At 38.0% G+C, this 57,671-nt stretch carries 58 protein-coding genes (1 of these 58 running past the window's edge); 47 read left to right on the forward strand and 11 right to left on the reverse strand.

The window, feature by feature from the left end:
• The first annotated feature begins 241 nt into the window (after nucleotides 1–241).
• Both RDY04_RS01770 and RDY04_RS01775 read left to right on the forward strand, forming a co-directional pair.
• Nucleotides 242–466, forward strand: coding sequence for a helix-turn-helix transcriptional regulator (locus tag RDY04_RS01770; protein ID WP_117647129.1), 225 nt, complete (start codon nucleotides 242–244; stop codon nucleotides 464–466).
• The gene (locus tag RDY04_RS01775) at nucleotides 456–908 is read left to right on the forward strand and encodes a hypothetical protein (protein WP_303951521.1); all 453 of its coding nucleotides are present in this window, start codon (nucleotides 456–458) and stop codon (nucleotides 906–908) included. Before RDY04_RS01770 ends, RDY04_RS01775 begins: the two co-directional genes overlap by 11 nt.
• Before the next feature lie 204 nt (nucleotides 909–1,112).
• Here the strand turns inward: RDY04_RS01775 and RDY04_RS01780 are convergent, their stop codons facing one another.
• Both RDY04_RS01780 and RDY04_RS01785 read right to left on the reverse strand, forming a co-directional pair.
• On the reverse strand, nucleotides 1,113–2,003 hold the full coding sequence (locus RDY04_RS01780; RefSeq protein ID WP_303951523.1) for a DMT family transporter: 891 nt from the start codon (nucleotides 2,001–2,003) through the stop codon (nucleotides 1,113–1,115).
• Between the two features lie 167 nt (nucleotides 2,004–2,170).
• Nucleotides 2,171–2,410: a hypothetical protein gene (locus RDY04_RS01785; protein WP_303951526.1), complete on the reverse strand. Its 240-nt coding sequence runs from the start codon at nucleotides 2,408–2,410 to the stop codon at nucleotides 2,171–2,173.
• Between the two features lie 580 nt (nucleotides 2,411–2,990).
• On the opposite strand from RDY04_RS01785, the gene RDY04_RS01790 reads away from it, so the two are divergent.
• The 7 genes from RDY04_RS01790 (at nucleotide 2,991) to RDY04_RS01820 (ending at nucleotide 7,016) form a co-directional block, all read left to right on the forward strand.
• The gene (locus tag RDY04_RS01790; RefSeq protein ID WP_048788082.1) at nucleotides 2,991–3,374 is read left to right on the forward strand and encodes a PaaI family thioesterase; all 384 of its coding nucleotides are present in this window, start codon (nucleotides 2,991–2,993) and stop codon (nucleotides 3,372–3,374) included.
• Between the two features lie 12 nt (nucleotides 3,375–3,386).
• On the forward strand, nucleotides 3,387–3,542 hold the full coding sequence (locus tag RDY04_RS01795) for a hypothetical protein (RefSeq protein ID WP_295495237.1): 156 nt from the start codon (nucleotides 3,387–3,389) through the stop codon (nucleotides 3,540–3,542).
• A 135-nt stretch (nucleotides 3,543–3,677) separates the two neighbouring features.
• Nucleotides 3,678–3,950: a hypothetical protein gene (locus RDY04_RS01800; protein ID WP_303951529.1), complete on the forward strand. Its 273-nt coding sequence runs from the start codon at nucleotides 3,678–3,680 to the stop codon at nucleotides 3,948–3,950.
• Nucleotides 3,951–4,341: 391 nt separating this feature from the next.
• Nucleotides 4,342–5,073: a pseudouridine synthase gene (locus RDY04_RS01805; RefSeq protein WP_303951690.1), complete on the forward strand. Its 732-nt coding sequence runs from the start codon at nucleotides 4,342–4,344 to the stop codon at nucleotides 5,071–5,073.
• Nucleotides 5,074–5,153: 80 nt separating this feature from the next.
• Entirely contained in the window at nucleotides 5,154–5,282 is a 129-nt protein-coding gene (locus RDY04_RS01810; RefSeq protein WP_295495247.1) for a DUF4044 domain-containing protein, read from the forward strand.
• Nucleotides 5,283–5,376: 94 nt separating this feature from the next.
• On the forward strand, nucleotides 5,377–6,690 hold the full coding sequence (gene obgE, locus RDY04_RS01815) for a GTPase ObgE (protein ID WP_295495250.1): 1,314 nt from the start codon (nucleotides 5,377–5,379) through the stop codon (nucleotides 6,688–6,690).
• A 128-nt stretch (nucleotides 6,691–6,818) separates the two neighbouring features.
• Nucleotides 6,819–7,016, forward strand: coding sequence for a hypothetical protein (locus tag RDY04_RS01820; protein WP_002884415.1), 198 nt, complete (start codon nucleotides 6,819–6,821; stop codon nucleotides 7,014–7,016).
• Between the two features lie 73 nt (nucleotides 7,017–7,089).
• Here the strand turns inward: RDY04_RS01820 and RDY04_RS01825 are convergent, their stop codons facing one another.
• Together RDY04_RS01825 and RDY04_RS01830 are read right to left on the reverse strand one after the other, a co-directional pair.
• Nucleotides 7,090–7,830 carry an amino acid ABC transporter ATP-binding protein gene (locus RDY04_RS01825; RefSeq protein WP_247918730.1) on the reverse strand — a complete coding sequence of 247 codons (741 nt, stop codon included), beginning with the start codon at nucleotides 7,828–7,830 and terminating at the stop codon, nucleotides 7,090–7,092.
• Complete coding sequence (locus RDY04_RS01830; protein ID WP_303951536.1) at nucleotides 7,830–10,028, reverse strand: ABC transporter substrate-binding protein/permease; 2,199 nt, start codon at nucleotides 10,026–10,028, stop codon at nucleotides 7,830–7,832. Before RDY04_RS01830 ends, RDY04_RS01825 begins: the two co-directional genes overlap by 1 nt.
• Nucleotides 10,029–10,226: 198 nt before the next feature.
• Here RDY04_RS01830 and RDY04_RS01835 point away from each other — a divergent pair, with 198 nt between their 5' ends.
• From RDY04_RS01835 to rpsU, 9 genes are all read left to right on the forward strand, one after another.
• Nucleotides 10,227–11,168, forward strand: a complete 942-nt coding sequence (locus RDY04_RS01835; RefSeq protein WP_303951539.1) for a CPBP family intramembrane glutamic endopeptidase — start codon at nucleotides 10,227–10,229, stop codon at nucleotides 11,166–11,168.
• A 185-nt stretch (nucleotides 11,169–11,353) separates the two neighbouring features.
• Entirely contained in the window at nucleotides 11,354–11,860 is a 507-nt protein-coding gene (locus RDY04_RS01840) for a PH domain-containing protein (RefSeq protein WP_303951541.1), read from the forward strand.
• The gene (gene uvrB, locus RDY04_RS01845; protein ID WP_295495260.1) at nucleotides 11,850–13,841 is read left to right on the forward strand and encodes an excinuclease ABC subunit UvrB; all 1,992 of its coding nucleotides are present in this window, start codon (nucleotides 11,850–11,852) and stop codon (nucleotides 13,839–13,841) included. Before RDY04_RS01840 ends, uvrB begins: the two co-directional genes overlap by 11 nt.
• 449 nt (nucleotides 13,842–14,290) lie before the next feature.
• The gene (locus RDY04_RS01850) at nucleotides 14,291–14,755 is read left to right on the forward strand and encodes an 8-oxo-dGTP diphosphatase (protein ID WP_117647124.1); all 465 of its coding nucleotides are present in this window, start codon (nucleotides 14,291–14,293) and stop codon (nucleotides 14,753–14,755) included.
• A gap of 215 nt (nucleotides 14,756–14,970) precedes the next feature.
• A complete protein-coding gene (locus RDY04_RS01855; RefSeq protein ID WP_303951544.1) occupies nucleotides 14,971–15,783 on the forward strand; it encodes a transporter substrate-binding domain-containing protein in 813 nt (270 codons plus the stop codon).
• An 11-nt stretch (nucleotides 15,784–15,794) separates the two neighbouring features.
• Complete coding sequence (locus tag RDY04_RS01860; RefSeq protein ID WP_303951548.1) at nucleotides 15,795–16,592, forward strand: transporter substrate-binding domain-containing protein; 798 nt, start codon at nucleotides 15,795–15,797, stop codon at nucleotides 16,590–16,592.
• A 244-nt stretch (nucleotides 16,593–16,836) separates the two neighbouring features.
• Entirely contained in the window at nucleotides 16,837–17,946 is a 1,110-nt protein-coding gene (locus tag RDY04_RS01865; protein WP_303951551.1) for an aminotransferase, read from the forward strand.
• Between the two features lie 61 nt (nucleotides 17,947–18,007).
• Entirely contained in the window at nucleotides 18,008–18,802 is a 795-nt protein-coding gene (locus RDY04_RS01870; protein WP_003094897.1) for an ABC transporter substrate-binding protein, read from the forward strand.
• Between the two features lie 193 nt (nucleotides 18,803–18,995).
• Nucleotides 18,996–19,172 carry a 30S ribosomal protein S21 gene (rpsU, locus tag RDY04_RS01875; protein WP_002884573.1) on the forward strand — a complete coding sequence of 59 codons (177 nt, stop codon included), beginning with the start codon at nucleotides 18,996–18,998 and terminating at the stop codon, nucleotides 19,170–19,172.
• A 159-nt stretch (nucleotides 19,173–19,331) separates the two neighbouring features.
• Here rpsU and mscL read toward each other — a convergent pair whose 3' ends face one another.
• Nucleotides 19,332–19,712: a large conductance mechanosensitive channel protein MscL gene (mscL, locus tag RDY04_RS01880; RefSeq protein WP_288562335.1), complete on the reverse strand. Its 381-nt coding sequence runs from the start codon at nucleotides 19,710–19,712 to the stop codon at nucleotides 19,332–19,334.
• Nucleotides 19,713–19,874: 162 nt separating this feature from the next.
• Here mscL and dnaG point away from each other — a divergent pair, with 162 nt between their 5' ends.
• The 23 genes from dnaG (at nucleotide 19,875) to radC (ending at nucleotide 46,089) form a co-directional block, all read left to right on the forward strand.
• On the forward strand, nucleotides 19,875–21,686 hold the full coding sequence (gene dnaG, locus RDY04_RS01885) for a DNA primase (RefSeq protein ID WP_303951565.1): 1,812 nt from the start codon (nucleotides 19,875–19,877) through the stop codon (nucleotides 21,684–21,686).
• Between the two features lie 3 nt (nucleotides 21,687–21,689).
• Nucleotides 21,690–22,799, forward strand: a complete 1,110-nt coding sequence (gene rpoD / locus RDY04_RS01890) for an RNA polymerase sigma factor RpoD (RefSeq protein ID WP_003093176.1) — start codon at nucleotides 21,690–21,692, stop codon at nucleotides 22,797–22,799.
• 53 nt (nucleotides 22,800–22,852) lie between these two features.
• Nucleotides 22,853–23,188: a metal-sulfur cluster assembly factor gene (locus RDY04_RS01895; RefSeq protein ID WP_048788091.1), complete on the forward strand. Its 336-nt coding sequence runs from the start codon at nucleotides 22,853–22,855 to the stop codon at nucleotides 23,186–23,188.
• A gap of 10 nt (nucleotides 23,189–23,198) precedes the next feature.
• Nucleotides 23,199–24,125, forward strand: a complete 927-nt coding sequence (locus RDY04_RS01900) for a glycosyltransferase family 2 protein (RefSeq protein ID WP_303951570.1) — start codon at nucleotides 23,199–23,201, stop codon at nucleotides 24,123–24,125.
• Nucleotides 24,126–24,129: 4 nt separating this feature from the next.
• A complete protein-coding gene (locus tag RDY04_RS01905) occupies nucleotides 24,130–25,437 on the forward strand; it encodes a DUF2142 domain-containing protein (RefSeq protein ID WP_303951573.1) in 1,308 nt (435 codons plus the stop codon).
• Nucleotides 25,438–25,510: 73 nt separating this feature from the next.
• A complete protein-coding gene (gene rfbD / locus RDY04_RS01910) occupies nucleotides 25,511–26,362 on the forward strand; it encodes a dTDP-4-dehydrorhamnose reductase (protein WP_048788094.1) in 852 nt (283 codons plus the stop codon).
• Nucleotides 26,363–26,699: 337 nt separating this feature from the next.
• A complete protein-coding gene (locus RDY04_RS01915; RefSeq protein WP_303266792.1) occupies nucleotides 26,700–27,458 on the forward strand; it encodes a DUF4422 domain-containing protein in 759 nt (252 codons plus the stop codon).
• Complete coding sequence (locus RDY04_RS01920; protein WP_303951580.1) at nucleotides 27,455–28,912, forward strand: flippase; 1,458 nt, start codon at nucleotides 27,455–27,457, stop codon at nucleotides 28,910–28,912. The genes RDY04_RS01915 and RDY04_RS01920 overlap by 4 nt, the downstream gene beginning before the upstream one ends.
• 2 nt (nucleotides 28,913–28,914) lie before the next feature.
• Nucleotides 28,915–30,024: a UDP-galactopyranose mutase gene (glf, locus tag RDY04_RS01925; protein ID WP_303266794.1), complete on the forward strand. Its 1,110-nt coding sequence runs from the start codon at nucleotides 28,915–28,917 to the stop codon at nucleotides 30,022–30,024.
• A 13-nt stretch (nucleotides 30,025–30,037) separates the two neighbouring features.
• Entirely contained in the window at nucleotides 30,038–30,133 is a 96-nt protein-coding gene (locus RDY04_RS09540) for a glycosyltransferase (RefSeq protein ID WP_374110359.1), read from the forward strand.
• Nucleotides 30,134–30,956: 823 nt separating this feature from the next.
• Nucleotides 30,957–31,949: a glycosyltransferase family 8 protein gene (locus RDY04_RS01930; protein ID WP_303951583.1), complete on the forward strand. Its 993-nt coding sequence runs from the start codon at nucleotides 30,957–30,959 to the stop codon at nucleotides 31,947–31,949.
• Between the two features lie 29 nt (nucleotides 31,950–31,978).
• A complete protein-coding gene (locus RDY04_RS01935) occupies nucleotides 31,979–32,695 on the forward strand; it encodes a glycosyltransferase family 2 protein (protein ID WP_303951586.1) in 717 nt (238 codons plus the stop codon).
• The gene (locus RDY04_RS01940) at nucleotides 32,695–33,048 is read left to right on the forward strand and encodes a DUF2304 domain-containing protein (protein WP_003094173.1); all 354 of its coding nucleotides are present in this window, start codon (nucleotides 32,695–32,697) and stop codon (nucleotides 33,046–33,048) included. Before RDY04_RS01935 ends, RDY04_RS01940 begins: the two co-directional genes overlap by 1 nt.
• Nucleotides 33,041–33,817: a glycosyltransferase family 2 protein gene (locus tag RDY04_RS01945; protein WP_303951589.1), complete on the forward strand. Its 777-nt coding sequence runs from the start codon at nucleotides 33,041–33,043 to the stop codon at nucleotides 33,815–33,817. The genes RDY04_RS01940 and RDY04_RS01945 overlap by 8 nt, the downstream gene beginning before the upstream one ends.
• 204 nt (nucleotides 33,818–34,021) lie before the next feature.
• On the forward strand, nucleotides 34,022–36,973 hold the full coding sequence (locus RDY04_RS01950) for a rhamnan synthesis F family protein (RefSeq protein ID WP_303951592.1): 2,952 nt from the start codon (nucleotides 34,022–34,024) through the stop codon (nucleotides 36,971–36,973).
• On the forward strand, nucleotides 36,960–38,267 hold the full coding sequence (locus RDY04_RS01955; RefSeq protein WP_303266797.1) for a DUF2142 domain-containing protein: 1,308 nt from the start codon (nucleotides 36,960–36,962) through the stop codon (nucleotides 38,265–38,267). The genes RDY04_RS01950 and RDY04_RS01955 overlap by 14 nt, the downstream gene beginning before the upstream one ends.
• A 3-nt stretch (nucleotides 38,268–38,270) precedes the next feature.
• Nucleotides 38,271–39,503 carry a glycosyltransferase family 4 protein gene (locus RDY04_RS01960; RefSeq protein WP_303266798.1) on the forward strand — a complete coding sequence of 411 codons (1,233 nt, stop codon included), beginning with the start codon at nucleotides 38,271–38,273 and terminating at the stop codon, nucleotides 39,501–39,503.
• Between the two features lie 117 nt (nucleotides 39,504–39,620).
• Nucleotides 39,621–40,769 carry a beta 1-4 rhamnosyltransferase Cps2T gene (gene cps2T, locus RDY04_RS01965; RefSeq protein ID WP_117647118.1) on the forward strand — a complete coding sequence of 383 codons (1,149 nt, stop codon included), beginning with the start codon at nucleotides 39,621–39,623 and terminating at the stop codon, nucleotides 40,767–40,769.
• Nucleotides 40,766–41,704, forward strand: coding sequence for a glycosyltransferase family 2 protein (locus RDY04_RS01970; protein ID WP_303951596.1), 939 nt, complete (start codon nucleotides 40,766–40,768; stop codon nucleotides 41,702–41,704). Before cps2T ends, RDY04_RS01970 begins: the two co-directional genes overlap by 4 nt.
• Nucleotides 41,705–42,511, forward strand: coding sequence for an ABC transporter permease (locus RDY04_RS01975; RefSeq protein ID WP_303951598.1), 807 nt, complete (start codon nucleotides 41,705–41,707; stop codon nucleotides 42,509–42,511).
• Nucleotides 42,511–43,713 carry a polysaccharide ABC transporter ATP-binding protein gene (locus RDY04_RS01980; protein WP_303951601.1) on the forward strand — a complete coding sequence of 401 codons (1,203 nt, stop codon included), beginning with the start codon at nucleotides 42,511–42,513 and terminating at the stop codon, nucleotides 43,711–43,713. Before RDY04_RS01975 ends, RDY04_RS01980 begins: the two co-directional genes overlap by 1 nt.
• Complete coding sequence (locus tag RDY04_RS01985) at nucleotides 43,714–45,357, forward strand: rhamnan synthesis F family protein (protein ID WP_303951602.1); 1,644 nt, start codon at nucleotides 43,714–43,716, stop codon at nucleotides 45,355–45,357.
• 45 nt (nucleotides 45,358–45,402) lie between these two features.
• Nucleotides 45,403–46,089, forward strand: a complete 687-nt coding sequence (radC, locus tag RDY04_RS01990; protein WP_303951605.1) for a DNA repair protein RadC — start codon at nucleotides 45,403–45,405, stop codon at nucleotides 46,087–46,089.
• Nucleotides 46,090–46,146: 57 nt separating this feature from the next.
• Here radC and RDY04_RS01995 read toward each other — a convergent pair whose 3' ends face one another.
• From RDY04_RS01995 to RDY04_RS02020, 6 genes are all read right to left on the reverse strand, one after another.
• Nucleotides 46,147–46,842: a gamma-glutamyl-gamma-aminobutyrate hydrolase family protein gene (locus RDY04_RS01995; RefSeq protein WP_303951607.1), complete on the reverse strand. Its 696-nt coding sequence runs from the start codon at nucleotides 46,840–46,842 to the stop codon at nucleotides 46,147–46,149.
• On the reverse strand, nucleotides 46,835–47,494 hold the full coding sequence (locus RDY04_RS02000) for a redox-sensing transcriptional repressor Rex (RefSeq protein ID WP_303951696.1): 660 nt from the start codon (nucleotides 47,492–47,494) through the stop codon (nucleotides 46,835–46,837). Before RDY04_RS02000 ends, RDY04_RS01995 begins: the two co-directional genes overlap by 8 nt.
• Nucleotides 47,495–47,635: 141 nt before the next feature.
• The gene (locus RDY04_RS02005; RefSeq protein ID WP_303951610.1) at nucleotides 47,636–47,983 is read right to left on the reverse strand and encodes a DUF1831 domain-containing protein; all 348 of its coding nucleotides are present in this window, start codon (nucleotides 47,981–47,983) and stop codon (nucleotides 47,636–47,638) included.
• Between the two features lies 1 nt (nucleotide 47,984).
• Entirely contained in the window at nucleotides 47,985–49,097 is a 1,113-nt protein-coding gene (locus tag RDY04_RS02010; protein WP_303951612.1) for a cysteine desulfurase family protein, read from the reverse strand.
• 3 nt (nucleotides 49,098–49,100) lie between these two features.
• Complete coding sequence (locus tag RDY04_RS02015) at nucleotides 49,101–50,072, reverse strand: ribose-phosphate diphosphokinase (RefSeq protein ID WP_022496738.1); 972 nt, start codon at nucleotides 50,070–50,072, stop codon at nucleotides 49,101–49,103.
• 365 nt (nucleotides 50,073–50,437) lie between these two features.
• Nucleotides 50,438–51,013 (reverse strand): CYTH domain-containing protein, encoded by a 576-nt coding sequence (locus RDY04_RS02020; protein ID WP_303951616.1) that lies wholly within the window; start codon nucleotides 51,011–51,013, stop codon nucleotides 50,438–50,440.
• Nucleotides 51,014–51,108: 95 nt separating this feature from the next.
• Here RDY04_RS02020 and RDY04_RS02025 point away from each other — a divergent pair, with 95 nt between their 5' ends.
• The 6 genes from RDY04_RS02025 to RDY04_RS02050 all read left to right on the forward strand — a co-directional run.
• Nucleotides 51,109–51,783, forward strand: a complete 675-nt coding sequence (locus tag RDY04_RS02025; protein WP_303266834.1) for a GTP pyrophosphokinase family protein — start codon at nucleotides 51,109–51,111, stop codon at nucleotides 51,781–51,783.
• Nucleotides 51,755–52,591, forward strand: coding sequence for an NAD kinase (locus RDY04_RS02030; RefSeq protein ID WP_303951618.1), 837 nt, complete (start codon nucleotides 51,755–51,757; stop codon nucleotides 52,589–52,591). The genes RDY04_RS02025 and RDY04_RS02030 overlap by 29 nt, the downstream gene beginning before the upstream one ends.
• On the forward strand, nucleotides 52,588–53,484 hold the full coding sequence (locus RDY04_RS02035) for an RluA family pseudouridine synthase (protein ID WP_303951621.1): 897 nt from the start codon (nucleotides 52,588–52,590) through the stop codon (nucleotides 53,482–53,484). The genes RDY04_RS02030 and RDY04_RS02035 overlap by 4 nt, the downstream gene beginning before the upstream one ends.
• 13 nt (nucleotides 53,485–53,497) lie before the next feature.
• On the forward strand, nucleotides 53,498–54,481 hold the full coding sequence (gene pta, locus RDY04_RS02040) for a phosphate acetyltransferase (protein WP_303951622.1): 984 nt from the start codon (nucleotides 53,498–53,500) through the stop codon (nucleotides 54,479–54,481).
• 227 nt (nucleotides 54,482–54,708) lie between these two features.
• On the forward strand, nucleotides 54,709–56,679 hold the full coding sequence (locus RDY04_RS02045; protein WP_303951623.1) for a peptide ABC transporter substrate-binding protein: 1,971 nt from the start codon (nucleotides 54,709–54,711) through the stop codon (nucleotides 56,677–56,679).
• 58 nt (nucleotides 56,680–56,737) lie between these two features.
• A protein-coding gene (locus tag RDY04_RS02050) for an ABC transporter permease (protein ID WP_303951624.1) crosses the window boundary here: on the forward strand, nucleotides 56,738–57,671 show its 5' portion. Its footprint extends 560 nt past the window's final position; the window shows 934 of its 1,494 coding nt (coding positions 1–934); the start codon lies at nucleotides 56,738–56,740; its stop codon lies off the right edge, out of view.

Below are 57,671 nucleotides of genomic sequence, written 5' to 3' on the forward strand. Positions count from 1 at the left end.
TTTAAAAATTTAAAATATTTAAAGAAATCTTTTCTATTTTTGCTTGGTTTAACAATTTTTCAACTCTCAATTAACCTAATATTTAATTACTTGAACATAGATAATGTTAGTGGATTATTTGATTTGTCAATAAAGAATTATTTTGTAAATATATCGTTTCTGATATTGAATTATTTATTGATTATCGTATTCAAAAAAGGAGAAAAGATACAGAACGATAATGAGGAGATAATTTAATGATATGGAAGAAATAAAAATAAATTTAGATGAAGTGATTAAGTCTAGGAAGCTTACATCAAAAGAACTAGCTAAAAGAATTGATATAACTGAAGCAAACTTATCAATTTTGAAGACCGGAAAAGCCAAAGGGATACGATTTTCGACATTATTGAATATTTGTAGAGAACTTGATTGCCAACCCGGTGAAATTATTGAATATAAAAGGAGTAAAGATAATGAAGAATAAAAAAATATTAATGATTCTAGTTGGTTTTTTAGCATCAATAATACTTGTATCATGTGGTCTAGGAATTAGTGATACAGTACAAGATGTTACATCAGAAATTCATCAAGAAACTCCCAAAGAAGATACTGAAGATTTAGGAATAAAACAGGTATTAGAACAAAAAAACGGTGAAAATGTGGATATATCTACTAAAGATTTTACTGGCTATATTTACATAATGAGCACAAAAGAAAATATTGAATCGATTAGAAAATCAGAATTTAATATCAATAATGATTCTTTTCAAGATGTTAAAAAAGGGTCTGAGCATGATTTCAATATTAGTTATAATAGTAAGACATTTTTTTCGGTAAAACAGATAAAAGTTGAATCAGTTAGTTCAGTGAAGATTTCTTCAAATTATTCAGAAAATAATTTATTGGTTTTAAGAGAAGAAAAATGATAAGAAATAACTTTGACCTATATCAATCTTACAGTTAGTAATCAAAAAGGGCCTCAACTATTCCGAATAAATTATTCAGAATAGTTGAGAAACCCATAAAATTCAGGCTCTATAATTTCTGTAGTGGGTAAAACCACTGTAGAGATTATAGAGCTTTTTGAGTGTATACTCAAAAAGCTCTTGGAAGGTAAATTTCCGAGAGTTTTAATTTTTATTAGCCAAATAGACTCCAAGGACTACCAAGATTCCCGCTAAAATTTGTAACTGTGAAAAGGGCTCCCCAAGGAAGACTACGGCAGCTAGAATTGAGATAATTGTCGAAATACCGATGAAAGAAGCGGTTCGGTTAACTCCGATATTTGCGATAGCAAAATTTGAAAGGATATACCCTATAACACTACAGCCCAATCCTTGGTACAGGATGGTTATGGCGAACTTTGGATTACTCCAAGGGAGTGTTAAGAGCTCTTTCAAGTTACCTACTAGAAAGCAATGGCTTAGTGCAAAGACTCCAAATGTAAGGCAACCACTGGCTAACATAAAATAGGTAATTTCAAAGCTAGTGAATTGACTGGCTTTTTCAACGTCAACGCAATAAAGAGCATAGGAGACAACGGCTAAACCTAAAATGAAGTACCCGACAAGTGAGAAGTTGGTGGAGCCACCCGCAGCGAATACGGCAATGATGATACCGATGAGGGTTGTAGTGACACCTACCACTTGCCAACGACTTGGCCATTCTTTCAAAATAAGACTAGACATGATAAGTGCGACGACCGGAATGCAAGCGAGGAATGCTCCACTTTCAGAGGCAGTAGTCATACGAATTCCAATCGTTTCGCAGATAAAATAGATAATAGGATTAAGGATGGCGATACGTGTCAGAGGTCTGAGCTTTCTGCCGTTTATGACTACCCTATGTCTTCTTGCGAGAAGATAAAGGTTGACAAAGAAGAAGGCTGTGACAAAACGCCAAGAGATTAAAGCAAGGTCACTGACTTGTGCTGTAATCGATTTGGTAAAGATAAAACTGAGTCCAAAAAGGATCTCGCAGGCAGCTGCAGCCAAACATCCCAAGATAATTTTATGTCTCATTGTCTCACCCCCTGATTATGGATTTCCACACCTATTATAGCACTTTTAGATAGCGCTTTCGTTAATTTGAATCTAAAAAGATTAGCAGAATAGCTAGCCTATCTTATATTGGTTACCAATTGAGACCGTTCCGTTTGAGTCAACTTTGACATTTGTAATGTCTTGGCTTAAACAGCATTTTCACCATTTGTTTTGGCTGAATTACCATTTTCGCTGTTCAATTCAGACGAACTGTCTTTGTTGACTTTAACTGAGGTACTTGAGTCGTTAGAAGAAGAGTATTTTCTCACCTTACTTGATGATGAAGAAGATGAGTCAGTTTTGTCTTTGGAGTTACCACATGCTGCTAGGGTTAACAAGGCGAGAACTGAGACAGATGCTAAAGTTAATTTAGAAAATACTTTCATAATAATCTTCCTTTTTTATTAGTAAATTTAATTTAATGAAAACTCATCGAATTGAAAGCGATTCTATTTTTACCGAACTGTAAACTCTTGGTAAGATAGGTGTTGTATAAGACTAATCTGTTGAAAATTAAGAGGATGCCTTAAGGGTTATGATAGATATTTTAAAGCGTTCAGTTCGGTTGTTAGGCTTCTCTTTGTTATAATAAAAGAAACCAAATGTAGGTGCATTATGTATCAAACGACGATTAAAGTTGACAAACGCTATCATTCGCTTTCAGAGGGTTACGGAGTGTCTGTGGAACTCTTTGGATATACGGAAGATGGGAAGACACCTATGAGTTAGGTGAATATTGCTTTCGCCTCTTGCGTGACCATGTGTCTACTGAGTTATTTTTCCAATTATCAGGAAATAGAGGAGCTTGCAATTCAGGTTGACTCTAGCTATGAAGAAGCGGATATAGATGTTGATATCAGCTTAGTGAAATAAGCTTGTTATCCGTCGAGAAATTCGTGTTATACTAGTAGCTATAGACAACCTGTTTCACTTGTGGTGGAATGGGTATTGATAGGAGGGCTTGCTATGCAAGACAAACTACATGAAATCCGTGTGTTTGAGAATTTTCAAGAAGAACTATTTGAAACTGGGCATGTGATTGTCACAACTGAGGTCGTCGAGAAGTCCTTGAATTATTTTGGTAATGCTCATGGTGGTTATTTATTTACACTCTGTGATCAGGTGGCAGGACTTGTGGCACTTTCAACAGGGGACTACGCTGTGACTCTTCAGTCCAATATCAATTATTTAAAGGCAGGCCATTTGTCTGACCAACTCAAGATTGAAGGTCTTTGTGTGCATAATGGTAAAATGACCAAGGTGGTAGAAGTCCTCATTACTAATCAGGAGGAAAAAATTCTTACTAGAGCGACCTTTACCATGTATGTGACGGGCTCGGTTTCGGAGTAGAGAAGGGGTCTTATGTCAGATTTTCAAACTGTGGATGAGTTTGCAGTCTTTGTAAATGACTACCTGACACCAGACCAATTGAGTGTTCAGGAATATTCTTGTGCCTCTGATCAGCAGGAACGTTCTCTTCTTGTGACTCTTGACGATTATGATATGATGTGTTCTTAGCATGCCGTCTGAAATTTTTCTGGCTTACACAAGGTCTTTTTCAGTCTGTAATGGATTTGGGTAATAGTTTTTCTATAGATGTTGAAAGCCTGACTATGAAGGTACGACTTAGGGGACCAAGAACTCCTGTTTCAAGTGACTGGACTGGAGATGGTGGTTATTGATTTAACTGGCTCTCTTTATCGTTTAGTTGATGTCTCATTCAATGAGGAAGTCAAGCATTTCATCTACCTTTGTGAAGATTGGGTATTGGTTCCTATTGGCTCTGGAAATATTGAAAAAGAAGCATTTGTAGAAAAAATTTCCTATATACTGGCTGATGAGGTTCCAGTTGAGTTGACAAAGCTTAAAAAAGTGATACAAAAGCTATATTTGGTAACCGTTCGTCATGATGTGAAGGTTGTTTGAAAAGTTTTTTTGAGTTTTTCAGGGATGGCTTTTAATGGTGAGGAACTAGGTAAGCCAACAGATTTTCTCTGGCTACTTTTTTTTGGCAGAGTAAGATGATTTGGTTGTCCCAACCTATGGTATTCGTATCATTGATGGGAGTCGAAAGACTTATGTAACAGCCTTGGTTGGTGAGGACAATAGTCTGGAAATGATTGCTCTTGCGCTAGCTACTTGTGCGTTTTTTAAACTTAGAGGGCCTGCGACGGTGGCTGTTTGGGAGTGTTTTCATTATGCTAAGAAACATTTTGTGATGATTGATCAGCCTACTGTAGAGGTTTATCCACCAGGGAATCGTCAGGCTGAAGATTATGAAATGGAAATTTGGATTCCAATAAAGGAGGAAGTGGAGATGCGTTTGGACAAGTTTTTGGTGGACTGTGGTGTCGGGAGTCGTAGTCAAGTCAAGAACTTTCTGAAAAAGAAGCAAGTGACTGTAAATGGGCAGGTGGAAACATCACCTAAGACTCAGATTGATGAGAATAAAGACCGAATTGCTTACTTGGATCAGGAGTTGACACATGAGACCTTTGTTTACTATCTCTTAAATAAGCCTCAGGGTGTTATCTCGGCAACGGAGGATGCTCGTCATAAGACTGTGCTCGATTTACTGGATGACACAGCAAGACATAAGCAGGTTTTTCCAGTTGGTCGCTTGGATATTGATACTCATGGTCTCCTTCTATTGACCAATAATGGAGACTTAGCCCACGCTATGCTATCACCCAAGAAGCATGTGGACAAGATTTATCAGGCGAAGGTGGCTGGTATCATGGATCAGGAGGATATCCTGGCTTTTGAAAAAGGGATTGAACTCAAAGACCACACCTGCCAACCAGCTAAACTAGAGATAATATCTGTAGATAGTGTTGCTGGGACTAGCTTGGTTCAGATTACCATTGCTGAAGGGAAATTTCATCAGGTTAAGCGGATGGTAGCTGCATGTGGCAAGGAAGTGACAGAGTTACAACGTCTTAGTATGGGGCCATTAAGCTTGCCAGATGATTTAGACCTAGGTGCTTGGCGACGTCTTACGGAGGAGGAGTTGGAAGCTCTAGACGTTTTTGGAATTCCTTTGTCTTAAGCTAGTTAAGAGTTGCTAAATGAGTATTTTTTTGTTACTATTATTGTGAAATAATAGAAGAAAAAACGAGGTATATTCAAGTGGCATTTGGAGATAACGGACCACGTAAGAAATCATTTTTTGAACGCCTAACAGTATTGGTCGTTTTGATTATGCTATTAGTAACAGTTGGGGCATTGATTTTCCAAGCAGTCTCAGCTGTCCTTTAAGACGCTATCAAGCGTTTTTTTGTGTATGTCGGAAATTCTTTGGTTTGAGATTGAATTAGAACACGGCATACAAATAAGAAAGAGAGAAATATAGATGAGTATGTTTTTAGATACAGCCAAGATTAGTGTCTCAGCTGGTCGTGGTGGAGACGGAATGGTTGCCTTCCGTCGTGAGAAATATGTACCCAATGGCGGTCCTTGGGGCGGTGACGGTGGTAAGGGTGGCTCAGTCATTTTCAAAGTTGACGAAGGCTTGCGTACCCTTATGGATTTCCGTTATAACCGTAAATTCAAGGCTAAGAATGGCGAAAAAGGGATGACGAAGGGAATGCATGGTCGAGGAGCTGAGGACCTTATCGTTAGCATTCCGCCTGGTACGACAGTGCGTGACGCTGAAACAGGTAAGGTGATTACTGACATGGTCGAGGATGGCCAAGAGTTTGTCATTGCTCACGGTGGACGTGGTGGACGTGGGAATATCCGTTTTGCGACACCTCGTAACCCTGCTCCTGAAATCGCTGAAAATGGTGAACCAGGTGAAGAGCGTGAACTTCAATTGGAATTGAAGATTTTGGCGGATGTTGGTTTGGTTGGTTTCCCATCTGTTGGTAAATCAACGATTCTCAGCGTAGTAACAGCAGCAAAACCAAAGATTGGTGCCTATCACTTTACGACAATTGTTCCTAACTTGGGGATGGTTCGTACGAAGTCAGGTGAGAGCTTTGCCATGGCCGACCTTCCAGGATTGATTGAAGGTGCTAGCCAGGGGGTTGGTTTGGGAACACAGTTCCTCCGCCACATCGAGCGTACACGTGTTATCCTTCATGTTATTGATATGTCAGCAAGTGAAGGGCGTGATCCTTACGAGGATTATCTTCAAATTAACAAAGAGTTGGAAACTTACAACTTGCGCTTGATGGAACGTCCACAAATTATTGTTGCAAATAAGATGGATATGCCTGAGGCTGAGGAAAACTTAAAAGAGTTTAAGGAAAAATTGGCTGCTAATTATGATGAGTTTGATGAGTTGCCACAAATTTTCCCAATTTCAAGTTTGGCTCACCAAGGTTTGGAAAATCTTTTGGAAGCTACTGCAGAGTTGCTTGATGAGACAGATGAATTCTTGCTCTATAGCGAAGACGATATGGAACAAGAAGAAGTTTACTACGGCTTTAACGAGGATGAACGTCCATTTGAAATTAGCCGTGATGACGATGCTTCATGGGTACTTTCTGGTGAGAAACTTGAAAAACTCTTTGTCATGACTAACATGGAACGTGACGAATCGATCATGAAATTTGCGCGTCAATTGCGTGGTATGGGAGTTGATGAAGCGCTTCGTGAACGTGGTGCTAAAGATGGCGACATCGTTCGTATCGGTAATTTTGAGTTTGAGTTTGTAGATTGACGTTGAAAGACTCTCTAAGTGTTGAAGCACTTGATAGTCTACGGCAGCCGCTATGGCGGCCTGCCAAGCAACCTCACTAACTATGTGAAGTCGGCGAATTTAAAAAATATTGAAATAAGAGGTTTACAATGGGAGATAAACCAATATCCTTCAGGGATAAAGATGGAAACTTTGTTTCTGCGGCCGATGTTTGGAATCCAAAGAAACTTGAAGAACTCTTTACGCGCTTAAATCCTAACCGAAAACTCCGTCTTGAGCGTGAACGCTTGGCAAGGGAAGAAGCGGCAAAACACCCTGAACTAAATGAAGAAACAGAGCAAGTCTAGCACTTGCTCTGTTTTTCTTATCCAAAATGGTAATCAAAAACAGCTACTCTAGCAAGAGTAACTGTTTTGATAATTAGGCGTTTAGAACCTTGTCCAAGAATTCTTTCAAACGTGGGTGTTGTGGGTTATCGAAGATTTGATCTGGTGTCCCATCTTCGAGGAATTCACCGTCTGCAGTAAAGATGACGCGGTTGGCAACTTGACGGGCAAATCCCATTTCGTGAGTAACGATAATCATGGTCATCCCTTGTTCTGCCAATTCTTTCATAACGTTAAGAACGTCTCCGACCATCTCAGGGTCAAGGGCAGAAGTGGGTTCGTCAAAGAGCATGATGTCAGGATTCATTGCTAAACCACGCGCAATTGCCACACGTTGTTTTTGTCCACCTGATAGGCTATCTGGTGTAGCATCAGCTTTGTCAGAAAGTCCGACACGGTCTAGAAGATCCATAGCTAATTTATCAGCTTCTTCTTTAGTCATGCGTCCAAGTTCAACTGGTGCGAATGTCACATTTTCAAGGACGGTCATGTGTGGGAAGAGGTTGAAATGTTGGAAAACCATCCCGATATTTTCACGGGCTTTGTCAAGGTTTGTCTTAGGATCTGATAATTCATATCCATCAACGACTACTTTACCAGAAGTTACTGTTTCAAGTAGGTTAAGCGTACGAAGGAAGGTTGATTTACCTGAACCTGAAGGGCCGATGATACATACAACGTCACCTTCGTAGAATTTGGCGTCAATGCCTTTAAGGACTTCATTGTCGCCGTATGATTTGTGCAGGTCCTGCACATCGATTTTCAATTCAGCCATTATTTAAGTCTCTTTTCTAGTCGTTTAGCCAATTTCGTCAAGCATGTGATGATGACCAAGTAAAGGATGGCCAAAATCGCATACATACGGAATGATTGGTAGTTACGAGCAATGATGATTTTACCAGTTTGGAAGAGTTCAACCAAACCGATAGCTGATACGATAGTCGTATCTTTCAATGAGATAACAAATTGGTTGATGAAGTTTGGCAACATCAAGCGAACAGCCTGTGGCAAGATAACCTTACGCATTGTTGTATTGTAAGGGACACCCAAGCTTCGGCTTGCTTCCATTTGACCAATTGGTACAGCTTCGATACCACCACGCACAATTTCGGCAATGTAAGCACCGCCGTTAAGTGAGAGGGCGATAGTCGCTGCCACAAAGTCATTGATTGGTGACTGGTGACCAGTGATATTTTCAATCAAGTTCGGAATACCCCAGTAGATGAAGGCTGCAACAATCATCAATGGGATACCACGAACCACGTCAACAAAGACTTGCGAAATCACGCGGAGTGTCTTGTTTGGTGCAACTGCCATCATACCGAAGATAACACCGATAATCATGGCAATAGCAAATGAAAGAAGGGTCAATCCAAGGGTAATTCCAAGACCTTGGAGAAGTTGTTTGTAGTTGTTTTTAATCAAGCCTACGATGGTTGTTTCATCGGTAGCTTTTTTTGAGCTTCCTTCTTTTGATTTGTTGTTATCGAGGTATTTATTGATAATCTTATCGTAAGTACCATCTTTAACGATAGCAGCCAAACCATTGTTGAACATCTCAATCAACTCAGGATTAGCACCTTTTTTAACAGCAAAGCCGACATCACCAGTAGCAATACCTTCAATTGGTGTTGTAAAGTTACGCCCTTGTTGGATAGCGTATAGAAGAACGGCTTCATCATCCATAAGAGCATCGATTGAACCAGAGTTCAAGCTGTCATACATAGTAGAAGCTTCATCGTAAGCACGGACAGTAAAGCCATATTCACCAGCATGGTCTTCCAACCATGAGTAAGATGACGTACCGTTTTTAGCTCCTACAGTCTTACCTTTGAGATCCTTATAAGATTTAATCTTACTTCCTTTAGCTACAGCCAAACGAATGTTTGATGTGTAGTAAGAATCTGAGAAGTCAAAGATTTGTTTACGAGCATCAGTGATGGTCATACCAGCCAATACAGCATCAGCTTGGCTAGATTGTACAGCATTAAGTGATGCATCGAAACCAGGGTTTGTCAATTTGACATTGAAACCTTGGTTTTTAGCAATGGCATTGATGATATCGACATCGATACCTACATATTTACCTGAACCATTTTGGTATTCAAATGGAGCAAAAGATGAGTCCATTGAGATAGTGTAGGTTTCCTTAGCAGGAGTAGCTTTTGCGTTAGCATCACCAGTCAATTTAAGATCTGCTGAAGGTTTTGATGAAGAAGATTTTTCTGAATCACCCAACCATTTGTTCATGATTTTGTCGTAGGTGCCGTCTTTCTTCATTTCCTTAAGAGCTTCGTTAAAGTCTTTGATAAGCTTCTCGTGTTTTCCGCCTTTTTTAACAGCAAAAGCGAAGCTACCGATAGATTCAGGCTTGATGTTGATAGCGTAGTCTTTTCCTTGACCAATAGCGTATTTAACAACTGGTGTGTCGTCCATAGCTGCGTCAACAGAACCTGAATCCAAGCTGTTGTTCATCAAGTCGCTAGTGTCAAAAGTTTTAACTGTGAAACCATATTTGCTAGCGTTTTTATCGAGCCAAGTTTGAGCAGCGGTACCATTTTTAACACCGACTGTTTTACCTTTCAATTGTTTGTAGTCGCTGACTTTGTCGCTGCTACGTGTGTAGATAACAATTGAAGTGTCGTAATAAGTGTCTGAGAAAGTGAAGACCTTCTTACGTGCGTCGGTAACAGTAGTACCGGCCATTAGGGCGTCTGCTTGGCCTGATTGAACAGCGTTAACGGCTGCATCGAAACCAGGAAAGGTTTGGTTAACATCCCAATTTTTACGTTTGGCAACTTCGTTGATGATATCAACGTCGATACCTTTATAGGTCTGATCAGAATCTTTGAATTCAAATGGGGCATAGGCTGTGTCTGAAACGACTGAAATTGTTTCAGCAGATACCTTAGCTCCGAAAACAAAGAAAACTGACATGGCACTCAAGAAGAGTGTCAGAAGTTTTTTCTTCATTATAAAAAGTCTCCTTTATAAAATACCCTCCTATTTTATCAAAAAAAGGTCTTGTTATCAAACTTCTAGGAGTTTGATGTTAGGAAATGTGACAAAGTTCGTTAGCTATGAGAGCTATCTGAGAAGAAGTTGACAAGCTTGTGTCAATTAGTTACACTGTAATCGAATACATGTAAGATTTGTTACAGGAGCTAAAAAATGAAGAAACGAGTGCTTGAGAAATATACCAGCAGATATGATAAAGTTCCAAGTTGGCTGATGATTATGTTGTCTTGTTTTATTGCCTTTGGTTATGTCCTCATAGGTGGAGTTCTATCAGGGATTGTTGTGGGAATTCCAATGGCTATTGTTCTTTCATTCTTGATGTTTAATGGCAACATTCAGTTCCAGGATATAAATACGATTTCCTATAAGATGTTTTCAAACATGTATTTTCAGTTGGGAACATTTGCCTTTACTGCCTTAGCTATCTTTTTCTGGGTTAAAGTTGTTGAAAAACGTCCCATTCGTACACTTGGATTTTTCAAGGGTTATATTTGGTTGAACTTGCTTAAGGGCTGGGGATTTGGGACTCTACTCTTGTTAGTGAGTTTCCTTGGGACTTATTTGCTTGGAGGGTTAGAATTTGTAAAAGTAGACTCTTCTCAGAGAACCGTCTTATATATACTTTCCCTAATACCTTTCTGGTTTATCCAAGGCGGAACCGAGGAACTGGTGACACGTGGTTGGTTACTTCAGACGGTGACTAATAAATTGAACCTTTCCTGGGGAATTGCTATCTCAAGTTCTTTCTTTTCAATATTACACCTAGGAAATCAAGGTGTTACAGCCTTGTCTCTTATCAGTATTGTTCTAGTAGGGATTCTCATGGCTCTTTACATGCTCAAGACAGATAATATCTGGGGTGTCGCTGCCCTTCACGGTGCTTGGAACTTTGCGCAAGGGAATCTAGTTGGCGTGGCAGTTAGTGGACAGAATGCAGGCGGCAGCTTATTGAACTTTCAGGCTAGGTCAGGCGTGCCTGATTGGTTGTCAGGAGGAGCTTTTGGTCTAGAAGGAAGTCTCGTTACCTGTCTCGTTCTCCTAGTAGGGATTATCATCCTTCGTCTACAATTGAAAAAAGAAAATTTTCAAGGCTGAGTTCAAAGACTCGGTCTTTTTACTTCTGTGTTAAAATAGAAGAAAGTTTGGAAAAGGGGAAATAATGATAGTAAAACACGACCGAGAAATTACTAAGATGCAAATAGTTGCAGGCCTCATTTTTTTCTGTTATTCCACTATGGCTTATTTGTCCTTTTCTATTCAAAGGTTCTTAGTCAGAAAATTTGGTAGAAAAGTGTGTTGCCCTGATTTTCTTATTATTGCCACTAGTTGCTATTCTTTTTCTAGTTGGCGGTATCGTGTGTCTTAAAGGCCAGGGTAAACTTATAGAGATTAATGATAAGACCTTCACCTATTATTCAGGAATATTTGGACGTAAAACTCTTGAAATTCCACTTTCTGAGATTGCTTTTGTCATGAAAGATAGGTCGACACCAATGGAGGATATTGAACATTCTTCGACAATTAGGTGTTTTTTTAAACGAGTTCAGCATTACTTTGACTACGATGCTAGTGTTGATGATCGTACGAGGTATCGTGTTTTGGTTACCCTGTTAAAGGACGGTAATCTTGCTGTCAAATATGTTAAAAAACTTGGTTCTCAATCTCGGAAAAAGAGAAAATACGTTTCTGACACCTGTATGATACAACTTACTATTTCTTGTGGTGAATTTTTCCCCGACCAAGAGATGAATGATTACATAAATGAAAGGAAAAAGAATGATAGATAGAAAAGAAAATAACCAATTCCATTTGGTTTCTAAATATGAACCTTCTGGGGACCAACCTCAGGCCATCGAAGCTTTGGTGGACAATATTGAAGGTGGTGAGAAGGCTCAAATCCTAAAGGGGGCGACTGGGACAGGTAAGACCTATACCATGAGTCAGGTCATCCAACGCGTGAATAAACCGACCTTGGTTATCGCCCACAATAAAACTTTGGCAGGTCAGCTTTACGGAGAGTTCAAGGAGTTCTTCCCAGACAATGCTGTAGAATACTTCGTTTCCTACTATGATTTCTATCAGCCAGAGGCCTATGTACCGTCATCAGATACCTATATCGAAAAAGATAGCTCTGTAAACGATGAAATTGATAAGCTCCGTCACTCAGCGACATCGGCCCTCCTTGAGCGTAATGATGTTATCGTTGTGGCTTCCGTTTCTTGTATTTACGGTTTGGGTTCGCCGAAAGAATATGCCGATTCAGCGGTTAGTCTTCGTCCAGGCCAAGAGATTTCTCGAGACAAGTTGCTCAATGACCTAGTTGATATTCAATTTGAGCGAAACGATATTGATTTCCAACGTGGAAAATTCCGTGTACGTGGCGATGTGGTTGAAATTTTTCCTGCTAGCCGTGATGAGCACGCCTTTCGTGTGGAATTTTTCGGTGATGAGATTGATCGCATCTGTGAGATTGAAAGCTTGACAGGACGCAATCTCGGCGAGGTTGAGCACCTTGTTCTTTTCCCGGCGACTCACTTTATGACCAATGAAGAGCATATGGAAGAAGCCATCAAGAATATTATGGAAGAGATGGAAGCTCAGGTTAAGCAATTTGAAGCTGAGGGTAAGCTCATCGAGGCTCAACGTATCCGCCAAAGGACAGAATACGATGTTGAAATGCTTCGTGAGATGGGTTACACCAATGGTGTTGAAAACTACTCACGCCACATGGATGGTCGTAAAGAAGGCGAGCCACCTTTCACCTTGCTTGATTTCTTCCCAGAAGATTTCCTTATCATGATTGATGAAAGCCACATGACCATGGGTCAGATTAAGGGAATGTATAACGGCGACCAGGCCCGTAAGAAGATGTTGGTTGATTACGGTTTCCGTTTGCCATCAGCGCTTGATAACCGTCCACTTCGACGTGAAGAATTTGAGAGTCATGTTCATCAGATTGTCTATGTGTCTGCCACTCCAGGTGACTATGAGATGGAGCAGACTGAGACTGTTGTTGAGCAAATCATCCGTCCTACAGGGCTCCTTGATCCAGAAGTCGAAGTGCGTCCAACTATGGGACAAATGGATGACCTCCTTGGTGAAATCAATGCCCGAACTGAAAAAGGCGAGCGTGTCTTTGTAACGACTTTGACTAAGAAGATGGCTGAAGACTTGACTGACTATCTCAAGGAAATGGGTGTCAAGGTCAAATACATGCACTCTGACATTAAGACTTTGGAGCGTACTGAGATTATCCGTGACCTACGTTTGGGTGTCTTTGATGTTCTTATTGGGATTAACCTTCTTCGTGAGGGGATTGATGTTCCTGAGGTTAGTCTAGTTGCAATTTTGGATGCTGATAAGGAAGGTTTTCTTCGTAATGAACGTGGGCTTATCCAAACGATTGGACGTGCTGCCCGAAATAGCGAAGGGCATGTTATCATGTACGCGGATAAGATTACGGAGTCTATGCAAAAAGCCATGGATGAAACAGCTCGTCGTCGTGAAATCCAGATGGCCTATAATAAGGAACATGGCATTGTTCCACAAACGATTAAGAAAGAAATTCGTGACCTTATTTCGATTACCAAGGCTAATGAAGCAGAAGTGGCAGAGGATACTGTGGACTACAGTGCCATGAACAAGAAAGAACGCCAAGAAGCCATCAAGAAACTTCAAAAACAAATGCACGAAGCAGCAGAACTACTTGACTTTGAATTGGCAGCTCAAATCCGTGATATGGTGCTAGAACTGAAGAGTATGGATTAGAAACACTGGACGTTAGGTTGATGCTTTAGCAAAATGAACTTGCAAAAAAGGAGGCAACATTGAATTCAAGTTGGTTTAAGACAATCTGTCTTTTTATGCCAGGTTTGGTTATTTCTTTTCTGATTTATGTTTATTTCCCCACCTTATTTCGAAGTGGTATACTGTTTCCGTTTGAGTCTAACTTTCTTATCTGGTTCGTCTCACTTCTTGCCCATAAGGATCAGATTGCCTAGAAGCATCAGAGAAAAATTGCAGCTTTTATTGGTTTAAATTTTAATCTTATTGTATTTCTGTTGCATGCTATGGTAGGTATATGTGATATGAATGAAGATAATCCGAAAATTATTTTTGATCCCTTGTGGATGATAAAAAGATAACTTGTTTGGATACCAATATCTGGTTATATATTGTTTATGGTTTTATTTGATTACTTACTAGAAAGGAACTATATGTCACGTTCACAAGCTACTATTCTGACCAACATGTGTCTCATCGAAGATGGTCATGGAAATATTGTCATGCAAATTCGCGATCCCAAGCGTTATTCTTGGTCGGGTGCTGCCCTACCTGGTGGTCATATTGAAGCACACGAGGGGCTAGTGGAGTCAGTTATTCGTGAGGTTAAGGAAGAAACTGGATTGACCATTAAAAATCCTAAGTTGGTTGGTATGAAGCATTGGTACACGACAGATGACGAGCGTTATCTCGTTTTCCTCTATAGAACTTCAGACTTTGAAGGTGACATTCACTCGACAGAGGAGGGAGAAGTGCGTTGGGTTGCCAGGGAGGATGTTCCTAAGATGGAGCTGGCCTATGACATGCTCAACCTCTTGCGCGTGTTTGAAGAGGATCAACTCTCTGAACTTTTCTATCGTGAGCGTCTTGAAAATGACTTTATCCGAGAATTTTGGTAATAATATGAACTATTTATTCAAATGAATGAATAGTTTTTTTATTGTTAAGATCGGGTAGAAGAGCTTTAAATAAGTAATCTTTAGATTCTACAATGATGATGAAGTTAATAAAAATGAAAAATATAATCAATAAAAGTTCATTTTTTCATTGACAAATGCATAATAATGCATTATTATGCTTACATAAGTTAATAAATATAGAAAAGAGATTGATTATGAAAACATGGAAAAAACTTTTGTTGGGATTTGCAGGGATCTTTGCTTTGACGACTTTAGCAGCTTGTTCTTCATCGACTAATACATTGGATAAAGTAAAAGATAAGGGGACTTTGACTGTCGCTCTTAATCCCTATTTTGCTCCTTTTGAATTTAAAACCATCCAAGATGGTAAGGATACTATTGCTGGAGCAGACATCGAAATTGCCAAGGCTATTGGCGATGAACTAGGTGTGAAAGTCAAATTCTCTGAGATGTCTTTTGATAATGTCTTAGCCAGCGTTCAATCTGGTAAAGCTGATATTGCCATTTCTGGTATCTCAGCCACTAAAGAGCGTCAGAAAATTTTCGACTTCTCAGATACTTACTATGAGTCTGAAACGGTTCTTGTTGTCAAAAAAGATGCGACAGGAACTTACAAACAAACCGGTGATTTTGCTAAAAAATCTGTAGCCGTTCAAAAAGGTTCTATTCAAGAAAGCATTGCCAAATCCAACTTGTCAGATGCTAATGTGGTATCCTTGGCACAACCTGGTGAAGCTATCAATGAATTGAAATCTGGTCAAGTTGAAGGAGTGGTTCTTGAAAAAGCCATTGCACAAGGTTATATAGAGCAAAACAATAACCTATCTGTGTCAGACATTGCCCTCAAGTCAGATTCAAAAGACGCCTATGCCGTTGCAATGCCTAAAGGAAGCGATAAGCTAAAAGCAAAGGTTAATAAGGTTATCGCTAAACTCAAAAAAGAAGGTAAGATTGACAGCTATGTTCAAGATGCCTATGCTCTGTCACTTAAGAGTTCTACTAAATAAGGAGTTATTATATGAAGAAATTTTGGTTTATCCTTACAGCTCTAGTCGCCACGTGCTTTCTAGTTGCTTGTAGCGGAAGTCAGGGAGTGAGTCCCAAAACAATTAAGGAAAAGAAGAAAATTGTCGTGGCAACAGAATCTGAATTTGCACCATTTGAGTTCAAATCGTTGGTTAACGGCAAAGATACGCTAGTTGGAGCAGACATCGAGTTGGCCAAAGCTATCGGGAAAAAACTTGGTGTGGAAGTTGAATTTTCCGTGATGTCTTTTGATAATGTTCTTGCTAACGTGCAAAGTGGTAAAGCCGATATCGCCATTGCAGGGATTTCGGTGACAGACGAGCGTAAAAAGGTTTATGATTTTTCAGACAGCTACTATACGTCCGAAAATGTAGTGATTGTCAAAAAAGACAAGGTGAATGACTACACAAGCACTGATAGTCTCGCAAAACAAACGGTCGGTACGCAAAAAGGGTCTGTTCAAGAAACAGTTGCTAAGAAACAAATCTCTAAGGCAAGTGTGGTATCACTGGCTTCAAATGGCGAGATGATTAATGAACTCAAGTCAGGACAGCTTCAAGCAGTTGTACTTGAGAAGGCCATTGCAGAAGGTTATATCGCTCAAAATGATGATTTAACCCTTGCCAACTTTAACCTCAAGTCAGATGGTTCAGATGCTTATGCCGTCGCAACACGTAAGGGTTCGGATGACTTGCTTAAAGAAATCAATGCTGTCATCAAAGAGACTAAAGACTCTGGAAAATTTGACCAATGGTTAAAAGAAGCATCAACCTACAAACAAAGTAAGTAAATTTAAGACTTCCGAGCACCTGAAACGAGTCAATTTCAGGTGCTTTCATCAACGGCGAAAAGTCTCATTGGTGTTTGCTTTACTCACTTAAGGGGAGTCTCCGAAAATTCTTCAATCTAAAATGGGGTATTGCCCCATTTTAGATTGAATTCTCTGCTAAAAACAGTTATTATCAAAGTAGGTAAGTCTGTCAAAATAGACAAATGACATCGTATAGAGTGCTTAAGAAAAGCAAGGAGAAACTATGAAGCTACCACGTTTTGGTGTTGAAGAATGGCTGAATGTCCATGAAAAATCTGCCATATATGATATTGCAGGAGTTTCAATTAAGGCCCTCACAATTGAAGAATTATTTGACCTGTCAGGCCTTGATAAGGACGCCTTTTTTGCCCAACTATTAAAGAAAAAGATGGATTACGGCTGGATTGAGGGGTCGCCAGAGTTCAAGACTCAAGTGGCTAGCTTATACAAGAACGTGCCAGTTGATAATATCCTCCAAACCAATGGGGCAACGGGAGCGACGATGCTAGCCCTTTACGCTCTTATTGAGCCTGAAGACCATGTCATCTCCATGTATCCAACCTATCAGCAGCTCTATGACATTCCTAAGTCACTAGGAGCAGACGTGGATCTCTGGGAGGTTGAGGAGGACAATAACTGGTTGCCTGATTTGGACCAACTCCGTCGTCTCATTCGTCCTAATACCAAGATGATCTGTATTAACAATGCCAACAATCCTACTGGTGCCCTTATGGACGCTGCTTACCTTGAAGAGCTAGTGGCTATCGCTAAAGAAGTAGACGCCTATATCTTCTCAGATGAGGTTTATCGCAGTTTTGACCAGCCTGCGCCTTCTATTGTGGATTTGTATGAAAAGGGCATTGCTGTCAATAGTCTTTCAAAGACCTATTCGATTCCTGGTATTCGTGTGGGTTGGGTTGCTTCTAACACAGAGGTAGCGGGCATTCTGCGTGACTACCGCGACTACACGATGATTTGTGCTGGAGTCTTTGATGATATGGTGGCTGCCCTTGTCTTGGAAAATAAAGAAGCTATCCTAGAACGTAATCGTCAGATTGTAGAGGAAAATCTAGCTATTATGGATGCCTGGATTGCCAAAGAACCTAAAGCCTCATGGATTAGACCTGCTAGTGTTTCCACATCTTTCGTCAAATTAGATGTGAATCGTCCTATCGAAGATTTTGCTTTAGAGCTTCTTCAGGACTATGGTGTTCTTGTGGTTCCGGGTAACCGTTTTGACAAGGAGTCCCATGTCCGCATCGGTTATTGCTGTGACAAGGAAGTCCTTCAAAAAGGCTTAGGAAAATTGTCGCAATTTCTTAATAAATGTTGACAATACTACTAATTTTAAGTAAAATAAACGAGCAAAAATTATATTTATACAGGAGTTTCTTATGAAAAAACTATTCCTTGGAGCCATGGCTCTCCTTGCTGCTGTTACCTTGGTAGCATGTGGGTCAAAAAAAGACGCTTACGAATCTATTAAAGAAAATAAAAAACTTGTCGTGGCTGTCAGTCCAGACTATGCACCATTTGAGTTCAAAACTTTGGTCGATGGTAAAGACCAAGTTGTCGGTTCAGACATCAAGTTGGCACAAGCTATTGCTGATGAACTTGGGGTTAAACTTGAAGTAACAACTATGAGCTTTGATAATGTCCTTTCTAGCCTTCAAGCTGGTAAGGCTGACATTGCTATCTCTGGTATCTCAGTCACTGATGAACGTAAGAAAACCTTCGATTTCTCAGATCCTTACTACGAAACACAAAATGCGATCATCGTTCGTAAAGATCAAGAATCTACCTACTCAAGCCTAGATGCTTTCAAAGGTAAAAAAGTAGCTGTTCAAAAAGGTACTATCGAAGAAGGCCTTGCTAAGAAACAGTTGAAAGACTCAACGGTCGTATCACTTACAGCAATGGGTGAAGCTATTAACGAAGTTAAGTCTGGCCAAGTTGATGCTGTTGACCTTGAAAAACCAGTAGCAGAAGGTTACGTGGCACAAAATCCAGATTTGGCATTGGCAAGTGTTGCCCTCAAAGTTAACGATGGTGATGCTAAAGCAGTCGCTATGGCTAAAGGTAATGACAAATTGAAAGAAGCAGTAAACAAGGTTATCAAGAAATTGAAAGACAATGGTACTTACGACGAGTACATCAAGGATGCTTCTAAATACACAGCAGTTGAATAAAAAAATGACTAGAGGATGATTCCTCTAGTTTTTTGTATAGCAAATCATCTGATGAATCTTTATGAAACATAGAAAATAGGGATGATGTCAAAAATTCTCAAACTTAAAAGATATTTCTTGACAGAAAAAGATCAGTCTTGTATACTTGAATAGAACGTGTAAAATGTTACATTATCTTGAGGAGGTGAATTCAATGTCAAAAACAGTAGTACGTAAAAACGAATCACTTGACGACGCTCTTCGTCGTTTTAAACGTTCTGTGACTAAAGCTGGTACTCTTCAAGAGGCTCGTAAACGTGAACATTACGAAAAACCTTCTGTAAAACGTAAACGTAAATCAGAGGCAGCTCGCAAACGTAAAAAATTCTAATTAAGAATGAAATTAACAGAAAAAAACTTGAGCCTTCTCAAGTTTTTTTCTTTTCATCGAATAAATAAGTCAGTTAGTAGTTATGAGATACAAAAAAATAAGACGTCTGAGAGTTCGGACGTCTTAAGTTTCATATGCTTTTAGGTGAACAAATAAAGATTATTTGTTTGCAAGAAGATCGCGGATTTCAGCAAGCAATTCTTCTTGTGATGGAGCTGCTGCTTCTTCAGTAGCTTCTTCTTCTTTTTTACCAAGAGCTGTAGCGTGGTTAGCAGCTTTAACAACGAAGAAGAGAGTAGTACCAACGATGATAAAGTTGATAACTGCGCTCAAGAAGCTACCGTATGCGATACCGTTCCATGACAATTTAGAGAGGTTTTCAACGTTAGCAGCCTTAACAACTGGGTTAAGGATAAGTGGTGTGATGATATCACTTACAAGTGAAGTGATAATAGCGTTGAAAGCAGCCCCCATAACAACGGCTACAGCAAGGTCAAGGACGTTACCCTTGAACAAAAAGTCTTTAAGTTCTTTAATCATTTTGACAATGAATCCTTTCATTTATTCACTTTTAATAGTCTATCTGATTTTGTAAATCTTGACAAGAGTTTTGCTCATGAAAAATCAATTTTATTTTACTTTCATTTTTCGTCATGTTATAATTAGAGGTAATGCAATTATGGTAAGATGGGGGGCGATTAGATGGTAATTGATAAAGCTTTAATAGAAGATATTAAGAGCAGTACCAATATCGTCGACGTGATTGGTGAAGTTGTCAGTCTTAATCGTGCTGGCCGCAATTACCTGGGTCTCTGCCCCTTCCATAAGGAGAAAACCCCATCATTTAATGTTATTGAGGACAGACAGTTTTACCATTGTTTTGGTTGCGGAAAGTCTGGAGATGTCTTTAAATTTTTAGAGGAATACCGTCAGGTTTCTTTCCAAGAAAGTGTTAAGGTTCTGGCAGATCGCTTAGGTATTGCAGTTACGCTAGACGCACCCAGACAATCTCAGCAGCAGAATTCTCCTAATCAAGCCTTCTATGATCTTCATGAGGATGCGCTTAAGTTTTATCACGCTGTTCTGATGACGACCAAGATAGGAGAAGCAGCGCGTGCTTACCTCTATGAGCGTGGTATGACTGACGATTTACTTAAGACCTTCCAGATTGGTCTAGCCCCTGACGAACCAGATTATCTCTATCAGTCTGTATCAAAAAAATATGACGAAGAGGTACTGACAGAATCAGGTCTTTTTAATCTTTCTGAAAGTAATCGCCTTTTCGATACTTTTAAAAATCGAATTATGTTTCCGCTTAAGAATGAGTTTGGAAAGACCATCGGTTTTTCAGGGCGTGTTTGGACTAAGGAAGATATTGAAAAAGGACAGGCCAAGTACAAGAATACTAGGGCTACCCGTATTTTCAATAAGTCCTATGAACTCTACCACCTCGATCAGGCTAAGTCAGTCATTCAGAAGACTCATGAGGTCTATCTGATGGAGGGGTTCATGGATGTCATTGCTGCCTATAGGGCTGGGCATGTTAATGCTGTGGCTTCCATGGGGACGGCGTTGACCCCTGAGCATGTCAATCGTCTTCGTAAGTTAACCAAGAAAATTGTTCTGACCTATGATGGTGATAAGGCTGGGCAAAATGCGATTGCCAAGTCTCTTGAGCTTTTATCGGATTTTCAAGTGGATATTGTTAAAATTCCAGATAATATGGACCCTGATGAATATCTACAGAAAACATCCGAAGAGGCTTTGGGGAAACTTTTGGTCGAGTCCCGTATTTCAGATGTGGAATTTTGGATAGGACAGCTAAAACCTGCTAATGTAGACAATCTTCAAGCAGAGATTGCCTATGTTGAGCAGATTGCTAAGATTATTGCCAAGTCACCTTCTGTGACGGCACAAAATTCCTACATTTCTAAGGTGGCTGACCTTTTACCAGACTTCGATTTTTTCCAAGTCGAGCAAGCGGTCAATAACGAACGGTTGACCATGAGAAATCAGCAGACGGCTCAATTATCGGCTGCTAGTAATAGTGCTTATGAGTCTTCAGCGTCAGGATTCAGAGGGACGGTCAAACTACCTTCTACACCTAAGATTACAGGTCTTCGTCGGGCGGAAAATCAACTCTTCCATCGTATGCTTAATCATCCTATGATTTTGAATGACTATCGCATGAGAGAGGAGTTTTTCTTCCAAACACCTGAGTTAGAGGAGCTTTATCATATTCTGAAGCAGGATGGACAGATTGATACCGTAGCTCTGTCTCTACTTTCTCAAGAGGTGCAAACAGCCTATTATCAGGTTTTAGAGGAGATTTTACCACCTGAAACTAGTCTTGAAGAAGTTCAGGCTATCGAAGAGCGTAGAAATCATTTTTTGAGGGAACAGGACTTTCGTAAGCAAAGTAAACAAATAAGAGAATCAAGTAACCACGGTGATGTGGATGCAGCGGTGGAAGCCCTGCAAATGCTCATCGCCCAAAAACGAGATATGGAGTAACACATGACAAAGAAAAAACAAAATACAGCATTTAACGTTCAAGTCGCTGATTTCATTCGTAACCACAAAAAGGCTGGTACAGCAATTGATGATGAAGTCACAGAAAAACTAGTTATCCCATTTGTTCTTGACGCTGATGGGATTGATGACCTTTTGGAACGTTTGACAGATGGCGGTATTTCTATCACTGATAAGGACGGAAATCCTTCATCTAAATATGTTGTTGAAGCCCCAAAACCAGAAGAGTTGACAGACGAGGAGCTTCTTGGTTCAAACTCAGCTAAGGTCAATGACCCTGTTCGTATGTATCTCAAAGAGATTGGGGTAGTTCCTCTCTTGAGTAATGAAGAGGAAAAAGAATTGGCTATCGCTGTTGAAAATGGTGACTTGGAAGCTAAACAACGTTTGGCAGAAGCCAACCTTCGTTTGGTAGTCTCAATCGCTAAACGTTATGTTGGACGTGGTATGCAGTTCTTGGACTTGATTCAAGAAGGTAATATGGGGCTTATGAAAGCCGTTGATAAATTTGACTACTCTAAAGGTTTCAAATTCTCAACTTATGCGACATGGTGGATCCGTCAAGCAATCACACGTGCCATCGCAGACCAAGCACGTACCATCCGTATCCCAGTTCACATGGTTGAAACTATTAATAAATTGGTACGTGAGCAACGTAACCTCTTGCAAGAGTTGGGACAAGACCCAACGCCTGAGCAAATCGCTGAACGTATGGATATGACTCCAGATAAGGTTCGTGAAATCCTTAAGATTGCTCAAGAGCCAGTTTCTCTTGAAACACCTATCGGTGAAGAGGATGACAGCCATTTAGGTGACTTTATCGAGGATGAAGTTATCGAAAATCCAGTAGATTACACAACTCGTGTCGTTCTTCGTGAACAATTGGATGAAGTGCTTGATACCCTTACAGACCGTGAAGAAAACGTTCTTCGTCTTCGTTTTGGTCTTGATGATGGCAAGATGCGTACCTTGGAAGATGTTGGTAAAGTCTTCAACGTTACGCGTGAACGTATTCGTCAGATTGAAGCTAAGGCCCTTCGTAAATTACGCCACCCAAGCCGCAGCAAACAACTTAAAGACTTTATTGAAGACTAAGATAGTAAATGGAAGGGGCCTGATTATTAGGCCCTGATTTTGGAGGAAAAGCTATGTCTGAAGTAAAATACACTGAAGCAGAAATTGAAAAAATCAAGGACCGTATCTTGGAAGCTTTAGAAATGGTTATTGACCCTGAGTTGGGGATTGATATTGTCAACCTTGGCCTTATTTACGATATCCGTTTCCAGCAAGATGGCTATACTGAAATCGATATGACCTTGACGACTATGGGATGCCCACTGGCAGATCTTTTGACAGACCAAATTTATGACGCTATGAAAGAAGTTCCTGAGGTAACCAAGACTGAGGTTAAATTGGTCTGGACACCAGCATGGAATATTGAAAAAATGAGTCGCTATGCCCGTATCGCCCTAGGTATTCGTTAGGAGAAGGCTTATGAAAACACTGGCTATCGTTGTTCCTTGTTATAACGAGGAAGAGACCATCCATCCTTTTTTAGAGGCTTGTCAGGCAGTTGAGCGACAAATAGCCAATCAGTTGGCTTTCAACTATTACTTTGTCAATGACGGTTCAAAAGATCGTACCTTAGAAGTTTTAAGACAGGTTTCAAAACAGTTTGAGAATGTTCATTATCTCTCTTTCTCTCGTAATTTTGGGAAGGAAGCCGGCTTACTTGCAGGACTTGAAGCAGCCCAAGGTGACTACGTCACAGTTATGGATGCTGATCTTCAAGATCCTCCTGAACTGCTCATCGAGATGTATGCCAAAATCCAAGAAGGTTACGACGTTGTCGGGACACGACGTGCAGACCGCAAGGGTGAGCCAACTATTCGTTCACTTTTTGCCAAGGCCTTCTATTGGTTGATTAATAAAGTTTCTGATACTGAAATGGTGGATGGGACACGTGATTTCCGCCTGATGACTCGTCAAGTCGTTGATGCCATCCTTGAGCTCAAGGAAGTCAATCGTTTTTCAAAAGGGCTCTTTTCTTGGGTCGGATTTGACGTGGCCTATGTCTCTTATGAAAATCGTGAACGTGTGGCGGGAGAGACTTCGTGGTCTTTCTGGAGCCTATTGAGTTACTCACTTGATGGCTTTATCAACTTTTCCGAAGTGCCTTTGAAACTTGCTACTTGGGCAGGGATCATCTCATTCTTAATCTCTTTAGTTGGAATTGCCTTTGTCGTTATCCGAAAACTAACTATAGGTGGGAGTGTTGCAGGCTGGGCAAGTCTTGTCTCAATTATCCTCTTTATCGGAGGAATCCAACTCTTAGCCTTGGGAATCATCGGGAACTACATCTCAAAGATTTTCCTAGAAACCAAGAAACGACCAGTGTATATTGTTAAGGAAAAAGGGTGAAGGAATGAGTGCAAAAAAGAAAATAATTAATGCCTTTATGTTAATTGTTCTTTTGTTTGGGTTAATATCATTGTTTGCCTCTTATCCTCTTTCAAATGGAGATGAAGGCTTCCATATGGCAAAGAGTTATTCTATGTTTTCTGCGAGATATCCTAAGGAGACCTCGGAAAAAAGATTAAGAGAGATTGAGCTTACTGCCATTAGTCAACCTAAACAAATTTCTATAAGAAAATTTTACGGTGAAAAGATTGAAAGTGTTGCAAATGATGGAATTAAATTTAATGTTTTAACCGACCAAAATCTAACATCAAAAATAGATGTTGGGCATCTTGTACCTGCAATTGGTCTACTCCTAGGAAGGTTGATTTACCCAAGCTACGGTGTAATGTTATTATCTGCTAGATTATTTAATTTAATCTTCTTTTTGGGAGGAATGTATCTAATTTTTAGAAGGGCCAAGTTTGATCATCTGATTTTCTTGATGATATTTACTGTTCCTTTTATGCAGAAAATAGCTAGTCCATCATATGATATCTTTGCATTTCTTGCTGTAGCAGCCTTTGGGACAAATTTCTTATATTTGAGTCAGTTAAAAAAAGTATCAGATGTAAGGAAAGAAGATGTTGTTTATACATTGATGACTATAGCATTAATTCTGTTAACAAAACTTAACTATATTTTTGCTTTACCAGTATTATTGGGAATTCCAATAGTATATAATCCTATATTATCAGTACTTAAACGTTTTCCGAGAATAATAAGAGTATCATTAGCAATTGTAACTAGTTTATTATTCTTAACAGTTGTTTTATTTGTCCACAGAGTCTTTAATATTCCAGATTTGATAAAGGTATTTTTCAATAATTACTTAAATGTTGCAACTATGGGGGGGAGAGGTGCAACACTATTCTCTGTGGTTCAGGATAATCTTCCGGAGATAGTGAATATCTGTTGGATTGTTTGTTTAGTATTAGTAATGATGTCAACTCAACAGAGTGGATATAGGTTATCTACAGCTCTAGTTGGTTTAATAGTTTATCTATTAAATTGGTTTGGTATATTTTTAGGATTTTACAATTTACATCCAAATCATATAACTTTTGATGATTTGACGGGAAGATACTTACATGCATATATTATTTTCCTTATCCCACTGATGTCATGGTTAGGAATGAAAATGAATTTTAGAATTTCCCCAAATGCTAAGTATTATATTGCTATTTTTTCAACAACCGGTGTCTTAGCTTTATATATAATAGCAATTGTATATAGAGGGTTTATTTTAGGTATCACTCCTGCGTGGAAAAACTGAGAGATAAAGCAGATTTTTTCTGCTTTTTTTGTTAAAATTAAACTAACATTATTGGAAATATAAGGAGAAAAATATGATTCTAGTAACAGGTGCAAATGGCCAACTTGGAACTGAGCTTCGTCACCTTCTTGACGAGCGTAACGAAGAGTATGTAGCAGTAGATGTAGCAGAAATGGACATCACAGATGCTGAAAAAGTAGATGAAGTGTTTGCGGAAGTAAAACCAACCTTGGTATATCACTGTGCTGCCTACACAGCTGTTGATGCTGCTGAAGATGAAGGTAAAGAACTTGACTATGCTATCAATGTGACTGGTACTGAAAATGTCGCTAAGGCTGCTGAAAAACACGGTGCAACGCTGGTTTATATTTCAACGGACTACGTTTTTGATGGTGAAAAACCAGTCGGTCAAGAGTGGGAAGTTGATGATAAGCCAGATCCACAGACAGAGTATGGACGTACAAAACGCATGGGTGAAGAGTTAGTCGAAAGACATGTGACTAACTACTACATTATCCGTACAGCTTGGGTGTTCGGTAACTATGGTAAGAACTTTGTCTTCACTATGCAAAATCTTGCTAAGACTCACAAGACACTCACAGTTGTTAATGATCAACATGGACGCCCAACTTGGACACGTACTTTGGCAGAGTTTATGACATATTTGGCTGAAAACCGTAAGGAATATGGTTACTATCACTTGTCAAATGATGCAGCAGAAGATACAACTTGGTATGACTTTGCGGTCGAAATTCTCAAAGATACTGATGTTGAAGTGAAACCTGTTGATTCAAGCCAATTCCCAGCTAAAGCTAAACGCCCACTTAACTCAACAATGAGTTTGGCTAAGGCTAAGGCTACAGGATTTGTCATTCCAACATGGCAAGATGCTTTGAAAGAGTTTTACAAACAAGAAGTGAAATAATTAAAATGGGAAGATGGTGTGAAGCCATCTTTTCATTTGGTGATACGATTAGGAGAGTTATCGAAGAGCTAAAATAAATATAGTTATACTTAAATGTATTGCAATAGTAGAAGAATAAATTTTAATTTTTTATAAAAGAATTTTATTGTCAATTCGCTTACACACTTTTTTATAACTTTGTATACCGGTCTCAAATTAATTATAGTTTTACATTCAATAAATTTACGAGATATGAATATAAATAGCTTAAAAATTAATAACATGGTATAATGTATGGAAAAGTCAAAACATCTAACTTGATAGTTTGAACTAGTGAAAAGGAGTTTTTGAAAGAGTTATGTCAATTTATATTATGACTCATAAAAAATTTGAACCATTTACAAATAGTACTGATTATAAAACCATGCTTGTTGGAGCCGATTTCAATAAGGCTGACAGAACATATATTAAAGATAACAGCTTTATTGGAAATATTTCAAATAAAAATGCTTCATTTTGTGAATTAACTGGAGCGTATTGGATGTGGAAACAGTCTAATGAAGAAATTCTTGGTTTAGTTCATTATCGAAGATATTTTGTTAATTCTAACGGTGATCCAGTTAGCTTAGCGGAAGTTGAAAATATGTTATCAAACTTTGATATAATTCTTCCTGAGAAAGTAACAACAACCTTTCTTGGTCTCCCTTGTTCTTTGAAAAAGCATTTTAAAAATGGACATGGAAAAGAAGGACTGGAAGCCTGGGAAGCATGTAAGAAAGTAATATTAAACAACAATCCAGATTTTGCAGATTCATTTGATAAAGTGGAAAACTCATCAGAGGGTTATTTTTACAATATGTGTATCATGAGGAAAGATAGGTTTGATAGCTATCATAAATGGTTATTTGATACACTATTTGAAGTTGAAAAAATGATCGATGTTACAAAGTATAGTAAGTATAACCAAAGAATGTTTGGTTTCTTATCAGAGCGTCTAATGAATGTTTGGGTTACTTATCATAAACTAAATGTTAAAGAGTTGCCGATCAATTTCTCAGAACCGATTTCGTATTTTAAAAATTTAAAATTATTTTTGGATAGGAAGTTTTCGAGATGACTAAAAATAGCCAAGGTAGGAACTCGGTTAAAATGAATATCATAATGAATTTTATTTTAACAATTTCTAGTTTTATTTTTCCTTTGATAACATTCCCATACGTTTCTCGTATTTTACTTCCAGTAGGAACAGGAAAAGTTGCTTTTGCGACCTCAGTCGTATCTTATTTTACTATGTTTGGGATGCTTGGAATTCCAACCTATGGTATCCGAGCTACTGCAAAAGTAAGACATGATAAGAATAAGTTATCTAAACTCGTTCAGGAAATTATGACTATTAACGGAATTGCTATGCTGATTTCGTTATTTTTCTATATATTAGCAATATTATTTATTCCCAAATTGGTAGCTAATAGAATACTATTCATAATAAACATCTCAGTCCTATTGTTAAATTTTATTGGTTGTGATTGGCTATACAAGGGATTGGAGCAATATCAGTTTATAACAATTCGATCTGTAATAATGAAGTTTGTGGCTGTTATATTGATGTTTGTTTTTGTTAATTCAACTAGCGATTTTCCTGCTTATGGGGCAATTACTATATTAGCAAGTTTAGGATCCTACTTTTTCAATTTTATTAATTTAAGAAATATTGTTGAATTAAAATTTGATAAAAAACTTAATCTAAAACAACATTTTAGACCAATTCTTACCTTTTTTGTCATGACTGTTGCGACTACAATCTATACAAGTCTAGATTCTGTAATGTTAGGATTTATGAAAGGTGATGAGGCTGTTGGTTACTATAATGCGGCAATAAATATAAAAAATATCTTAGTGAGTTTGGTAACATCAGTTGGAGCAGTTCTTTTACCAAGATTGTCAGTTTTTATAAAGGAAAAACGAGAAACAGAATTTAGAGATCTCACTTCAAAAGCATTATATTTTGTCGTTTTTATAAGTATTCCGTTATCTGTTTATTTCTTTATTTATGCGAAACAAGGAATTTATTTTTTATCTGGATCTGCTTTTGATAATTCAGTCATTCCAATGCAAATTGTCATGCCAACCTTACTATTAATTGGATTGTCAAATTTGTTTGGGATTCAAATATTAGTTCCTATGGATAGAGAATTGGTAGTTGTTCATTCAGTGTCATTAGGAGCGGTTACTAATTTAGTTTTAAATTCTATCTTAATACCAATTTATGGAGTTTCTGGAGCGGCATTAGGGACGCTAATTGCTGAATTTCTTGTTACAATTTACCAAGCTTTTTATTTAAGAGATTTTTTGAGCAAGATAATTTATCCAGTAGATTATATGAAAATATTATTATCTGCAATAATCGCTGGAGGAGTAAGTTCATTAATATCTTTTCTTATATCAATTAACAATAATTTTTTTGAATTAGTTATTTCATTTATTGTGTTTGGTTTAATGTATTTTATTACGTTAATTGTATTCAGAGAGAAAACGTTTTTATCTATTATTGAAAGTTTTAAGAGGAATTAAGAATGTCGAAGTTTGACTATTTAGTTGTTGGTTCAGGTTTGTTTGGCGCAATATTTGCATGTGAGGCTGCGAATAAGGGAAAACGAGTTAAAGTTATAGAAAAGCGAAATCATATAGCTGGTAATGTTTATACGAAAGAACAAGAAGGTATACAGGTTCACGAATACGGTGCTCATATCTTTCATACGTCAGATAAGAAAATTTGGGATTATGTAAATCAGTTTGCTGATTTTAATCGTTATACAAATTCTCCGATTGCTAATTTTAAAGGAGAAATCTATAATCTTCCGTTTAATATGAATACTTTTAATAAGCTTTGGGGGGTAATAACACCTGATGAAGCTGAAGCGAAGATTAATGAGCAATGTTCTGTATTAAAAGGAAAAGTTCCGGAGAATCTTGAAGAACAGGCTATTTCATTAGTTGGTACAGATATATATGAAAAGCTTATAAAACATTATACTGAAAAACAATGGGGGAAAAAATGTACGGAGTTACCAGCTTTTATCATAAGGCGTCTCCCAGTACGTTTTACTTATGATAATAATTATTTTAATGATGTATATCAGGGTATCCCCATTGGAGGATATACGCAGATTATTGAGAAAATGTTAAATCATCCGAATATTGTTGTGGAATTGAATACAGACTTTTTTGAAAGAAAAGAAAGTTATTTAAGAGAATTTCCAAAGATTGTTTTTACTGGTATGATTGATCAATTCTTTGATTATAAACTTGGTAAACTTGAATACCGTAGTTTACGTTTTGAAACTGAAGTAATTAATGTTTCGAATTATCAAGGAAATGCTGTTGTTAACTATACAGATTCTGTAACTCCTTATACCCGTATTATTGAACATAAACATTTTGAGTTTGGTGATCAGGAAAAAACTATTATTACCAAAGAATATTCAAAAAAATGGGAATCTGGTGACGAACCGTACTACCCAGTAAATGATGAGAAGAATAACCACCTCTATAAGTCTTATAAAAAATTAGCTGAGAAGTATGGTAATATAATTTTTGGTGGTCGCCTTGGACAATATCGATATTATGATATGCACCAGGTAATTGCTGCAGCACTACAATGTGTTGAAAAGGAAATAAATTAATTGAGGGGTATCAATGACGAATCCAGAAGGTTCGATAATTATTCCAGTATATAATGCTCGAGATTCTATAGATAAATGTATAGATTCAATTACTAGCCAAACTTTTTAATATTTTGATGTTGGTGTTATATCGTGCAATTGACGTTTACTTAGATGTTTTTCAACAACGAAATCTTTGTTATTTTTAAGTTTAACTTTCTTGTTTAATAAACTTATTACTACCTACTATATTGGATTATAGAATCACTATTAGAAATTTTAGAAAAGTTTTTCTCTGTCATACCAAAATATTTTAGCAATTTAATTTATATATTGAGAGAAGTATTTCCTTATCCTTAAATGGTTTCCTAATTACTTATGTCTATAATGAAACTAAAATAGACATTGATTTGCTTTTAGTCCAAGGTTATTTTTCAAATGGTATGCAGCGAGATTTTAATATATTGTTTATGCTAGTCTTTGTCCTATCTCTTTTATTTTGTATTGAGAGCTTTGACTACTCAGCTATCAATTTATTGGTCTGAAAAAACATGAGTATTCTACAAGCAAGTACATCTTTTGTTTTTAACTATGACTATCATAGGCGTTAATATGTCTAGGTTATCTAATTGATACAGAAGGTTTTAGGTTTAATCTATAGTTCACTATTAGTAGGGTATAAAGTTCCTTTTGCACCCTCCTTGAGGCAGGTATTCAGAATGTGTTTGTGCTGTTATTGACATCGTTATTACAATATTTAGAAAGCAAACCTATCTTGTCATTGTATACATTTCTATTTTTATTGTAGCCGAATTTATCACAATGCCATTTATAAAGGGGGAGGGTATTATGGGTGCATCATTGTCATTCTTAATTTTAATGATTATCTTTTTTAGTGCTAGCTTGTTAATTTATATTTGGGTAAATAATAAGGATAAAAGAAAGAGAAGTTAATGAACATTTTATTTACGTTAAACAATGCTTTTGTTCCTCAAGTTGCAACTTGTATGTGTTCAATCTTTGAGAATAATAAATCAATGGATGAGATTGATATCTATTTACTAAACACCGATATCTCTGAGTCTAATAAAGCTAAACTAAAAGAATTCACCAAACTTTATGGTCGTTCAGTTCATTTTATTACCCTACCTAATCTGACGAGCCTGATAGATTTTGATTTTGATACAAATGGATGGTCACCAATTGTGTTGGCGCGTCTCTTAGTTGATAAGCTTTTACCAGATGATATCGATAGAATTTTGTATTTAGATGGTGATACCTTGGTATTGGGGAGTCTTGAATCTCTATGGAAATTAGACATGGGTAACCGTTCAATCGGAATGGGACCGGAATCTACTGTTGATGCAGAGCGAAGAGGATTTCTAGGTCTGGACAAACAAATGTATTGTAATGCTGGAGTTCTACTTATTGATTTACAGAGATGGAGAAAGCGTAAACTTGGAGAGAAAGTTCTAGAGTATTATAAAAAACATGATGGAAATCTTTTTGCTAATGATCAAGATGCAATTAATGGATCTTTAAAAGATGATATTTATGTTATTTCTCCAAAATATAATTTCTTCAATATTTACTTCTTTTACCCTTATAAGGTGTTAAAAAAACTTTCTTTTCCTGCGGAGTTCATAAGTAGACAAGAGTTGCGAGAAGCTATTGAAAATCCAATCATTGTCCATTATCTAGGAGAGGAACGCCCTTGGAGAAAGGGAAATACTCATAAACTAAGAAAGTACTATCTTTATTATCTTGAAAAGACACCTTGGTCTAAAACGCCTATGGAAACTGGTTGGGAATTATACTTTATTTGTTTTAGGATTTTTAATATAGTTATGAAACCTTTTCCAATGTTACGTTATAAGATAATTAACTCACTTATACCAACATTCATGAAATATCGAAAAAAACAACTTCAAAAGAATAAGAATTAGTTGTAATGGATAAAGAAAGAAAATAATAGATGAGAGTTTTAATGATAATTCCTGCCTACAATGAGGAGGAAAGTATTTTCGACACGGTAACAAGTATCTTGAATTACCGCAAGAAAGTTGATTTTGATTTGGACTACGTTGTTATCAATGATGGATCAACAGATAAGACAAAACAAATTCTGAAAGAGAATCATTTTAATGCTGTTAATCTCGTGATGAATCTTGGAATTGGCGGTGCGGTTCAAACTGGCTACAAATATGCACTAGAGCATGACTATGATGTAGCAGTTCAATTTGATGGTGATGGACAGCATGATATTGAATCCTTGTCAGATTTGCTAGAACCAATTCGAAAAAATGAAGCAGACCTAGTTATTGGTTCTCGCTTTGTTGGTGATGTTAAGTCTGAATTTCAAACAACTTTTATGAGACGTTTCGGAATTAGTGTTATTTCCAATCTTATCAAATGGACAACGGGACAAAGAGTTTTAGATACAACTTCGGGTTACCGTTTGGCTGACAAAGCTGTTATCAAACAGTTCGCTAAGCGTTATCCAATCAAGTATCCAGAACCAGAAACTATTGTTCATATTTTGAAACGTAAATATCGAGTTGTTGAACGACCAGCAAATATGTTTGAACGTACTGGAGGTGTTTCTTCCATTACGCCAATTAAATCTATTCGATATATGCTTGAAGTGTGTTCGTCGATTGTTATTGCAGCCTTTATGAGGGAGAGTGAATAATGTCAGTTTTATCTATTGTGATGTTGGTAGCTTCAATCTTTTTCCTTTATTTAGTCATTAGAAATATCAATAAGAATAATATCTTATTTGAACAGGCCTTCATGTGGATTGTCATCAGTCTGGTTATGATTGTTATTTCTATTTTTGATGTTATTCCGGTTTATTTTGCAGGATTACTTGGATTTGAACTAACTTCGAATTTTTTGCTGTCGCTTGCTATCTTTTTCTTGTTGGTCATCGCTTTCCTACAAACCATGACTTTATCGAAACAAAAAGAGCAGATTAAACATTTAGTTCAGGAATTGTCTATTCTAAAAAGTCATGTAGAAGAGAAAGAGGAAAAGAATGAATGATAATCATACTTGGGTAATTTGCGCTTATGGAGAAACTGATTATCTTGAAGCCTGTATTCAATCTTTGAAAAATCAAACTCTTCAATCTCAAATTATCTGTTATAGTTCAACGCCACTTGATTCGATTAAGGAACTTTGCCAGCGTTATGCTATCCCATTTTATACTAAACAAGGTGGGGGGATTGGCAAGGATTGGAATAATGCTATCTCTTTTGTAGAAACAAAATATGCTACTATCGCCCATCAGGATGACTATTATGAGCCAAGATATGCAGAAAAAGTATTGGCCAAGATGGAAAAAGCTAGTGATGTCCTAATCGGATATTCTGATTATTTTGAAGAAAAAAATGGTCTAAAGATTCCTGCAAATACAAACCTTAAGATTAAAACTTTGATGTTAAAAACAATGAATCTTTTTTCTGGTAATCATTTTTGGCGTAACCGAGTAATGGCTTTTGGTAATCCAATTTGTTGTCCTGCTGTCACCTATAATCTTGAAAAATTGAAGAATTTCTACTTTGATGAGGGAATGAAAGTCAGCCTTGATTGGTATGCTTGGTATAAGATTAGTGAATACAAGGGACGTTTTATCTATGTGTCAGATAAGCTAATGTGCCACCGAATTCATGAGGAATCTGAGACATCTAAGACTATTGCTGATAATACTCGTAGTAAAGAAGATTTGTATATGTACCAACTCTTTTGGCCAAAATGGATAGCAAATATTCTTATGAAACAATATGTGAAGAGTCAGAAGACGAATGGGTAGTGTACAAAAATTTATAAAGCAGAATCGTTCTGCTTTTTTTGTTACTCAATAGCAAGAGGACTTTTTCTTTTTTGTATAAACTATAGTATAATTAAGGTGGTATGCACTTTCAAAGATTGATTAAAGTAGTAATCTTTGAAGCTTAGTAATATTAGTAATTATCAGGTACTAATTGATATTTTGTTAAACAAAATGGATGGAAAAATGAATAATTTAATCTCAGTGGTTGTAACCTGTTATAATCACGAAAAGTATATTGAGCAATGCTTGCGAAGTGTTTTTAATCAGACTTATACTAATATCGAATTAATCGTTTTGGATGATGGTTCGACGGATAGTTCAACTCAAATTATCCAAGAGGTTTTGAAGGATTCACCTTATGAGACAAGATTTGAAACTCATGAAAACCTTGGGGTGGTAAATAATCGAAATTTGGGACTCGAGCTTATTAGAGGTGATTATTTGCTATTTGTAGATAGTGATAACTACCTCGATGCGGATTATGTGGAACAGTTGTATAGTAAATTGACGGAAACAAATGCTGACATCGTGTACTGTGATCTTTTTAACCCAGAAAAAGAAGAGTTCTACCTCAAAAGCCGTGAATTTGATTTAACTGCTTTCCTAAATGCTAGTTTCATTGATAACTGTTCTTTGATTCGTAGAAGTATTATTGGAAAAGCTTGCTATGATGAGAAGTTAAATCGTAAAAAACTTGAAGATTATGACTTTATATTGAATCTCATTATTAATAATGGAGCTAAAGCAGTATATCAGCCAAACACCAAGCTTAATTATCGTGTTTTTGAAAAAAACTCGATTTCAAAAAGGGATTCTGTTCGCTACCATTATGAAATCTATCTCGAAATTCTTGAGAAGTATCTCGATAAGTTACCACATGAAATCTATCAAGCTGTTTGCGAAAACTTAATGATTTTGGAGAGTCGTATAGATGATTTGATAAATCATCACGATGATGTGACAGACTATGTTAATCGCTTGAAAAAAGAACGTGATCAACTTGAACGAAGAAAGTATACACAATCTAAGCAATTGAAGGATGCCCATAAAGAAATGAAGCTTATCCGAAGTTCGCTGTCATATCGTTTAGGTAACGCCCTTATTACACCTATAAAGACAGCAGGATTAATTGCGAAGAATCCAAAGGCTATTAAAAATTATTTGAGAGCTTTAAAAGTCAAAGTGATACAGTTACGTCGTCGAATGACACCACTTAAGGTTCGTCAGTTACGACGTCTCAGAAATAGTCAACGCTCTGTCTTGTCATATAATGGTAAGAAAGCACTGATTTATGTTATTTTTGAGTCTGAATCTCGTCTTCAAGAATATAAATTACGTTTCTTGCAAGCCTTGGCTCCATTGGTAGATGATGTTATTGTAGTTATCAATGGGCAGCTTCACGATGATGATATTAATATCCTTGAAACCTACGGTAGGGTTTTAACTCGTGATAACAAGGGATATGATACTGCAGCCTTTAGAGAAGGAATCTTTGCCTTTGGTAAAAATAAGCTTAAAGATTATGACCAGCTCCTCTTGGTGAATGATACCAATATTGGTCCAATGAGAGATCTGTCTCAAGTATTCCAGGAAATGGCTGATAAGCAACTAGATTTCTGGGGAATCTCCTTTGGAGAAGAGCAAGAGGACGTTACTAGAGAGAATCCTTATGGTTATATTCCTAAGCATCTTCAATCTTATTTCCTAGTTATTGAAAAGCTCATGCTAAACGATGATGACTTTTATGAGTACTGGACACACTTGACGGATACAGATTCTCGTGATAAGGCTATTGGTCGACATGAGACACGTTTTACTAAGCATTTTGCTGATTTAGGTTATCGTTATGATGCGGTCGTGCAAGAATACGAAGATTCTGCCATGTATATCCACCCGCTTAAGATGCTCAAAGCAGGTAGTCCTTTGGTGAAATACACGGCTCTGAAAAATTATGATGAAGACCAGTTCTTGTGGCAAGGTCTGGATCGTGATTCAGAAGTCCCTGACTTGTTAGAGTTTGTTGCAGAAGAAACGGATTACCCTGTGGCAATCTTGGAAGATATTGTAAATAAATTTAAGGCTGTTCCACGTGATCAATACATTCTATTGATTGATGGGGTTGAAAATATTATTCCGCAATGTACCCGTTATCGTGTCTTTAACAAGGCAGAACAATTACGAAAGCATGGCTTTGCAGTCAAAGTTGTTAACCTATCTGATTTCCAATTATCGATGGCTCAAAATGCTAGTCACATCATCATCTACCGTTCACCAATCTCACCTGAGCTTTTGCGTCTCTGTCATTTAGCTAAGGAATATGGAAAACCTGTCTTCTTTGATATTGATGATTTGGTTTTTGATACGGTTTATACAGATCAATTGAGTTATACGCAAGGGTTGAATTCGGTTGAAAAAGGAAACTATGATGCAGGTGTTCGAAATTATGGCTATATGCTAGAAAACTGTGATGGTGCCATTACTTCGACTAACCAATTGCAGGAGGAGTTGTATAAGTACCAAAGTAAGGTTTTACTTAATCGCAACTTGGCTTCTGATGACTTAATCGCTATTAGTAGTCAATATATCAAAGATTACTCTCAAGCATCTGATATTGTTAAGATTGGTTATTTCTCTGGTTCAATTAGTCATAATGAGAATTTTGAATTGATTAAACCAGCTATTAAGCAACTGCTTACAAAATATAGCAATGTCCAATTACATATTGTCGGGATTCTCGATATCCCTCAGGATATGAAGCCCTTTGAAAATCAAATTGTAACTCACGATTATGTGGACTGGGATAAATTGCCTGCCTTGATTAGTGAGGTTGATATTAACCTAGCACCGCTTGTAGATTCTATCTTTAACCGTGCGAAGTCAGAGATTAAGTGGATTGAAGCTGCCTTGGTGAAGGTGCCAACAGTAGCAAGTAAGATAGGAGCTTTCTCAGATGCGGTTGTTGATGGTGAAACAGGATTGTTAGCTACTGATGACCAGTGGTTTGACAAGCTTGAAGCCTTGGTTTTATCTCCAGAATTAAGACAGAAAATTGCAGATGCTGCTTATCGGGCTGTTCTTGAAAACTGTACGTTAAGCAAGAAAGATGATATGGTGACTTATTTTGAACAGAATTAAACAGATAAAAGTTGAAAATTTATTTTTCATCTTAGCAACGATTTTTATTTTCTCATTTATGTTTGTATTTCCAATTAATCGTGTGCCAGACGAAACAAACCATGCACGAATGACTTGGGAAACTTTCCATAAACCAACCGAAACATCTTTTAAGTGGATGGATGAGATTCCAAGTAATGATAAGGTTAAGTTAGCGGAATATAAACAGATTTTTGCTCAAAAGATTGATATGAGTAAGGAACCCTTTCAATTTGGTGTGAGTTTAAAAACAATCTCCTTTATTCCACAGTTGATAGGGATGACGATTGGAAGTTGGATTAGTCCTACAGTTGGGATGATTATCTATATGGGGCGCATCTTTAATTCACTAGCCTATATACTAGGAATTTACTTTTTAATACGTTATTTCAAATATGGGAAAACAGCCCTAATGTTTATTTCGCTGTTACCTATTATGGTTCAGCAAGCATCGTCACTTTCTTATGATGTGATGAACTATTTAGAAGTGATGTTGGCTCTCGGTTTTATCACAAATCTTGCCTATTCTAAACGTTTTACCAATCGTAATATTATCCAGGTGATAGGTCTTGCGATCTTACTGTTAGCAACTAAGCCAAATAACGTTTTATTGTTGGGATTGATTCCGTTTGTACCACTTGAGTTTGAAGGTGTCCTTGCCTTTCTAAATCGTCCAGTACAAGCCATAAAGACCTTTATTTCAAAATATAAAGCAGTCTTCTACCTTCTCTTTGTAGTAGGAGTCGTAGTGGTTCTTCAATTCTTAATGAAGAATCAAGGTGGTCTTCGTCATTATGGAGAAGTTTTGCGTAATACGCTCTTTAATACTGAGTTGAATGACAATTTGAATGGTATCTTGTCGCTTGGTATGTTCGGCTATCTTGGCAACCTTACTTTGCAAATGCCAGTTTGGTTAATTTTTATTGATATAGTAGTTCTTACTATTTTATTCCTATCAAGTAAGAAGGATTTCTTTACAAAAGATTTTGCTAATGCCTCTTGGATTCTCTTCCTTCTTGAGATTTTAGCTGCTGTTACTGTAATGTATATGCAGTGGACACCAGTTGTTCTTGGACAGGGAGCTAATATATCAGTTGGTGCTCAAGGACGTTATTTTACGCCGTTTATCATTCTCTTGTTACCGTTAATTGCTAATACAGCTAAAGTTGATTTAGTTCGACAGAAAAGATTGAAGATAGCAACTATTACTTTGATTGCAAACTTTCTAGTTGCTATGTATTTGATTCTTTTCCATTATTGGGGGGTATTTGCATAATTTATGACTAAAACAATTTTATTTATTTCTCCGACAGGAACTCTGGATAATGGTGCTGAAATCTCGATAGTCAATCTTATGAAATTTCTTGTAAAAAAAGGTTATCGTGTATTAAATGTTTTTCCTGATTATAAGGTTTCGTCTCAGGAGGAGTATCAAGCAGAACTTCATAGAGCAGGGATTGAAACCTACGGTCTTTCAGCTGTCAAATGGTGGTGGGAAGAAGCACCGGGTGGTTCGCCAGGCAATCATTATGAGCGTATTCAAGGCTACAAGAAAAATATTAGAGACTTGAAGAAGATTATTATATCTGAAGATGTAAACTTAGTGATATCAAATACTGTGAATGTTTTCCAAGGTGCTGTAGCTGCTGCAGAATTAGGAGTGAGACACTTTTGGTTAATTCACGAGTTTCCAGAAGGAGAATTTGCTTATTATAGGGAAAAATTAGATTTTATTTCTTATTACTCTGATCAAATTTTTTCTGTTTCTGGAGCCTTAAATGAAGATTTAACGAATTTATTACCTAAAAGGAAGATTTTAAATTTTATTCCCTTTTCATATGTAAAAAAGATAAATCTTAAATCAGCCGAAAATAGTAGAATTGTACAGATTGGTCGGATTACTGATAATAAGAACCAAATTGAATTACTCAAAGCTTATCAAAAATTAAATATAAATATTCCTTTAGTATTTATAGGAGCAGAAGATGAGTCTTATTTAAAAAAATGCAAGGATTATATAAAATCGCATAGATTAGATAATGTTCAATTTTTAGGATACCGAGAAAATCCTTGGATCGAGGTTAGTGAAAAAGATATCTGTGTATTCACTTCGAAAATTGAGACGTTTGGTATGGTATATATTGAGTCTTTATTGAATGGTATTCCAACTATTGTTTCAAATAATAAAGGGTATGAGTCTGTTAAGGATATTTTTTTCGAAGGAGAAATGTATCCGCTTGGAAACACAGATGCTCTATCAAAAATGATTTTAGATTTTCTAACTAATTTTGATGAAAAAAAACAAGAAATGATTCATAGTAGAGAAAAGATTTTAAAACTATATTCGTTAGATTATGCTTATAGAGAAATTATTCAGCAAGTAAATTTGGATGTTCCTTGTAAGTCTAAGGATTATGAGAAGTATTTATCTTTTTTGAATGTAAAAGTAACCATGAAAGATAGATTGAAGCAATTATTAAAGAATTTAGTAAAGTTGAAGAAATTAAGATAGCAGTCCTACTGGACTGCTTTATTGCTTTATCATGCAAAATACCTTCCAAAATGGTATAATAAAAGCTAATATGTATAATTCTGTGTATTTGAGAGATGTGATGAATGGAGGTAAACTTTGAAGGATATTTTTATCATAGGTAGTAGAGGTTTGCCTGCTCAATACGGTGGTTTTGAGACATTTGTTGAGAAATTGATTTCACATAAGGTATCGCCTGCTATACGTTATCATGTGGCTTGCTTATCTGACGAAAGCACTGGCAAGCATTTTGACTATAAGGGTGCGGATTGTTTTACGGTCAATCCTCCAAAGCTAGGTCCTGCGCGTGTCATAGCTTACGATATGATGGCTATCAATTATAGCTTGAAACTTATTAAAAAAGAGGGGATTCAAGCCCCAATTTTCTATATTTTAGGAAATACCATTGGTGCCTTCATTGTTCATTTTGCCAAGAAAATTCAGTCTATTGGTGGCATTTTGTTAGTCAATCCTGATGGTTTGGAATGGAAACGTGCTAAGTGGTCTAAGCCTGTTCAAAGCTATCTCAAATACTCTGAAAAAGAGATGACAAAGTATGCGAACTTGATTATTTCTGATAACCGAGGTATTGAGACTTATATTCAAAATACCTATCCGTGGTCTAGAACGACTTTCATCGCTTATGGAACTGACTTATCTAAGACGACTCTGACTGCTGAGGATACCCCTGTTCGAGATTGGTATCAGAAATGGCAAACTCAAGAAAAAGATTACTATTTGATACTGGGTCGATTTGTTCCTGAAAACAACTACGAAACTGCGATTCGTGAATTTATGAAGTCCTCTACAGAGCGTGATCTTGTTATCATCTGTAACCATGAAGGAAATGCTTACTTTGATGAGCTACGACAGATAACAGGATTTGATAAAGATAAACGTGTGAAGTTTGTGGGGACTGTCTATGATCAGGACTTGCTTAAGTATATCCGTAACCAAGCCTTTGCTTATATTCATGGACATGAAGTAGGTGGAACGAATCCAGGCTTATTAGAGGCCTTGGCTCAAACGGACCTCAACCTTATCTATAATGTAGACTTTAACCATCAGGTTGCTCAGGAGACCGCCTTGTATTGGAATAAAGAGGACGGGAATTTGTCTCAGCTTATCGATTCTGTAGATGGTCAAGTGTCATTCGAGGACTTGGGAAATGCTGCTAAAGCAAATATGAAAGAAAATTACACTTGGGAAAAAATCGTGGGTGAATACGAGGAGCTATTTTTATCATGAAAGTAACTATTCTCATGTCTACTTATAATGGCGAGAACTTTTTAGCAGAGCAAATAGAGAGTATTCAGCAACAGACTTATACTGACTGGACTTTGTTAATTCGTGATGATGGTTCTAAGGATAAAACGAGAGACATTATCAAACGTTTCGCTTCAGAGGATGATCGGATTGTTTTCATCAATCCTGATCAAACTGAAAATTTAGGTGTTATAAAGAGTTTCTTTACGCTTTTGAAGTATCAAGAATCTGACTACTATCTTTTCTCAGACCAGGATGATACTTGGTTACCTGAGAAACTATCTCTTCAACTTGAGAAAGCAAGTCACTACCCATCTGATAACCCCCTTTTGGTATATACGGATTTAAAGGTTGTGAATCAAGATTTAGAGGTACTTCATGAGAGTATGATTCGTACTCAGTCTGACCATGCCAATACGGAATTGGTTCAAGAAATGACAGAAAACACTGTTACAGGTGGTGTGTCTTTAATCAATCATGCCCTGGCTGAATTATGGACTGGTGAGGAAACGAACGAGATTTTGATGCATGACTGGTATTTAGGTTTGCTTGCGTCAGCATTTGGCAATCTCGTTTATATTGACCAGCCAACAGAGCTTTACCGTCAGCATGCGGATAATGTCTTGGGAGCTAGAACGCTTCGGAAACGTATGCAGAATTGGATTCGCCCTCAGACCTTGTTCAACAAATATTGGAAGTTGATTAAGGCTAGTCAGAATCAGGCGGAGAATCTTCTTTCTTTGCCATTGAATACTGAAAATAGAGAGTTGGTTGAAAACTTTGTGACCATTATGGACCAAGAATTCAGAGAGCGTTATCGTCGTTTGAAAACATATGGCTATCGTAAAAACAGGGCTTTTCATACCTTTGTATTTACGAGTTTGATTTTGACAAAATTCATGTATAAGGAGGACTAAATGAATTTCTTTAGTCAAAAAAATAGGATTTTACTTAAGGAACTGATTAAAACGGATTTTAAATTGCGTTATCAAGGTTCTTTCATTGGTTATCTTTGGTCTATTTTGAAACCTTTGATGATGTTTACAATCATGTACCTTGTCTTTGTTCGTTTCTTGAGATTTGATGATGGGACACCACACTATGCAGTAGGATTGCTTTTGGCCATGATTTTTTGGGGCTTCTTTACGGAGGCTACCAATATGGGGATGCTTTCTATTGTTTCACGCGGGGATCTCTTACGTAAATTAAACTTTCCGAAGCAAACAATCGTAATCTCATCTGTACTAGGGGCTGCAATTAATTTCTTGATTAACCTAGTGGTTGTCTTTGTATTTGCCTTAATTAACCATGTTCCAATCGGTTTCAATACTTTGGTTATCATTCCTCTCTTTATTGAGGTATTATTAATGGCAATGGGTGTTGCTTTTATTCTATCAGCACTCTTTGTTAAATACCGTGATATTGGTCCTATCTGGGAAGTTGTGCTTCAAGCTGGTATGTATGCGAGCCCAATTATCTATTCCATCACTTACCTTCTTCAAAGAAACCAGACGTTTGTTGCAAAGGTTATGATGTTGAATCCAATCGCTCAGATTTTACAGGATATGCGTCATTTTATTATCGATCCAGTTAACCCTAGAGGTTGGGATATTATTAATAATAAACTGATTGCTTTTACTCCTTATGCGATTCCTGTAGTGATTTTTATCATTGGTTTCCTTGTCTTTAATCGAAATGCTAAACGATTTGCGGAGATTCTATAATGTCAAATAATATTGCTGTAAAAGTAGATCATGTAAGTAAGTATTTTAAATTACCAACTGAGGCGAGCCAGAGTTTGAGAACAACTTTAGTCAATCGCTTTAAAGGGATTAAAGGGTATACTGAACAACATGTCTTGAAAGATATTTCTTTTGAAGTTGAAAAAGGTGATTTTTATGGAATTGTTGGACGTAATGGTTCTGGGAAATCAACACTTCTAAAAATTATTTCTGAGATTTATGTTCCTGAAAAAGGTAAGGTTACCATTGATGGTAAGTTGGTATCTTTCATTGAGCTTGGGGTTGGGTTTAACCCAGAACTAACTGGTCGTGAGAATGTCTATATGAATGGTGCAATGCTTGGCTTTTCAACTGAAGAAGTAGATGCCATGTATGATGACATTGTAGACTTTGCTGAACTTCATGATTTCATGAATCAAAAGTTGAAGAACTACTCAAGTGGTATGCAGGTTCGTTTGGCTTTCTCAGTTGCTATCAAGGCTCAAGGGGATATCCTTATCCTGGATGAAGTCTTAGCTGTAGGTGATGAAGCTTTCCAGCGTAAGTGTAATGATTATTTCATGGAACGTAAGCAGTCTGGAAAAACAACTATCTTAGTTACCCATGATATGTCAGCAGTTAAAAAATACTGCAATAAAGCAGTTCTGATTGAACATGGTTTGGTCAAAGTGGTTGGTGATCCAGATGAAGTTGCTAACCAATATAGTTTTGATAATGCTGCTGGTCAAAAGGTTTCAAACGACGACGTTGTTGTTGAAAATACTAAAATCACTGATTTACAAGTGAAACTCTTGAATGACAATATTATCAGTCCTAACCAAGATATTTCATTTGAGATCTCATATGATGTCAATGAGGATATTGAGACCTATATTGCCTTTTCGTTAACGGATATTGACCGTGGTATCTGGATTTATAATGATAATTCCATGGACAATAAAACAAGTGGTTCTGGAAGAAAAACACTCACATATAAATGTAGTCTTGCCCATCTTAATAACATTAAGCTTAAGCTTCAGGTTTCTGTCCGAGATAACGATGATCAGATGATTGCTTTTGCTGATTCAGATAACTCACCAGTTATTCTCTTGAATCGAAATGATATTGAAGATGATGATAAGTCTGCTAAAGATTCTGCAACCGGTATGGTTCAGAGAAATGGAAAATGGGAGATTCAAGAATAAATGAAACGTCTCTTATTGTATGTTCATTATAATAAGTACGACGAATTAAGTGGTCATGTGCTCTACCAATTGGAGCAACTTCGACCACTTTTTTCTGAACTTATTGTGATTTCAAATAGTCAACTAACGGAATCGGCATCATTAACTCTTAAAGAGATTGGTATAGATGAAGTTATTCAGAGAGAGAATCTAGGCTTTGATTTTGCAGCCTGGAGAGATGGTATGGCTCATGTTGGATTCGAACGGTTAGCAGATTTTGATTCGGTTACACTCATGAATGATACTTGCTTTGGTCCTCTTTGGGATATGTCTGACCTAGTTGAAGACTTTGAACAACGACAGAGTGTTGACTTTTGGGGGATGACGAATTTTAGAAAGACCAAATATTTCGAAGAGCATTTGCAAAGTTATTTTATATCTTTCAAAAATTATGTTGTCGCTTCAGAAGTCTTTAAGAAATTTTGGACTTCTATAAAGACTTTTACTGATGTTCAAGATGTTATTGATAATTACGAAACTAGGGTTACCAGTCTTCTTACTGAGGCGGGTTATCGTTATGATGCTGTCTTTAATACGATTGATGCAGAGGTAGGAGATTTAATTCACCCTGATTTTTCTTACTATAGACCAATAAGTACACTTGAACATAAGGTACCGTTCATTAAACTAAAAGCCTTTACTGATAATGAAAAAAAAGGAAGACTACTTTTAGACTATCTTACTAAGGTGTCGACATATCCGGTAGCACTAATTAGGTCACATCTTAACAGCTACCATTCGCCAGATAGCTTAGTCATTTTAGATGAAAAAATCGTTGAACCTTCTTTTCATTCGGTAAGTGGGAAAGGCTATCATTCGGCTATCCATGTACATATTAGCGACCTTGAGAGACTGAAAGTATTTTTTGATAGTAAGTTATCTGCTTTCTATTTTTTCACTTTATCAAGTCATTTCGATAAAAATGAAGTTGAGAATACCTTATTAAATAATTTTGATAAAGATAGATTTCAGCTAGTCTCACAACGGTTTGATAATCATTATCATGCCTTGGTTTCCTTGGCTTCTCAGCTTAGCGAGTATGACTTTGTTGGGCATTTCCACACAGAAGCCTTTGGAAATGAGGGTAAGCTTGTTGATGAAGCTACAAGACATGCTCTAGTGTCTATGCTATCAGATGAAGAGAAGGTAGTATCAATCTTTGACCATTTTCCAGAGGTTGGTCTGGTTTTTGCTGATTTATCAAAAGAACTTTATTGGACCGATGCAATTGGTGCCTTAAATCAAGAACAAACTGTTAAACTAACTAACGAATGTCAAAAAGTAATCAATCATTCGCTTCATATTTTTCAAGGTTCTATGTGGTTATCAAAAGATTTTCTGGAAAAAATTATTCTTAAGGATAAGCAAGCTTTCTATGACTTTGATGAGGATACCCTTCCTTATCTTTTCTATCGAAAAGCCTGGGATCTAGGAATTGATTATCGTATTATTGCTTCAGAAAAACTATCTTTTGCAGAACGGTATAAGGTTCATCTTATTGAAATGTCACAGGTAGCAGAACCAGTGACGTTAAAGGATAAATTTTCAGCATATCGAAAAGCCTTGTTAAAGAAGTTAGGTTTAAAAAAATCCTCAGCTGTTTAACTTCCCCCTCCCACTTACGAATAGGTAAGTAGGAGGTTTTTTCTTATGTATAGTATTGTATCTGAGGAGGCGGGGCTTTTGCCTCGTGAGCGACTCTTACAGAAGGGAGCAGAGGTTTTATCGGACCAGGAGTTGTTGGCGATAGTGCTGCGAACTGGGACTAGGTCTGAGTCGGTCCTATCTATGGCTAACCGTATTTTAAAAGGGATGACGAGTTTGGCGGATTTGTCTCGCTTGTCTTTGAATGAGCTACAGGAAATTCCTGGTATTGGGCGTGTGAAGTCTATTGAGCTGAAGGCTATGGTGGAGTTGGCTAAGCGGATTGAGAAGGCTGAGTTGGCTCGTTCCGAGCAGATTATGTCTAGCCAGCAGGTGGCCCGTCGTATGATGTTGGATATTGGGGACAAGCCTCAGGAGCATCTGGTGGCTATCTATTTGGATACGCAGAATCGTATCCTTCAGCAGAAGACAGTCTTTATTGGTGGTGTTCGCCGTTCGATTGCCGAGCCACGTGAGATTTTACATTATGCTTGTCATCTGATGGCGACGTCCTTGATAGTGGTTCACAATCATCCTTCGGGTGAGGCCTATCCGAGCCGAAATGATATTGATTTTACGCAAAAAATTAAGCGGTCTTGCGATGATTTGGGAATTTGTCTGCTTGATCATATTATTGTTGGAAAATCAACATATTATTCCTTTCGTGAGGAGAGGGAGGATTTTGAGCTTTAAGTAGAGTCTATAAGTTAAAGACACAAGAAAAGCAACTGAGTGTAGTATCAGTTGCTTTTAAAGTTCGTTTACAACGTATTCAAAGAGTTTGAGGTCTTCTTCACGTTTGTGTAGGAGAAGTTCTGGATGCCACTGAACACCAAGGTAACGAAGGTCTGGGGTGTTTGATTCAATAGCTTCGACAGTATTATCCTCAGGGTCACGCGCAATAACACGGAGGTCAGAGGCCAAGTGCTTAATACTTTGATGGTGGAAAGAGTTGATAGAGGTTTCTAGGCCGTAAATCTCCGCTAACTTACTGTCTTTTTCGATAATCATTTCGTGGTAAAGGTAATCGGAAGGCTTATCCTGCCAGTGCCTTTCGATATCTTGATGGAGACTGCCACCAAGGGCAACATTCATGAGTTGTGTTCCACGACAGATTGAAAAAATCGGTTTTTTTTGTTTGGTAGCTTCTTCGATTAAGGCCATCTCAAAGAGATCACGCTCGAGGAAAAAGTCATCATCACTGGCATGATTTTCTTCGTTGTAGAATTTAGGGTCAACGTTTTGACCGCCGATGAGGATAAGCTTGTCAATCATGGAAATATAGATTTTAGCCTCCGAAGGATCAGATACTGGTAGAAGGATTGCTAGACCACCAGCTTTTTGAACTCCTTCTACAAAACCAGATGGGGCATAAGACCAGTTGATATCTTCATGGGCTGGATTAGGTCTTACATTGGCTGTGATACCTATAATTGGTTTAGTCATTGTTTCTCCTTGCTTTTTCTTCTTCTTTCATGAAATAGAGTAGGGTTTGTAGCTCACTAGTCAGGTCTACGTATTGGAGAACCACGTGGCGTGGAAGATTGAGGTTGACTGGGGAGAAGCAGAGGATGCCTTCGATTCCAGCATCAACCAAAAGCTCAGCCACCTCCTGTGCCTTGACTGATGGCACTGTCAGGATGGCCGTTTTAATATCTTCCTGGGCAATCTTGTCCTTGATTTGAGAGATACCGTAGATAGGAATATTGTCTTCAGTCTGGCTTCCTACCAGTTCGTTATCGTCTGTATCAAAAGCCATAACCAGCTGCATGCGGTTACGTTCTTGAAAACGGTAGTGAAGAAGAGCACGTCCGATATTTCCTACTCCTACAAGGACTACCTTAGTTGTTGCATTATCATTAAGGAGTTCTGCGAAGAATGTCATCAGCTTACTAACGTCATAACCAAAACCACGACGACCTAATTCACCAAAGTAGGAGAAGTCACGACGCACTGTAGCAGGATCAATTCCAATTGCTTCAGCAATTTGTTTGGAACTTGCTTTGTCGATATTTTCACGATGGAATCGTTTGAAAATTCGATAATAGAGAGAGAGACGTTTAGCAGTAGCGTTTGGAATGTTTTTCTCCAATGTCATTGATCGCATTTCCTTTCCTGAATTAGTATGATTCTCTTATATTTTAAGAAAAGTTTGTGAAAATTGCAACAAAATAGTGTAGATGAGGCGATATAAATAACCTATCACTAGGATAGGCTATTTATATATCTAGAAAATGGTTTAGACCTCTTCTTGCTCAAAAATTTGACGGTCTACCAAACTTTGCATCAAGAAGTAGAATTTTTCTTGTAAGATATGGTGGTCGTCATTTTTAAAGATATTAACGTTACGAAGACCAGATTTGTCTGTAATTGACAATTTGAAACCGGTCAAGTCTTTGTTAATAGTGATTTTAAGTGGGAAACCTTCGCCTGAGTTAGGCACTTTTTCGAGAAGGCGGTGCAACTCATAGTTTCCGATTTTATTTTGCACAAAAGTCGTATCACGTAGGGTGAATTTTTTGACATTAGGACTGATGGTGTAACGGTACTTACAGTCAGTCAAATGAATGCTTTTTTCAAATGCCATGTTAGTCTCCTATGATTTGATTAAGTTTTTCTGCTAGGGATTGGAGTTCTTCAGCGGTATTTTCCTCCGATAAACTAATGCGGATGGCTGTTTTTAACTTGTCAGAATCCTTGCCATAGAGGGCTTGGATGACGTGGCTAGGGTCAACAGTTCCAGCAGTACAAGCCGAACCTGTTGAAACAGCAAAGCCAGCTAGGTCTAACAAGGTTAAGAGAGGGCCATTTTCCTTACCAGGAAAACTGATGTTGATGACGTGAGGTAGGCTAGGTCCTCCACCATTAATTTCATAAGGAATGGTAAGAGTATCTAGAAAGACCTGACGAATATTTTCAACATGTTGGTAATTGTCTTGGTAGTGGTCACTAGCATGCTTGTAAGCAGCGGTCATACCTGCAATCCCGACCAGATTTTCAGTGCTGGCACGACGTTTTTCCTCTTGTTCACCACCATGGAGTAGGTTGTCAAAATGCAAATCATTATGATAGAGCAGGCCGACACCTTTAGGTCCATGAAATTTATGAGCACTAATAGAGAGAAAATCAGCTCCAAGTTCCTCTGGGTGAATAGGAAGTTTTCCTGCTACCTGAACGGCATCAACGTGGAAGGCAGCTTGGTGATTGGCAAGCAAGTCGCCAATTTCCTTGATTGGAAGCAATTGGCCGGTCTCGTTATTGGCATACATAACAGAAACTAGAATAGTATCGTCACGTAAGGCCTCAGCGATTTGTTGAGCAGTAATGACTTGATTTTCTGGTTGAATATAGGTTACTTCAAAACCAAAACGCTCTTCCAAGTAGGCCATGGTGTGAAGGACAGAGTGGTGTTCAATAGCAGTTGTAATCAGGTGTTTACCTTTAGCTTGATTGGCTAGGGCATAACCTTTGATAGCTGTATTGTTTCCTTCAGTTCCACCAGAGGTGAAAATGAGTTTTCGAGCAGGAACTTGAAATTGCTTGGCCATTTCTTCACGGGCCTCACGGAGTTCCTTAGAAGCCTTGCGGCCATAAGCATGGAGGCTGGATGGATTTCCAAAGGTTTCAGTCATGACATGTGTCATCGCTGAGATAGCAGCAGCATTCAAAGGAGTTGTTGCTGCATTGTCCAAATAAACCATAGCTTAGTCCTCGTTTGCAGTGTAAGCAAAGAGTGGACTAAGTGGTTGACGTTCGAAGATACGAGTAGTAGCGTTAGCGATTAGCTCACTTGCTGAAATGTATTTAACGTTTGTAGGCACTTTTTCTTTAGTCGCAACTGAATCTGTCACCAAGATTTCTTTAATTGGAGCAGCGTTGAGGACTTCAGCAGCACCTCCTGCAAAGAGACCGTGACTAGCTACTGCATAGATGTCTTTAACGCCACCACGTTCAAGGATTTTAGCAGCTTCAGCAAATGTTTTACCAGTATTAAGGATATCATCAACCAAAATCGCTGTTTTTCCTTCAACCTCACCGATGATGTAGCCTTCTTCGCGTTCTGAATCATCTTGAGCGTAGTCAATGATAGCGATTGGTGCATCAAGGTATTCCGCCAAGCTACGAGCACGTTTAACACCAGAGTTTTTAGGGCTAACAACGACAACATCACTTCCTGTGAATCCTTTTTCGTTGTAGTATTCAGCAAACAAAGGCATTGTGAAGAGGTTATCTACTGGGATGTCGAAGAAACCTTGAACTTGGACAGCGTGAAGGTCGAGTGTCAAGACACGATTGACACCAGCTTTAACCAGCATATTGGCAATCAATTTAGCAGTGATTGGTTCACGTGAAGCAGCGATACGGTCTTGACGTGCATAACCAAAGTAAGGCATAACCACGTTGACAGAGTTAGCACTGGCACGTTTGCAGGCATCAATCATGATGAGCAATTCCCAAAGGTGGTCGTTAACAGGGTTGCTTGTAGATTGGATGATATAAATATCGTCCCCACGAACAGACTCCTCAATATTGATCATGATTTCACCGTCAGAAAATTGACGTGAAGATACTTTACCAAGTGGCAATCCGGTAGCCTCAGCAATTTTTTCAGCAATTTCTGGGTTTGAGCTGAGCGAGAATAATTTCAATTGTGGGTTTGCTTTTTGATGTACCATGACGATGGTGACTCCTTTAAAAAAATAAGATGCGAAGCCCAATTAGGGCTATTGTAATAAAACTACAGATGATTCTATTTTAGCAAAAAAAAGTAGAAATTTCAGCCATCAGAAAGCGATATTGATGAAAATTGCCGACCCATAAATCGCTGAATCGTTTTTGTATGCGTTTTCAGACTGATGAGAGCGATTGTGGAAGTTGCCACAAATACCAAATTGTCTTTTCATGCATAAAAAAGACAAGGGTTAATCCTTGTCTTAAAATGAAGTAAATGGTTTTTATAGACGTTTTTCACGGTGGAAAGTTCGCCTCATAACGTATCAAAAATGACTAGCGGAATTTCTATAAACTCACATTTCACCAACTAGTCTTTATCTCGCTTTAGGGTAGCTAAAAAGCGTGCAACCTTACTCTTGGCATACTTAAAGTCAATATTATTTTCCTTAAGAAAGGCATCAAAGTCGTCTTTACCTCTCTTGGCATCTGAAACTTCCAATTCAAGCTCATAGTCTTTCTTATCAGCATAGACATTGACATCAAGCGCCATGAGACCAATATTGGTCTGGTATTCACGACGGGTTGTGGTTAAATGTCCGAGGATGGTTAGGTCCTCTAACTTAACACCACGTTCCAGAAGAATGGACTTGATTTGGCAATCAGGGAAGTCAAGAGACTTGGTCATAGCCTTAGCCTCTGCACATTCCATGGTGACGTTGTATTCCATATTTCCGACCTTTTCAGGAATTTTCAAGGTCAGCTCACCATGAGTGGGAAGGGTTCTGATACGCAAAGACAACTTTTTATTCCTCATGTCACTTTGGGATGTATCGATGTAGTAATTGGTTTGCGTAACAGGTGTTACATGGGAGAAAAGCACTGCTAAACGATTGTACTCGTCTTTGGTGAGCAGAGTCTTGTACTCTATCTCTAAATGGTTCATGTGTGTCCTCCCTTTTACTTTCAAATATGATATAATATAACAGATTGTATTTATTTTATAAAAAACTAAAGCTTTTGACAAGGAGGAGTCCTATCTTGACCATTGATTGGGAAGTTTTTTTAGACCCCTATATTCAGGCCGTAGGTGAACTCAAAATTAAGCTCCGAGGCATCCGTAAACAATTTCGTAAGCAAAATCGTCACTCGCCTATTGAGTTTGTGACGGGACGTGTGAAGTCCGTAGCTTCCATTGAGGAGAAAATCGCCCTTCGTGGCCTCTCAATTGAAAATTTGGCTCAAGATATGCAGGACATTGCTGGTCTCCGAGTCATGGTCCAATTTGTTGATGATGTGGATGAAGTTTTGGCTTTGCTTCGCCGACGTAGTGATATGACCATTGTTTCAGAGCGAGACTATATCAGAAACCGTAAACATTCGGGTTATCGCTCTTATCATGTTATCATTTCTTATCCGGTTGATACCATTGATGGACGTAAGGAAATTCTCGCAGAGATTCAGATTAGGACTTTAGCCATGAACTTTTGGGCCACCATTGAACATTCCCTTAATTACAAGTATCAGGGGAATTTTCCAGAGGAGATTAAGCTTCGTTTGGAAAATACGGCCCGCATGGCCTATGAGCTTGATGAAGAAATGCGTAAAATACGTGACGATATCAGAGAAGCCCAGTTGCTCTTTGATCCAATTAACAGAACTTTGAAGGATAGTGTAGGAAATAGTGATGACACAGATGAAGACCTCTTCGGATGAGATGAAGGTAGCTATTATTGCCAATGGCAAGCCCCAGAGTAGGCGTGTTGCCTCAAAACTTTTTAATACCTTTCGAGATGATACTGGTTTTTATTTGACCAAGAAAAATCCGGATGTGGTTATTTCCATTGGTGGCGATGGCATGTTGCTGTCAGCTTTTCATATGTATGAAAAAGAGCTTGCTCGTGTCCGTTTTGTAGGGATTCACACGGGACATTTGGGTTTTTACACGGATTATTTGGATAGTGAAGTGGAGCAATTAATCGAGACGCTTCGCAAGGACCGTGGTGAAAAGATTTCCTACCCTCTCTTGAATGTTAAATTGACTCTAGCTGATGGTCGCTCCTTTACGTCAATTGCCCTTAATGAAGCAGCTATCAAGCGTAATGAGAAAACTATGGCAGCCGATGTCTGTCTTAATGATGTCTTGTTTGAGAGTTTCCGTGGAGATGGCTTATCAGTATCAACGCCTACAGGATCAACGGCCTATAATAAATCTTTGGGCGGTGCTATTCTTCATCCAACGATTGAAGCCTTGCAGCTGACAGAAATTGCCAGTCTCAATAACCGTGTTTACCGTACCTTGGGTAGCCCGATTATTGTACCTAAGCATGAGAGAATTACGGTTTATCCTACCCGTATGGGAAGCTACACTCTATCGGTTGATAATAAGACCTATACCAACCGTAATGTGAAGAAGGTAGAATTCTCAATCGATCAGCGCAAAATTTCTTTCGTGGCCAGTGCTAGTCATACAAGTTTTTGGGAACGGGTCCGTGAATCCTTTATTGGAGACATGGAAGAATGAGATATGAATTTACAGTAGGGCGTTCCTGTCGGGTTAAGACCTTTTTGAAGGAGCACGATATTTCAAAAGGACTTCTAGCCAAAATTAAGTTTGAGGGTGGTCATATCTGGGTCAATGGTGAGGAGCAGTTTGTAACCTATCCTGTCCATGAGGGAGACGTGGTTGCCATAGAAATCCCTGATGAGGCACCGCATGAAACCTTGAAGCCAATTCCTTTTGACTTGGATATAGTCTATGAGGATGATAACTTCTTGGTGATTGATAAACCCTATGGCTATGCTAGTATTCCAAGTGTTAACCATGATAATACCATGGCTAACTTTGTCAAACATCACTTTGTCAGCAATAATTATCCCAACCAGCGTGTCCATATCGTGACACGTTTGGATAAGGACACATCGGGTCTCATGCTGTTTGCCAAGCATGGTTACGCCCATGCTCGTATGGATAAACAGTTGCAACAAAAGTCTATCAAGAAACATTATTATGCCTTGGTTGAAGGTGATACTAAACTTGAGCAACAGGGCGAAATCATTGCACCGATTGCGCGTGATGTGGATTCCATTATCACACGTCGAGTCCATAAATCGGGGAAATATGCTCACACTAGTTATCGTTTGGTAGCTGATTATGGCAGGGTTAAATTAGTTGATATCAATCTTCATACCGGACGTACACACCAGATTCGTGTGCACTTTGCCCACCTAGGTTTGCCTCTTTTGGGAGACGACCTTTATGGCGGGTCCCTAGACTACGGTATTAAGCGTCAAGCCTTGCATTGTCATCGTCTTGCATTTATAGATCCTTTCACCAAAAAAGAGATGGTCCATGCATCTTCCTTGACAGATGATTTTGAAACCGTTATCATGAACTTACAAACTAAAAAAGATTGATTGAGGATTTTTTATGCGTAGTCTATTTGGTGAACTTCGTGAACGTATTTCAGGGAAAGGTGTTAAGATTGTCTTCCCTGAGGGTAACGACGACCGTGTGGTTCGTGCTGCTGCCCGTTTGAAATTTGAAGGATTGGTGGATCCTATTATTTTGGGAGACCCAGCTGAGGTTCACAAAATCTTGAACGATCTTGGCTTTGCAGACTTTAACTATACGATTATTAATCCTGAAACCTATGAAGGTTTTGAGGAAATGAAGGAAAAATTTCTTGAAATCCGTAAAGGAAAAGCAACAGTCGAAGATGCAGAGAAATTGCTTGGTGATGTGAACTATTTCGGTGTTATGCTAGTTAAACTTGGTCTTGCTGATGGAATGGTTTCAGGTGCCATTCACTCAACAGCGGATACGGTACGTCCTGCCCTTCAAATTATCAAAACAAAGCCAGGCATTTCACGTACATCAGGTGTCTTCCTTATGAACCGTGAAGATACCAATCATCGTTTGATGTTTGCCGACTGTGCTATCAATATTGAACCAAATTCTCAAGAATTAGCAGAAATTGCAATTAATACTGCAGAAACAGCTAAAGTTTTTGGTATTGATCCTAAAGTGGCAATGCTTAGCTTCTCAACAAAAGGTTCTGCGAAATCACCAAAAGTTGACAGGGTTGTTCAAGCAACAAATATTGCTAAAGAAATGCGTCCTGACTTGGCTATTGATGGTGAGTTGCAGTTCGATGCAGCATTTGTTCCAGCAACAGCAGCTATTAAGGCTCCAGATAGTGACGTAGCAGGACATGCTAATGTCTTTGTATTCCCTGGTTTGCAGGCCGGAAATATCGGCTATAAGATTGCTCAACGTTTGGGAATGTTTGAGGCTATCGGACCAATTTTACAAGGTCTTAATAAACCAGTAAACGATCTTTCTCGTGGTGCGAGTGCTGAAGATATTTACAACTTAGCTATTATTACAGCTGCTCAAGCTCTTAATAATTAAAAGCAATAATAAAAGAAAGTCTGGCTAAGTGTCTGGGCTTTTTTATGCAATTCTTGTGATTAAAAATAAATCAATGTAAACTAAAGAGAACCTTTATTGATAAGGAATCGCAGTTGTTCTCGTGTTTACATATGTTATCGAATTGTACAAAATATTCTGATAAAAGCTGTGATGCTTGATTATTTATGCTATAATAAAGTTGTAAAAAATTTTTTTGGAGAAATTTTATGAAAAAAAGCAAATGGTTTGCTCTCGTGGGTGTAGCACTTCTAAGTGTTGGTGCGTTAGCGGCTTGTTCATCTAAGTCTAGTACCAGTGGTACTACTTATGGTTACGTTTACAGTTCAGATCCTGAAACTTTGGATTACATTACCTCAAATACGGGACCTACAACAACTGCTGTGACAAATGGTGTTGATGGTCTTATGGAAACAGATAAATATGGTAATCTCGTACCTTCAGTAGCTGAAGATTGGTCTGTCTCTCAAGATGGTCTGACCTATACCTATAAAATCCGTAAGGGTGTTAAATGGTATACTTCAGATGGTGAAGAGTATGCTGATGTGACTGCCAAGGACTTTGTGACGGGTCTTAAACATGCTGCGGATGCCAAAGCTGGGGCTCTCTATTTGGTACAAGATTCTATTGCTGGATTGTCTGACTATCTCTCTGGTGCCAATAAAGATTTCTCAAAGGTTGGTGTTAAGGCAATTGATGACCATACCTTGCAATATACACTTAAACGACCAGAGCCATACTGGAACTCTAAGACAACTTATGGTTTGCTTTTCCCAGTCAATGCAGACTTCCTTAAGACTAAAGGAAAAGATTTCGGTAAATCAACAGACCCAACCTCTATCTTATACAATGGTCCATTCCTTCTCAAATCTTTGACAGCTAAATCATCAATTGAGTTGACTAAGAATGAAAACTATTGGGATAAGAAGAACGTTCACTTTGATGCTATTAAATTGACCTATGATGAAGGTTCTGATCCAGAGTCTCTTGAACGTAGTTTCACTGATGGTGCTTATAGTATTGCTCGTGTCTTCCCAATGAGCTCTAACTATGCTTCTGTCGAAAAGAAATACAAAGATAATATCTTCTATACAGCAGCAGGTGCGTCAACATCAGCTATGAGTGTCAATATTGACCGTCAAAGTTACAAATATACTGCTAAAAAGACTGACGCTGAAAAGACTTCAACGAAAAAAGCTCTTTTGAATAAAGACTTCCGTCAATCAATTAACTTCGCTATTGACCGTACGGTATATCAATCACAAGTCAATGGTAAGGATGGAGCAGCTAAAGCTATTCGAAATCTCTTTGTTCCTTCTGACTTCGTTAGTGCGGGTAATAAGACCTTTGGAGATCTTGTTACTGAAAAGATGAGTTCATATGGTAATGAGTGGTCAGGTGTCAACTTTGCTGATGGTCAAGACGGTCTCTACAATGCTGAAAAAGCCAAAACTGAGTTTAGTAAGGCTAAAGAAGCTCTCCAAGGAGAAGGTGTTCAATTCCCAATTCACTTGGACCTTCCAGTTGACCAAACTTCTAAACTTAATGTTTCTCAAGCGCAATCTTTGAAACAAACTATTGAAAAATCATTGGGAAGTGACAATGTGGTGATCGATATCAACCAATTGTCATCTGATGATATGCAAAATGCAACCCTTAATGCAGCCAACGCAGCAGCAGAAGATTGGGATATTTCAAATGGTGTTATTTGGAGTCCAGACTATCAAGACCCATCAACTTATCTTAATATCTTTAAGACAACATCAAGTGAAAATACCAAGACTTTCATGGGTTATGATGATCCAAATAATGCGGCAGCAGCCCAAGTAGGACTTAAAGATTATGATGCCTTGCTTGACTCAGCCGATTCTGAAACAACAGACCTTAATGTACGTTATGATCGTTATGCTCAAGCTCAAGCTTGGTTAGAAGATAGTTCACTTGTGATGCCTTTGACGGTTGGTAACGGTGCGGCACCAGTTATCTCACGCTTAGAACCGTTTACCGGTGCTAGCATGCAGGTGGGAGATAAAAACTCATCAGACTACTTCAAATACGTTAAACCACAAGAAAAAGTAGTTACTAAGAAAGAATTTGAACAAAGTCGTGAAAAATGGCTTAAAGAAAAGAAAGTGTCTAACGAAAAAGCTCAAAAAGATCTTGAGAAACACATTAAATAAAAGGACGATGGAACTTTCTCATTTGATTGGGAAAGTTCTTTTGGAATAAGGAAGAGACATGAAAAAATACATTTTATTGAGAACCCTCCGTTCTCTATTGTCAATATTTGTCGTGACGGCCTTGACCTACACGATTATCTATACCATGGTGCCAAGGCGTTTGATTTTCAGACAGGACCCAAACTACAACAAGATTGCTAAGACAGCTGATTCTAAGGCTAACTATGAAAATACAATCTATGAACGTATGGGTTACATTGATTACTATGACACCAAGGAGTTGCAGGAGAAAGCTAGCTCCCTTGATAAGTCAGTAACCACTAAGCCAACAAAAGAAAATAAAGCTATTTACCAAAAATATGTGGATAGTTTAGGACGTGGCTGGCGTTTGCATCAATTCAAGCAAAGTAAACAATTCTATGCGACACGTGATGTGCCAGTACTTGAACGTGTATTTGGCTTCTATACGCATCTCTTTGAATTTGACAATACTGGATGGGTTAAAGATAAAACGAATCCAAACTTGAAGCGTTACATCCGTATTGAAAATGATCCAGCTATCGGTTGGTCAGTTGTTGGTTCAGGGACTAAGCACAAATATTTGCTTTACTTTAATAGTCAGTTCCCATTTGTTCACCAAAACTTTGTTAAGATGAATCTTGGAACTTCATACCCAACTTATGCTGAGCAAGGTGTTCTTGATGTTATTACCCAAGGTCAAGGGCAAACACAAAGCTCTGAGGTCAACTTCCCTACTGGTAAGAAAATATCTTCAGTAGATATCTACTCTCGTACTTATAAATCACCAAGTCAGGCTGACGCTAGGGATCGTTCTTACTATGGAAATGACCCATACACAGCTACCAAGAGTCGCTATCAATACCCATCAATGGTGACAAGTTCTGCCATTGCAGGTTTGATTGGTTTGGTCTTGTCTTATGCTTTGGCAATTCCATTGGGATCATACATGGCACGCTTTAAAAACACACTCT

The organism is uncultured Streptococcus sp., from assembly GCF_902463925.1.
In the GTDB taxonomy this organism is placed as follows: Bacteria; Bacillota; Bacilli; order Lactobacillales; family Streptococcaceae; genus Streptococcus.

What these genes read in the sequence shown, in the direction of transcription:
- RDY04_RS01920 (WP_303951580.1), top strand. Translation starts at nt 27,455, where the DNA reads ATGACTAAAAATAGCCAAGGTAGGAACTCGGTTAAAATGAATATCATA.
- RDY04_RS02035 (WP_303951621.1), top strand. Translation starts at nt 52,588, where the DNA reads ATGAGATATGAATTTACAGTAGGGCGTTCCTGTCGGGTTAAGACCTTT.
- RDY04_RS01970 (WP_303951596.1), top strand. Translation starts at nt 40,766, where the DNA reads ATGAAAGTAACTATTCTCATGTCTACTTATAATGGCGAGAACTTTTTA.
- RDY04_RS01835 (WP_303951539.1), top strand. Translation starts at nt 10,227, where the DNA reads ATGAAGAAACGAGTGCTTGAGAAATATACCAGCAGATATGATAAAGTT.
- RDY04_RS02045 (WP_303951623.1), top strand. Translation starts at nt 54,709, where the DNA reads ATGAAAAAAAGCAAATGGTTTGCTCTCGTGGGTGTAGCACTTCTAAGT.
- RDY04_RS01820 (WP_002884415.1), top strand. Translation starts at nt 6,819, where the DNA reads ATGGGAGATAAACCAATATCCTTCAGGGATAAAGATGGAAACTTTGTT.
- rpoD (WP_003093176.1), top strand. Translation starts at nt 21,690, where the DNA reads ATGACAAAGAAAAAACAAAATACAGCATTTAACGTTCAAGTCGCTGAT.
- RDY04_RS01940 (WP_003094173.1), top strand. Translation starts at nt 32,695, where the DNA reads ATGTCAGTTTTATCTATTGTGATGTTGGTAGCTTCAATCTTTTTCCTT.
- RDY04_RS01850 (WP_117647124.1), top strand. Translation starts at nt 14,291, where the DNA reads ATGTCACGTTCACAAGCTACTATTCTGACCAACATGTGTCTCATCGAA.
- RDY04_RS01900 (WP_303951570.1), top strand. Translation starts at nt 23,199, where the DNA reads ATGAAAACACTGGCTATCGTTGTTCCTTGTTATAACGAGGAAGAGACC.
- RDY04_RS01770 (WP_117647129.1), top strand. Translation starts at nt 242, where the DNA reads ATGGAAGAAATAAAAATAAATTTAGATGAAGTGATTAAGTCTAGGAAG.
- RDY04_RS01930 (WP_303951583.1), top strand. Translation starts at nt 30,957, where the DNA reads ATGAACATTTTATTTACGTTAAACAATGCTTTTGTTCCTCAAGTTGCA.
- RDY04_RS09540 (WP_374110359.1), top strand. Translation starts at nt 30,038, where the DNA reads ATGACGAATCCAGAAGGTTCGATAATTATTCCAGTATATAATGCTCGA.
- RDY04_RS01980 (WP_303951601.1), top strand. Translation starts at nt 42,511, where the DNA reads ATGTCAAATAATATTGCTGTAAAAGTAGATCATGTAAGTAAGTATTTT.
- obgE (WP_295495250.1), top strand. Translation starts at nt 5,377, where the DNA reads ATGAGTATGTTTTTAGATACAGCCAAGATTAGTGTCTCAGCTGGTCGT.
- RDY04_RS01795 (WP_295495237.1), top strand. Translation starts at nt 3,387, where the DNA reads ATGTCAGATTTTCAAACTGTGGATGAGTTTGCAGTCTTTGTAAATGAC.
- rfbD (WP_048788094.1), top strand. Translation starts at nt 25,511, where the DNA reads ATGATTCTAGTAACAGGTGCAAATGGCCAACTTGGAACTGAGCTTCGT.
- RDY04_RS02005 (WP_303951610.1), bottom strand. Translation starts at nt 47,983, where the DNA reads ATGGCATTTGAAAAAAGCATTCATTTGACTGACTGTAAGTACCGTTAC.
- RDY04_RS02030 (WP_303951618.1), top strand. Translation starts at nt 51,755, where the DNA reads ATGACACAGATGAAGACCTCTTCGGATGAGATGAAGGTAGCTATTATT.
- RDY04_RS01945 (WP_303951589.1), top strand. Translation starts at nt 33,041, where the DNA reads ATGAATGATAATCATACTTGGGTAATTTGCGCTTATGGAGAAACTGAT.
- RDY04_RS02010 (WP_303951612.1), bottom strand. Translation starts at nt 49,097, where the DNA reads ATGGTTTATTTGGACAATGCAGCAACAACTCCTTTGAATGCTGCTGCT.
- RDY04_RS01905 (WP_303951573.1), top strand. Translation starts at nt 24,130, where the DNA reads ATGAGTGCAAAAAAGAAAATAATTAATGCCTTTATGTTAATTGTTCTT.
- mscL (WP_288562335.1), bottom strand. Translation starts at nt 19,712, where the DNA reads ATGATTAAAGAACTTAAAGACTTTTTGTTCAAGGGTAACGTCCTTGAC.
- RDY04_RS01950 (WP_303951592.1), top strand. Translation starts at nt 34,022, where the DNA reads ATGAATAATTTAATCTCAGTGGTTGTAACCTGTTATAATCACGAAAAG.
- radC (WP_303951605.1), top strand. Translation starts at nt 45,403, where the DNA reads ATGTATAGTATTGTATCTGAGGAGGCGGGGCTTTTGCCTCGTGAGCGA.
- uvrB (WP_295495260.1), top strand. Translation starts at nt 11,850, where the DNA reads ATGATAGATAGAAAAGAAAATAACCAATTCCATTTGGTTTCTAAATAT.
- RDY04_RS01915 (WP_303266792.1), top strand. Translation starts at nt 26,700, where the DNA reads ATGTCAATTTATATTATGACTCATAAAAAATTTGAACCATTTACAAAT.
- RDY04_RS01790 (WP_048788082.1), top strand. Translation starts at nt 2,991, where the DNA reads ATGCAAGACAAACTACATGAAATCCGTGTGTTTGAGAATTTTCAAGAA.
- RDY04_RS01895 (WP_048788091.1), top strand. Translation starts at nt 22,853, where the DNA reads ATGTCTGAAGTAAAATACACTGAAGCAGAAATTGAAAAAATCAAGGAC.
- RDY04_RS01775 (WP_303951521.1), top strand. Translation starts at nt 456, where the DNA reads ATGAAGAATAAAAAAATATTAATGATTCTAGTTGGTTTTTTAGCATCA.
- RDY04_RS02015 (WP_022496738.1), bottom strand. Translation starts at nt 50,072, where the DNA reads ATGGTACATCAAAAAGCAAACCCACAATTGAAATTATTCTCGCTCAGC.
- dnaG (WP_303951565.1), top strand. Translation starts at nt 19,875, where the DNA reads ATGGTAATTGATAAAGCTTTAATAGAAGATATTAAGAGCAGTACCAAT.
- RDY04_RS01935 (WP_303951586.1), top strand. Translation starts at nt 31,979, where the DNA reads ATGAGAGTTTTAATGATAATTCCTGCCTACAATGAGGAGGAAAGTATT.
- RDY04_RS01825 (WP_247918730.1), bottom strand. Translation starts at nt 7,830, where the DNA reads ATGGCTGAATTGAAAATCGATGTGCAGGACCTGCACAAATCATACGGC.
- RDY04_RS01830 (WP_303951536.1), bottom strand. Translation starts at nt 10,028, where the DNA reads ATGAAGAAAAAACTTCTGACACTCTTCTTGAGTGCCATGTCAGTTTTC.
- RDY04_RS01985 (WP_303951602.1), top strand. Translation starts at nt 43,714, where the DNA reads ATGAAACGTCTCTTATTGTATGTTCATTATAATAAGTACGACGAATTA.
- RDY04_RS01960 (WP_303266798.1), top strand. Translation starts at nt 38,271, where the DNA reads ATGACTAAAACAATTTTATTTATTTCTCCGACAGGAACTCTGGATAAT.
- RDY04_RS01860 (WP_303951548.1), top strand. Translation starts at nt 15,795, where the DNA reads ATGAAGAAATTTTGGTTTATCCTTACAGCTCTAGTCGCCACGTGCTTT.
- RDY04_RS01975 (WP_303951598.1), top strand. Translation starts at nt 41,705, where the DNA reads ATGAATTTCTTTAGTCAAAAAAATAGGATTTTACTTAAGGAACTGATT.
- RDY04_RS02020 (WP_303951616.1), bottom strand. Translation starts at nt 51,013, where the DNA reads ATGAACCATTTAGAGATAGAGTACAAGACTCTGCTCACCAAAGACGAG.
- pta (WP_303951622.1), top strand. Translation starts at nt 53,498, where the DNA reads ATGCGTAGTCTATTTGGTGAACTTCGTGAACGTATTTCAGGGAAAGGT.
- RDY04_RS01995 (WP_303951607.1), bottom strand. Translation starts at nt 46,842, where the DNA reads ATGACTAAACCAATTATAGGTATCACAGCCAATGTAAGACCTAATCCA.
- RDY04_RS01855 (WP_303951544.1), top strand. Translation starts at nt 14,971, where the DNA reads ATGAAAACATGGAAAAAACTTTTGTTGGGATTTGCAGGGATCTTTGCT.
- rpsU (WP_002884573.1), top strand. Translation starts at nt 18,996, where the DNA reads ATGTCAAAAACAGTAGTACGTAAAAACGAATCACTTGACGACGCTCTT.
- RDY04_RS01780 (WP_303951523.1), bottom strand. Translation starts at nt 2,003, where the DNA reads ATGAGACATAAAATTATCTTGGGATGTTTGGCTGCAGCTGCCTGCGAG.
- RDY04_RS02000 (WP_303951696.1), bottom strand. Translation starts at nt 47,494, where the DNA reads ATGACATTGGAGAAAAACATTCCAAACGCTACTGCTAAACGTCTCTCT.
- RDY04_RS01865 (WP_303951551.1), top strand. Translation starts at nt 16,837, where the DNA reads ATGAAGCTACCACGTTTTGGTGTTGAAGAATGGCTGAATGTCCATGAA.
- glf (WP_303266794.1), top strand. Translation starts at nt 28,915, where the DNA reads ATGTCGAAGTTTGACTATTTAGTTGTTGGTTCAGGTTTGTTTGGCGCA.
- RDY04_RS01785 (WP_303951526.1), bottom strand. Translation starts at nt 2,410, where the DNA reads ATGAAAGTATTTTCTAAATTAACTTTAGCATCTGTCTCAGTTCTCGCC.
- RDY04_RS01805 (WP_303951690.1), top strand. Translation starts at nt 4,342, where the DNA reads ATGCGTTTGGACAAGTTTTTGGTGGACTGTGGTGTCGGGAGTCGTAGT.
- RDY04_RS01870 (WP_003094897.1), top strand. Translation starts at nt 18,008, where the DNA reads ATGAAAAAACTATTCCTTGGAGCCATGGCTCTCCTTGCTGCTGTTACC.